55 protein-coding genes and 4 tRNA genes (1 of these 59 running past the window's edge) are annotated in these 57,671 nt (G+C 45.0%); 39 read left to right on the top strand and 20 right to left on the bottom strand.

All coding sequences use genetic code 11. The features are described from left to right. Positions 1–1,369, bottom strand: the 5' portion of a protein-coding gene (gene frdA / locus HLM86_RS16150; RefSeq protein ID WP_170883301.1) for a fumarate reductase (quinol) flavoprotein subunit. 434 nt of this gene lie to the left of the window's left edge; 1,369 of the gene's 1,803 nt are visible here — the first part of the coding sequence; its start codon is at positions 1,367–1,369; the stop codon falls past the left edge of the window. Positions 1,370–1,730: 361 nt separating this feature from the next. On the opposite strand from frdA, the gene epmA reads away from it, so the two are divergent. After that, positions 1,731–2,714, top strand: a complete 984-nt coding sequence (gene epmA / locus HLM86_RS16145; protein ID WP_170883303.1) for an elongation factor P--(R)-beta-lysine ligase — start codon at positions 1,731–1,733, stop codon at positions 2,712–2,714. 38 nt (positions 2,715–2,752) lie between these two features. Here epmA and HLM86_RS16140 read toward each other — a convergent pair whose 3' ends face one another. The 4 genes from HLM86_RS16140 to HLM86_RS16125 all read right to left on the bottom strand — a co-directional run bounded on the left by HLM86_RS16140 (position 2,753) and on the right by HLM86_RS16125 (position 6,686). Further along, positions 2,753–4,939, bottom strand: a complete 2,187-nt coding sequence (locus tag HLM86_RS16140; protein WP_170883305.1) for a YjbH domain-containing protein — start codon at positions 4,937–4,939, stop codon at positions 2,753–2,755. Continuing rightward, complete coding sequence (locus HLM86_RS16135; protein ID WP_170883307.1) at positions 4,936–5,682, bottom strand: capsule biosynthesis GfcC family protein; 747 nt, start codon at positions 5,680–5,682, stop codon at positions 4,936–4,938. The genes HLM86_RS16140 and HLM86_RS16135 overlap by 4 nt, the downstream gene beginning before the upstream one ends. Before the next feature lie 5 nt (positions 5,683–5,687). Beyond that, on the bottom strand, positions 5,688–6,350 hold the full coding sequence (locus HLM86_RS16130) for a YjbF family lipoprotein (protein WP_170883309.1): 663 nt from the start codon (positions 6,348–6,350) through the stop codon (positions 5,688–5,690). A 78-nt stretch (positions 6,351–6,428) separates the two neighbouring features. After that, on the bottom strand, positions 6,429–6,686 hold the full coding sequence (locus HLM86_RS16125; RefSeq protein ID WP_170883311.1) for a hypothetical protein: 258 nt from the start codon (positions 6,684–6,686) through the stop codon (positions 6,429–6,431). A 351-nt stretch (positions 6,687–7,037) separates the two neighbouring features. Between HLM86_RS16125 and HLM86_RS16120 the strand changes: the two genes are divergently transcribed. The 7 genes from HLM86_RS16120 (at position 7,038) to cysE (ending at position 15,251) form a co-directional block, all read left to right on the top strand. Further along, positions 7,038–8,180, top strand: a complete 1,143-nt coding sequence (locus HLM86_RS16120; RefSeq protein ID WP_170883313.1) for a capsule assembly Wzi family protein — start codon at positions 7,038–7,040, stop codon at positions 8,178–8,180. Between the two features lie 4 nt (positions 8,181–8,184). After that, entirely contained in the window at positions 8,185–10,995 is a 2,811-nt protein-coding gene (locus HLM86_RS16115) for a polysaccharide biosynthesis/export family protein (protein ID WP_254868834.1), read from the top strand. Positions 10,996–11,039: 44 nt separating this feature from the next. After that, complete coding sequence (locus tag HLM86_RS16110) at positions 11,040–12,008, top strand: Wzz/FepE/Etk N-terminal domain-containing protein (RefSeq protein WP_170883315.1); 969 nt, start codon at positions 11,040–11,042, stop codon at positions 12,006–12,008. Between the two features lie 118 nt (positions 12,009–12,126). Further along, positions 12,127–12,561, top strand: coding sequence for a rhodanese-like domain-containing protein (locus HLM86_RS16105; RefSeq protein WP_170883317.1), 435 nt, complete (start codon positions 12,127–12,129; stop codon positions 12,559–12,561). A gap of 143 nt (positions 12,562–12,704) precedes the next feature. After that, positions 12,705–13,172: a protein-export chaperone SecB gene (secB, locus tag HLM86_RS16100; RefSeq protein WP_076588952.1), complete on the top strand. Its 468-nt coding sequence runs from the start codon at positions 12,705–12,707 to the stop codon at positions 13,170–13,172. 184 nt (positions 13,173–13,356) lie between these two features. After that, positions 13,357–14,388, top strand: coding sequence for an NAD(P)H-dependent glycerol-3-phosphate dehydrogenase (gene gpsA / locus HLM86_RS16095; RefSeq protein ID WP_076588951.1), 1,032 nt, complete (start codon positions 13,357–13,359; stop codon positions 14,386–14,388). Between the two features lie 41 nt (positions 14,389–14,429). Next, positions 14,430–15,251 (top strand): serine O-acetyltransferase, encoded by an 822-nt coding sequence (gene cysE / locus HLM86_RS16090; protein ID WP_076588950.1) that lies wholly within the window; start codon positions 14,430–14,432, stop codon positions 15,249–15,251. A gap of 54 nt (positions 15,252–15,305) precedes the next feature. Here cysE and HLM86_RS16085 read toward each other — a convergent pair whose 3' ends face one another. The 3 genes from HLM86_RS16085 to argE all read right to left on the bottom strand — a co-directional run bounded on the left by HLM86_RS16085 (position 15,306) and on the right by argE (position 20,232). After that, entirely contained in the window at positions 15,306–15,845 is a 540-nt protein-coding gene (locus HLM86_RS16085; RefSeq protein ID WP_076588949.1) for a PadR family transcriptional regulator, read from the bottom strand. 381 nt (positions 15,846–16,226) lie between these two features. After that, positions 16,227–18,860, bottom strand: a complete 2,634-nt coding sequence (gene ppc / locus HLM86_RS16080; protein WP_076588948.1) for a phosphoenolpyruvate carboxylase — start codon at positions 18,858–18,860, stop codon at positions 16,227–16,229. 235 nt (positions 18,861–19,095) lie between these two features. Further along, positions 19,096–20,232, bottom strand: coding sequence for an acetylornithine deacetylase (argE, locus tag HLM86_RS16075; protein ID WP_170883319.1), 1,137 nt, complete (start codon positions 20,230–20,232; stop codon positions 19,096–19,098). A gap of 151 nt (positions 20,233–20,383) precedes the next feature. Here argE and argC point away from each other — a divergent pair, with 151 nt between their 5' ends. From argC to argH, 4 genes are all read left to right on the top strand, one after another. Then, on the top strand, positions 20,384–21,388 hold the full coding sequence (gene argC, locus HLM86_RS16070) for an N-acetyl-gamma-glutamyl-phosphate reductase (protein WP_170883321.1): 1,005 nt from the start codon (positions 20,384–20,386) through the stop codon (positions 21,386–21,388). A gap of 20 nt (positions 21,389–21,408) precedes the next feature. Beyond that, positions 21,409–22,221, top strand: a complete 813-nt coding sequence (argB, locus tag HLM86_RS16065) for an acetylglutamate kinase (protein ID WP_170883323.1) — start codon at positions 21,409–21,411, stop codon at positions 22,219–22,221. A 52-nt stretch (positions 22,222–22,273) separates the two neighbouring features. Continuing rightward, entirely contained in the window at positions 22,274–23,488 is a 1,215-nt protein-coding gene (locus tag HLM86_RS16060) for an argininosuccinate synthase (RefSeq protein ID WP_170883325.1), read from the top strand. 234 nt (positions 23,489–23,722) lie between these two features. After that, positions 23,723–25,597 carry an argininosuccinate lyase gene (gene argH, locus HLM86_RS16055; RefSeq protein ID WP_170883327.1) on the top strand — a complete coding sequence of 625 codons (1,875 nt, stop codon included), beginning with the start codon at positions 23,723–23,725 and terminating at the stop codon, positions 25,595–25,597. A 208-nt stretch (positions 25,598–25,805) separates the two neighbouring features. Here argH and HLM86_RS16050 read toward each other — a convergent pair whose 3' ends face one another. Next, positions 25,806–26,063 (bottom strand): DUF3624 domain-containing protein, encoded by a 258-nt coding sequence (locus tag HLM86_RS16050; protein WP_076588942.1) that lies wholly within the window; start codon positions 26,061–26,063, stop codon positions 25,806–25,808. Between the two features lie 64 nt (positions 26,064–26,127). On the opposite strand from HLM86_RS16050, the gene HLM86_RS16045 reads away from it, so the two are divergent. Continuing rightward, complete coding sequence (locus HLM86_RS16045) at positions 26,128–26,475, top strand: RidA family protein (RefSeq protein ID WP_076588941.1); 348 nt, start codon at positions 26,128–26,130, stop codon at positions 26,473–26,475. Positions 26,476–26,541: 66 nt separating this feature from the next. Here the strand turns inward: HLM86_RS16045 and HLM86_RS16040 are convergent, their stop codons facing one another. Then, positions 26,542–27,999, bottom strand: coding sequence for a dihydrolipoyl dehydrogenase (locus tag HLM86_RS16040; protein ID WP_170883329.1), 1,458 nt, complete (start codon positions 27,997–27,999; stop codon positions 26,542–26,544). Between the two features lie 110 nt (positions 28,000–28,109). Next, a complete protein-coding gene (locus tag HLM86_RS16035) occupies positions 28,110–28,838 on the bottom strand; it encodes a glutathione peroxidase (RefSeq protein ID WP_170883331.1) in 729 nt (242 codons plus the stop codon). A 172-nt stretch (positions 28,839–29,010) separates the two neighbouring features. Between HLM86_RS16035 and oxyR the strand changes: the two genes are divergently transcribed. Beyond that, positions 29,011–29,904 carry a DNA-binding transcriptional regulator OxyR gene (gene oxyR, locus HLM86_RS16030; protein WP_076588938.1) on the top strand — a complete coding sequence of 298 codons (894 nt, stop codon included), beginning with the start codon at positions 29,011–29,013 and terminating at the stop codon, positions 29,902–29,904. A 45-nt stretch (positions 29,905–29,949) separates the two neighbouring features. On the opposite strand, the gene HLM86_RS16025 is transcribed toward oxyR, so the two are convergent. Beyond that, positions 29,950–32,469 carry a penicillin-binding protein 1A gene (locus tag HLM86_RS16025; protein WP_076588937.1) on the bottom strand — a complete coding sequence of 840 codons (2,520 nt, stop codon included), beginning with the start codon at positions 32,467–32,469 and terminating at the stop codon, positions 29,950–29,952. Positions 32,470–32,608: 139 nt separating this feature from the next. On the opposite strand from HLM86_RS16025, the gene pilM reads away from it, so the two are divergent. The 12 genes from pilM to trpS all read left to right on the top strand — a co-directional run bounded on the left by pilM (position 32,609) and on the right by trpS (position 43,411). Continuing rightward, positions 32,609–33,526 carry a type IV pilus assembly protein PilM gene (gene pilM / locus HLM86_RS16020; protein ID WP_076588936.1) on the top strand — a complete coding sequence of 306 codons (918 nt, stop codon included), beginning with the start codon at positions 32,609–32,611 and terminating at the stop codon, positions 33,524–33,526. 1 nt (position 33,527) lies between these two features. Beyond that, a complete protein-coding gene (locus tag HLM86_RS16015) occupies positions 33,528–34,091 on the top strand; it encodes a PilN domain-containing protein (RefSeq protein ID WP_076588935.1) in 564 nt (187 codons plus the stop codon). Further along, positions 34,078–34,668, top strand: coding sequence for a type IV pilus inner membrane component PilO (locus tag HLM86_RS16010; protein ID WP_170883333.1), 591 nt, complete (start codon positions 34,078–34,080; stop codon positions 34,666–34,668). Before HLM86_RS16015 ends, HLM86_RS16010 begins: the two co-directional genes overlap by 14 nt. Positions 34,669–34,768: 100 nt before the next feature. After that, entirely contained in the window at positions 34,769–35,179 is a 411-nt protein-coding gene (locus HLM86_RS16005) for a pilus assembly protein PilP (protein ID WP_217702208.1), read from the top strand. A gap of 3 nt (positions 35,180–35,182) precedes the next feature. Continuing rightward, complete coding sequence (locus tag HLM86_RS16000) at positions 35,183–36,574, top strand: type IV pilus secretin PilQ (RefSeq protein WP_076588932.1); 1,392 nt, start codon at positions 35,183–35,185, stop codon at positions 36,572–36,574. A 176-nt stretch (positions 36,575–36,750) separates the two neighbouring features. After that, entirely contained in the window at positions 36,751–37,269 is a 519-nt protein-coding gene (gene aroK, locus HLM86_RS15995) for a shikimate kinase AroK (RefSeq protein WP_076588931.1), read from the top strand. A gap of 31 nt (positions 37,270–37,300) precedes the next feature. Then, positions 37,301–38,389: a 3-dehydroquinate synthase gene (gene aroB, locus HLM86_RS15990; RefSeq protein ID WP_076588930.1), complete on the top strand. Its 1,089-nt coding sequence runs from the start codon at positions 37,301–37,303 to the stop codon at positions 38,387–38,389. A gap of 42 nt (positions 38,390–38,431) precedes the next feature. Beyond that, complete coding sequence (locus tag HLM86_RS15985; protein WP_076588929.1) at positions 38,432–39,919, top strand: SPOR domain-containing protein; 1,488 nt, start codon at positions 38,432–38,434, stop codon at positions 39,917–39,919. 69 nt (positions 39,920–39,988) lie between these two features. After that, positions 39,989–40,816, top strand: coding sequence for a Dam family site-specific DNA-(adenine-N6)-methyltransferase (locus tag HLM86_RS15980; RefSeq protein ID WP_076588928.1), 828 nt, complete (start codon positions 39,989–39,991; stop codon positions 40,814–40,816). Between the two features lie 102 nt (positions 40,817–40,918). Beyond that, positions 40,919–41,590, top strand: coding sequence for a ribulose-phosphate 3-epimerase (gene rpe / locus HLM86_RS15975; RefSeq protein ID WP_170883335.1), 672 nt, complete (start codon positions 40,919–40,921; stop codon positions 41,588–41,590). A gap of 4 nt (positions 41,591–41,594) precedes the next feature. Next, complete coding sequence (locus tag HLM86_RS15970; RefSeq protein WP_170883337.1) at positions 41,595–42,275, top strand: phosphoglycolate phosphatase; 681 nt, start codon at positions 41,595–41,597, stop codon at positions 42,273–42,275. 119 nt (positions 42,276–42,394) lie between these two features. Beyond that, positions 42,395–43,411, top strand: coding sequence for a tryptophan--tRNA ligase (gene trpS / locus HLM86_RS15965; RefSeq protein ID WP_076588925.1), 1,017 nt, complete (start codon positions 42,395–42,397; stop codon positions 43,409–43,411). Positions 43,412–43,469: 58 nt separating this feature from the next. Here the strand turns inward: trpS and HLM86_RS15960 are convergent, their stop codons facing one another. The 4 genes from HLM86_RS15960 to HLM86_RS15945 all read right to left on the bottom strand — a co-directional run bounded on the left by HLM86_RS15960 (position 43,470) and on the right by HLM86_RS15945 (position 46,803). Continuing rightward, positions 43,470–43,946 (bottom strand): tRNA (cytidine(34)-2'-O)-methyltransferase, encoded by a 477-nt coding sequence (locus tag HLM86_RS15960; RefSeq protein ID WP_076588924.1) that lies wholly within the window; start codon positions 43,944–43,946, stop codon positions 43,470–43,472. Positions 43,947–44,037: 91 nt separating this feature from the next. Continuing rightward, entirely contained in the window at positions 44,038–44,655 is a 618-nt protein-coding gene (locus tag HLM86_RS15955) for a superoxide dismutase (protein WP_076588923.1), read from the bottom strand. Between the two features lie 73 nt (positions 44,656–44,728). After that, positions 44,729–46,117, bottom strand: a complete 1,389-nt coding sequence (gene cpxA / locus HLM86_RS15950; RefSeq protein WP_076588922.1) for an envelope stress sensor histidine kinase CpxA — start codon at positions 46,115–46,117, stop codon at positions 44,729–44,731. After that, complete coding sequence (locus HLM86_RS15945; RefSeq protein WP_076588921.1) at positions 46,117–46,803, bottom strand: response regulator; 687 nt, start codon at positions 46,801–46,803, stop codon at positions 46,117–46,119. Before HLM86_RS15945 ends, cpxA begins: the two co-directional genes overlap by 1 nt. A 186-nt stretch (positions 46,804–46,989) precedes the next feature. Here HLM86_RS15945 and HLM86_RS15940 point away from each other — a divergent pair, with 186 nt between their 5' ends. From HLM86_RS15940 to pfkA, 3 genes are all read left to right on the top strand, one after another. Further along, entirely contained in the window at positions 46,990–47,487 is a 498-nt protein-coding gene (locus HLM86_RS15940) for a CpxP family protein (RefSeq protein WP_076588920.1), read from the top strand. A gap of 108 nt (positions 47,488–47,595) precedes the next feature. Next, the gene (gene fieF, locus HLM86_RS15935; protein WP_170883339.1) at positions 47,596–48,504 is read left to right on the top strand and encodes a CDF family cation-efflux transporter FieF; all 909 of its coding nucleotides are present in this window, start codon (positions 47,596–47,598) and stop codon (positions 48,502–48,504) included. A gap of 272 nt (positions 48,505–48,776) precedes the next feature. Further along, positions 48,777–49,739, top strand: a complete 963-nt coding sequence (gene pfkA, locus HLM86_RS15930) for a 6-phosphofructokinase (protein WP_076588918.1) — start codon at positions 48,777–48,779, stop codon at positions 49,737–49,739. 66 nt (positions 49,740–49,805) lie between these two features. Here pfkA and epmB read toward each other — a convergent pair whose 3' ends face one another. Continuing rightward, on the bottom strand, positions 49,806–50,828 hold the full coding sequence (gene epmB / locus HLM86_RS15925; RefSeq protein ID WP_076588917.1) for an EF-P beta-lysylation protein EpmB: 1,023 nt from the start codon (positions 50,826–50,828) through the stop codon (positions 49,806–49,808). A 33-nt stretch (positions 50,829–50,861) separates the two neighbouring features. On the opposite strand from epmB, the gene efp reads away from it, so the two are divergent. The 3 genes from efp to rraA all read left to right on the top strand — a co-directional run bounded on the left by efp (position 50,862) and on the right by rraA (position 53,049). Then, positions 50,862–51,428 (top strand): elongation factor P, encoded by a 567-nt coding sequence (efp, locus tag HLM86_RS15920; protein ID WP_076588916.1) that lies wholly within the window; start codon positions 50,862–50,864, stop codon positions 51,426–51,428. A 111-nt stretch (positions 51,429–51,539) separates the two neighbouring features. Then, on the top strand, positions 51,540–52,457 hold the full coding sequence (locus HLM86_RS15915) for a 1,4-dihydroxy-2-naphthoate polyprenyltransferase (RefSeq protein WP_076588915.1): 918 nt from the start codon (positions 51,540–51,542) through the stop codon (positions 52,455–52,457). A gap of 76 nt (positions 52,458–52,533) precedes the next feature. After that, positions 52,534–53,049, top strand: a complete 516-nt coding sequence (gene rraA, locus HLM86_RS15910) for a ribonuclease E activity regulator RraA (protein WP_076588914.1) — start codon at positions 52,534–52,536, stop codon at positions 53,047–53,049. A 45-nt stretch (positions 53,050–53,094) separates the two neighbouring features. On the opposite strand, the gene HLM86_RS15905 is transcribed toward rraA, so the two are convergent. Together HLM86_RS15905 and tpiA are read right to left on the bottom strand one after the other, a co-directional pair. Further along, complete coding sequence (locus HLM86_RS15905) at positions 53,095–54,429, bottom strand: MATE family efflux transporter (RefSeq protein ID WP_076588913.1); 1,335 nt, start codon at positions 54,427–54,429, stop codon at positions 53,095–53,097. A gap of 111 nt (positions 54,430–54,540) precedes the next feature. Next, positions 54,541–55,311: a triose-phosphate isomerase gene (gene tpiA, locus HLM86_RS15900; RefSeq protein ID WP_170883341.1), complete on the bottom strand. Its 771-nt coding sequence runs from the start codon at positions 55,309–55,311 to the stop codon at positions 54,541–54,543. Positions 55,312–55,385: 74 nt separating this feature from the next. Here tpiA and HLM86_RS15895 point away from each other — a divergent pair, with 74 nt between their 5' ends. Together HLM86_RS15895 and HLM86_RS15890 are read left to right on the top strand one after the other, a co-directional pair. Next, on the top strand, positions 55,386–55,541 hold the full coding sequence (locus HLM86_RS15895) for a hypothetical protein (protein ID WP_170883343.1): 156 nt from the start codon (positions 55,386–55,388) through the stop codon (positions 55,539–55,541). 32 nt (positions 55,542–55,573) lie between these two features. Continuing rightward, entirely contained in the window at positions 55,574–55,921 is a 348-nt protein-coding gene (locus HLM86_RS15890) for a 5-carboxymethyl-2-hydroxymuconate Delta-isomerase (protein ID WP_076588911.1), read from the top strand. Between the two features lie 7 nt (positions 55,922–55,928). Here the strand turns inward: HLM86_RS15890 and coaA are convergent, their stop codons facing one another. Then, positions 55,929–56,852 (bottom strand): type I pantothenate kinase, encoded by a 924-nt coding sequence (gene coaA, locus HLM86_RS15885; RefSeq protein WP_076588910.1) that lies wholly within the window; start codon positions 56,850–56,852, stop codon positions 55,929–55,931. Positions 56,853–57,058: 206 nt separating this feature from the next. Here coaA and HLM86_RS15880 point away from each other — a divergent pair. From HLM86_RS15880 to HLM86_RS15860, 5 genes are all read left to right on the top strand, one after another. Further along, a tRNA-Thr gene (locus HLM86_RS15880) sits at positions 57,059–57,134 on the top strand. Between the two features lie 32 nt (positions 57,135–57,166). After that, a tRNA-Tyr gene (locus HLM86_RS15875) sits at positions 57,167–57,251 on the top strand. A 33-nt stretch (positions 57,252–57,284) separates the two neighbouring features. Then, positions 57,285–57,359, top strand: a tRNA-Gly gene (locus HLM86_RS15870). Positions 57,360–57,372: 13 nt separating this feature from the next. Beyond that, positions 57,373–57,448: transfer RNA gene (locus tag HLM86_RS15865), tRNA-Thr, on the top strand. A gap of 101 nt (positions 57,449–57,549) precedes the next feature. Next, positions 57,550–57,671 (top strand): GTP-binding protein (locus HLM86_RS15860; protein WP_254868837.1); only part of this gene is annotated, 122 nt, incomplete at its 3' end.

The following is a 57,671-nucleotide window of genomic DNA, read 5'->3' as shown; positions in this document are numbered from 1 at the left end:
CCATTTCAGTGCGGATTTCAGCCCAGCTTTCGTCTCCTTCTTGTTCCATTAACGCCTTGATACGCGCTTCAACGACGTGGGCTTGTTCTGCAACGGATGGTTCGTCCCAACCGTTAAATTCGATTGCACGCTTGACGGCTTGTTCACCAGCAAGGCGACCAAATACCATGAATTCAGCTAATGAGTTCGATCCTAAACGGTTGGCGCCGTGCAATCCAATTGATGCACATTCTCCTACGGCAAAAAGTCCTCGAATACGGGTTTCACATTTGCTGTTGGTTTCTATGCCACCCATGGTGTAATGAACCGTTGGACGGATTGGGATGGGTTCTTTAGCGGGGTCGACGTTGACGTAGGCTTTGGCGAGTTCACAAATGAAAGGAAGGCGCTCTAACAGATATTCTTCCCCCAGATGGCGAAGATCGAGATGGACTACATCACCTAAAGGGTGTTTGATGGTGTTACCTTTTTGCCTCTCATGCCAGAATGCCTGTGAAACTTTATCACGAGGGCCAAGTTCCATATGTTTGTTTTTAGGCTGTCCAACGGGGGTTTCGGGGCCTAAACCATAGTCTTGTAGGTAGCGATAGCCGTTCTTATTCACCATAGTGCCACCTTCACCACGGCAACCCTCTGTCATGAGGATGCCTGTGCCGGGTAGGCCTGTTGGATGGTACTGAACGAACTCCATATCTCGGAGGGGAACACCATGGCGATAAGCCAGCGCCATCCCATCACCTGTCACAATACCACCATTGGTATTACAGTGATAAACACGACCCGCCCCACCTGTTGCAAGCACAACCGATTTGGCTTTGATTGTGACGAGTTCACCTTCTGACATTTGAATGGCTATCAGGCCTTGGATCTGATTGTTTTCGACTAGAAGGTCTACAACAAAGCACTCATCGAAGCGCGTAATATTGGTGTACTTTAATGACGTTTGGAATAGGGTGTGAAGCATATGAAAGCCAGTCTTATCAGCAGCGAACCAAGTTCGTTCGACTTTCATACCACCAAAGCGTCGTACATTGATATCCCCATTGTCTTTGCGACTCCAAGGACAACCCCATTGCTCCATTTGGATCATTTCTTTAGTGGAATGTTCAACAAAGTATTCAACGACGTCTTGTTCACATAGCCAGTCACCTCCTGCAACAGTATCGTTGAAATGGTTGTCTAAACTGTCCTCTTCTTTGATCACTGCGGCAGACCCGCCTTCTGCTGCCACTGTGTGAGATCGCATTGGGTACACTTTGGATATGAGTAAAATATCTAGTTCAGGGTTGACTTCGGCTGCGGAAATGGCAGTGCGAAGACCAGCGCCACCAGCGCCGATGACTGCGATATCTGTGGTAATGGTTTTCACAGTTATTCTCCAGTGTGATTATGGTTTTACGTCATTACTAATGCCGAGATTATATCCCTGCAATTTCTAATGATTAGTGTATGGGAGGGGCTATGTTCAAACATTGATTTATTTGGGGTTTTGCGTCGTTATTTCTGCCAAGAGAGAACGAAAATCGGGTTATGTGATGTTTGTCATTGCACAGGTTAATTGTTGATAATGAACTAAATGAAGGTAAGTGACGGACTTGCCACGTGAGTCGCGAGTGATTGTTGGCCTGTGGGGCGACGCCAGCGCTTTTCCGTTTTAAATGATGAGGATTTTCAAAACACAAAAAAGGTGTTAGCGTTTCACCCCTCTTTTCATTTTAGGTAAACGTCTTATGCAGACGCAGACGCAGACGCAGTGGCAGCCATCAGCCTCGATTGAGCAACTAAAGCAGAGAGCGGATTTGATGCGGTCTATACGTCAGTTTTTTAGTGACAGGCGGGTGTTAGAAGTTGAGACACCGGTGATGAGTCAGGCGACAGTGACCGATATCCATCTACATACTTTTAAAACGGAGTTTTCTGGTCCGGATCATGCTAATGGAAAAACGCTGTATTTAATGACCAGTCCCGAGTTTCACATGAAGCGCTTGCTTGCTGCGGGAAGTGGTTGCATCTATCAAATCTGTAAGTCTTTTCGTAACGAAGAAAGTGGGCGATACCATAATCCAGAATTTACAATGCTCGAATGGTACAGAGTTGGTTTTGATCATCATAAATTGATGGATGAAATGGATGACTTATTACAGAAATTGCTGCTATGTGGGTCAGCGGAGCGTATGACGTATCAACAAGCGTTTCTTGATGTACTTGGAGTGTGTCCGTTGGAAGCCTCTATGGTCGAGCTCAAAGCAGTTGCAGCTACGCTGGGCTTAAGTGATATCGCTTCCTCAGAAACAGATAGAGATACGCTATTACAATTACTTTTCAGTATTGGTGTGGAAACTAACATTGGCCAGACGGTGCCTGCCTTTGTTTATCATTTTCCAGCCTCTCAAGCTGCGCTAGCAAAAATTAGTCTGCAGGATACGCGCGTCGCTGAACGTTTTGAAGTGTATTTTAAGGGGATCGAATTAGCGAATGGTTTTCATGAACTGGAGAGTGCGAAAGAGCAGTTAGAGCGATTCGAGCAAGACAATCTTAAGCGAAGCAAAATGGGACTAGATCCTCAGTCGATTGATCACCATCTTATTCAAGCTTTGGAAATGGGGTTGCCAAGTTGCGCAGGCGTTGCCTTGGGTATTGACCGTTTAATTATGCTGGTGCTCGAATGTGCCCATATCGAACAGGTGACCGCTTTTCCATTCCAGCGAGCGTGATAAAAAGGCTGGCACAATGGACAGCCTTTTTATTCATTTTAATCAACAGAACTGGGTCGTTGGTACCATTGTGAACGTGCGTCAGTTTGATCAAACAGGTTGTATTGTTTGTTCAACATTTGGCCGCCATCTCGAGTGATAGGTTCCCAAGAGATTTTTGCTCGGCTTACACTCGGTTTGATGGTCATGATGTCTAGCGGAATGGATACATAAAATCCTTTATTGTAGCTGCCTTCACCATATTCTTCAGCCGTAAGATCGGTGAAGGTGGCGTATGCGCCGACAATCACGCCTGACTTAAATTGCTTTGAAAAATCCAGTCGGGCGCCCAAGTCTCCGCCCAAGAACTTGCCTGCGCTCAGTTTAAATAGCGTGTCCTCAAGAAAGTGCCAGCTAGGCATATAGTAGCCTGTGACGTGCCCGGTTGTTCCGCGGCTTAAGACATAGGCTTGGCAGGAAGGTGTTGATGTATTACAAGTCGCTTCATCGTAAAAAAAGTAATCATCGCTGTAGACGCCAAACCATGAGTCTGGATCGCGTTGGCTGATAAGGTTAGCATCAAACCCGACCGCCCAGTTGGTGTTCATAGGACGATACAAGACTTCGCCCCCAACCCCGGCAAACATCATTTCCAAATAGCCCGCATACATCTGGGTGTAGATACTTTGAGCGGGTTGTTCGAACCAAGTCAATTGCAAATGATTCAGCCTGACGGGATTGTCATGCACATAGGCACGGAACAAGGTGCGTACTCTCGGTGTGGAATAATTGCTGATATGGGGGGAATTGTCGATGTAGTTAAATTTGTCATAGTTATCGACCAGATTGAAAATGATTGAACCACCAAATTCAAGGTTGTCGGTCAGCCAGTAATGAGAGTTTGCACCAATTCCCAGACTATAAAGGTAGAAAGCTTCGGGGCCCCCAAGACTTTGTTTCAAAACAGGCTCAAAGCCATAATCCCATCGTTTTTTGCTTTCCGCGACGGGGGAGGAGGCAAGGTATTTGGGTTCACTGTCTTTAAAGCTGTCACTGATTTTTGTTTCAGTCGATAAGTGGTTTGCGGCTTTTAGATACGCCTCTTTACGGATGGTTGTTTGTTTGAGAGCCATTCCATCTTGTTGTTCCACGACTTTAAATACACGAATGAGTTCACTTGAGTGGTTGGTCAAGATAGCCGCAGTGCGATCCAGAGCTTCTTCACGGTCACGATATTTTGTTTGTTGGCCTTTTACTATTATCGCATCACCATCAATAGAAATTTCGTTGTTTTGGTATCCTGCGTTGGTTCCGATTTGCTGGGCGACCTGTTTCCAGTCGGTGTTTTGAACATTTTTGCCCGAGCCTGTCGCCTGTTTGGCTTCATCACGCCAAACGGCTTTCATATCATTGAAGTTAGTGTAAAGGTTTATACCAAAAGTGATGGTATCGCCACGTTGATAACTGACCTTCGCATCTCCCCAATCGCCAAGTCGGTAATTGAGGCCCAGATTCCAAGGCGTGTGTTGAGGCATGGCTTTGCCTGCTCTGACAACGGGGTAATCTTGGCTGTAGTCATTTCCATCATATTCTAATTTTATGCGTAAAGGCCGATAAGGGGTCTGATATTCAAAACCACCAAATAAAGCGGCAGGGCCTTTAAACCAGCGTTCATAATCGACATTTCCTCCCGAATTAGAAAAATCGCCCTCTCGATTACAGTATCGGTCACTCACTTCACAGAAAGGGTTGGTTACATTACCACGTTGTCCTAAGTATCCCCAGCCCAAGCCTAAGGTCACATCGATACTGCCAAAACGCTTTGTGGCAGCAACAAACTCACCATCGAACAATCCCGTTCCGCCGAAATCTCGAACTCCCACAGATGTTTCCGGTAGCCAGTAGCCTTCTTGCCAAAGGCGTATTTTGAAGTCGATTCCTTTGTCGGTGTAAAGATTATCGCCACTATAAGAAGGATTATCGCTAAACAAAAGATCAGGAACACGAGTATATCGAACAGTAGACTCTAGCCAACTCATTAATTGAATCGAAGCACTATAGTGCTGATAGTCGTCATTAGCACTAACCCCTAAATTGAATTCCCCTTCACTGGCCATGCGACCAGAGGGCATTTGGATCAGTCCAGTTCCTCCAAAGTCCGTTTGGGAAACTTTAAATGGTTCGGCGTACGCGGAAAAAATCAAACCCATTGAAACGAAAAGTGAGGTGGTCGTGTTGGTTTTCATGAGTAGTTTCTTCTCCAGACGAGCAGGGAGATTATGTTCTGCTCAAGTTGTAACAGCGCTTCCGACGGATTGTTAAAGGCCAAAAATAGTATGGAGCCAGGTGGAATGGCCGTTTGGTCATCGTTCCAGTAGGCAAAGCCAATCTTCTTATAGGTACCATCGGGATAAATTAGCCAAACAAAGCTGTTGCTTGCATCGGACAGTGCTTTAGAGGAAGAAAGATAATCTCTCACCGTCTTATCGGGTTGGGATTCCGGTTTTGTTGTGCTGAAGAACAAGCCTTCCAAACTGATTGTGGTGGGTCTGTCGGGATATTCGAATTCGTAGTGCCCTGATAATATAGGATTGGCTGAGGGTTCTAAACGAACAAAATCCAAATCAAGTGAGACCTTTTCTCGGTAGCCGATAGACCACTGACTTATCTGTTCATGCAAAATGCCCAAACTTTCATTGAAATCAGGCTGCTCTGCTCTTAGTTTATTGATTTGATTAAGGACGGATTGTTTCCGATTGTTGGCTATTCTTTGTTTGTCCAAATTGAACAATGCATTGTTGATAGCATAACTGAACGGGGTTTGATTCTTACTATGTATGTTTGTGTCGTTGAGCGCCCTTTCCAAGCGGACAGGGGCATCGTATTCAATAATGAGCTGTTCGCTGGGCAATTCAACCGTGACAACGCCGGCTATTGACGAAGAAAGGGGCATAGTTAGCCACAGCAATGAGAGAAATGTACGTTTCATTGGCACTATCCTTTGAATGGCTTGAGTATTTCTTGTTCAATAAAGAGTTGGTCGGGAATGACCCATTGAGCAGATTTGACGACATTCCCATCTAAATCTGTCCAGTAAGTGCTATGCATTGTTTTATCTAAGCCGTCAAAAGAGAGGTATTCCTGCCACATGTGAGTTTGTTGGCTCCAGATGGCTGATTCTAGTTGCAGTGTGGCGACTTTCGTTGTGTCGATTCGCGCAAGGTGATTGAATTGATAGTTCGGCTGCCAATCGTAGGTTGCTTGCCACTGATACTGTTTTTTTTGAAAATGTGGGATTTCTTTAGAGGCCAATACTCCGGAAAGGTTGGAGCCGGGCAAGTTGTACGTTTTTACAACACGTCCATTTTCAGTGACGATCATCGCACTATCATTTGAAATCCACTTAAGTTGAAGGTTGCCTGAGATGGGTTGTTTTTCTACAAACGCCAAAACCATAAAAATCTGAGGTCCGTCATTTATTTTGAAATAACTGCTGGCGTAGGGAAGTTGGCTGATCGCTTGTTTATCTAGGCTAATATTGTCAAAGCCAAAAAGGGCTTCTTTTAAAGTGTCATTTGTATCAGAAAAGCGTTGCGTGCACCCAAAAAGCAGTACGAAAAATGTTGCGAGGAGTGAAAACCGCACTCTATTTGGCATCTTGAGATCCATATCTAAAAAATAAATGAAAAAACACCCTTAGTTTCACTAAGGGTGTTTGCTCATAACGTTCAATAACTAGTTAGTACCAGTCGTACCTGTAGTTCCGTCATTGTCAGAAGCTGCGACCGCAACCGCTGCTACAGCGATAGCTGCACCAACCGCAACCGCGGTGGTTGTCGCGGCACCAGCAGCCGCAGTCGTTGCTGCAGTAGTCGACCCTGCCGCTGTTCCACCAGCAGAGCCGCCAGCAGTACTTGCACTAGAGCTTTCTTCTGCGAAAGCGCCCGCTGAAGCACCAAATGCCAATAGCATTGCTAAAGCAAATTTTTTCATTGATTATTTCCTTGTAAATTTACAAATAAAACATCGATGGTGGAGCAAAATATAACCACTCCAATTACCATTCTATTTTACTTTTCACTATGTGTAAAAAGTAAAATAAATCCACTAGGATGATTTGTCACATCTTAATTTGCTTAATCTAGGATGCCCTTTATAATAATTCGGCTTTAATACTATTCGGGTAACTCGGTGCGCATCATAGAACGAAACAATAAATTGAGACCATTATTTTCTCCACGTGAGGTTGCTCTTAGTGTCATTGGTGCCGTAATCGTTTTTTGTCACACTCCGTCTTATGCATCCCCTTGGATTGAAGCAAATGACTCTTTTTTGAGGTCGTCTATGCTTGCCTTGAGTGATGGTGGTCTTCTAAGCGGACCAACGAGTACGTTCCCTCTGCGTTGGTCTTTGGTCACTGAGCAAGCAGGTAAGTCTGATGCGGGTAAGTTGAAAAATGAGCTGGCCTATTTTAATTATTCACTGCAAAGCGCCAAGCTTAACCGAGGCAATCGCCGCTTTGCTGTGAAAGGCGGGGGAGAGGAGTCTCAAAATAACTGGTTTTCTGATGTCTCGCGTGATGAATGGGCAGTGGAGGCAAGCTATGAGCACCTTTCAAACAGCTTTGCATTTAGGTGGAATGGTCGATACCAAGATAGAAATAACGATCAAGAATTTTCGTTTAAAGAGAGTTATCTTGCCTTTAACGCCGGAAAAGCATTAGTTGATATTAGTAGCTTGCCCAAGTGGTGGGGGCATGGTTGGAATCACAATCTTATTTTATCCACATCAGGTGAGGATTTGGATGTGGGATTGAGTTGGATGGGCGACACTCGTGTGATCGGGGTTTGGAATGTAAACATTAACATCACTCAACTCGATGATCTGGATTACGATTACAGGACGTCTTTTAGATATGTCAGCCAACTGTCTTCATGGCTTGAGTTTGGACTGTCGAATCATTATTGGTTTGAAGCGAATAAGAGCCGGGCTGAAAGTTCTCAAAGTCAAGCCGCAGTTGACGCTCGGGCCTCTCTGCCACAATATCTGGACATTCAGCACAGTGTATACACAGAGCTCGCTTCTGCACAAAAACAAGCGGGTTTGGGCGCTTATATGATCGGTTGGAGCGGCCATCGGCCGATAGGCGGAAGCTCCTTGCGTATTGCGATTGAGTATCAGTCTATTGATGCAGACGAGCGGTACAAGATACGTGAAAGTACTTTAGATAACTATTTACAATCGAGTTACCTTCTCAATAAAAGCTGGACGATCAGTGGTTATTTTCAGTTGAAAAATGATCATAAGATATCCATTGTGGTAGCAACTCAAGAGTCACTTGATGCTGAAAGAAAAAAACAAAATAAATATCAATTATCTTACCAGCTACCAATGTTAAAAGGACAAGTGAAGTTGATGGCTGATGTTACAGATGATAACAATGAAAGTGAAACCTATTTGTGGTCACAATATGAATTCAGGTTCTAGCGTAATGAGAATATTAACATTTAAGCTCAAAATCCCCTTAATCATGGGTGCCGTATTTTTAAGTGCCAGTGCATTTGGAGCAATGCCCTCTCAGGCTCAGATTAATCAATTTAAAGCACTACCCAAAGCTCAACAAGAGATGTTGGCTAAACAGCTGGGCGTTGATATTTCAGCATTGGACTCTTTTGATACTACAGTGCTTGGTTCGGACTCCAGTGACCTTAAGAGCAGCCCACCAGAGCGAGCGACTGGCACAAGTGATTACGCGATAGATAGCAAGCGTAAAAAGAATGCATACAAATTCAAGGGCTCAGAGTTGCCGTTTTTCGGTTATGACGTGTTCTCCGGTTCTTCACTGGATTTTACGCCAATTGAAAACTTACCGGTCCCTAATGACTATATTATTTCTCCAGGAGATGAAGTCCGAATACAGCTGTTTGGTAAGTCTTACACGGATGTGAAATTAAAGGTCGATAGTGAAGGTAAAATTAACCTACCAGATTATGGACCTGAGTATGTTGCTGGCCAGACCTTCAGTGAAATTAAAGGTTTCATAGCGTCTTTAATTCAGCGTAAATCCATAGGCGTCGATGCCGTAGTTTCGCTAAGTGCAATGCGTACCATGCAAGTTTTTGTTACAGGTGACGTTACTCAGCCAGGTGCTTATAATGTTAATGGTTTGACCACCTTATCTCAGGCATTGATTGCTGCTGGAGGTATAAACTTGACGGGGAGCCTACGCAATATAAAAGTGAAACGTCTTGGTAAGACGGTGGTTACTTTTGATGCCTACAATTTAATTGTGAAGGGAGATTCTCGCCAAGATATACGCTTACAGGCTGGTGATACGATTCTAGTGCCCGCCAAACAAGCCGATGTCGTGGTAAAGGGAGAGATTCTTCGTCCCGCTCACTACGAATTAACTGCAGCAAGCCAGTTGCAAGAACTGATCAATATTGCTGGTGGCGCGTTACCTACTGCATACTTATCTAAAGTTAGCCTCAAACGCCGTACTAATGACGGTATTAAGCAGTTAACGCTGGATTTATCTAATATCAAGGATAAGTCTATTAAACTTCAAGCGGGGGATGAGATATCTTTGCGCCCTACTGGTAATAAGATGAAGAATGCCATTGCCCTGCGTGGTGAGCTGTTTCGGCAGGGGGCCTATCAGTTTAAAGCTGGGTTGCGCATCAGTGATGTGATTAGCCAAGATGACCTCAAAGAAAATGCTGATCTATCTTATGCCTTATTAGTTCGGGAAAAAGTGGACACACGTCATATCAATGTATGGCAATTTAACTTGGGAGAGGTCTTAGATGACCCCGATTCCATTGATAACTTTGAGCTTGATCAAGGTGATCAGTTGTTTGTTTTCGATAGTGGACTGGATGTCGATTATTGGTATCGAGAGCAAAAATCTGACAATACAAAGCGTATGGAAAAACGAGCGCTTACTCTGGCTCTTAAGGATCAGGAAACTCAGGCACGTTACGATGCACATCACTCTACAAGTATAGAGGCGTATGCTAATTCGGCGTCACAAGAAAATGGACCTTACCTTGAGCCAAACCTCTCTTATGCCAACCAAGTTGCCGCTCCAAACCAAAGAGCTAATAGTGCTAAGAGAGTGGCTATCTTGGATTCAGAGACAGGGGCTTTGGTTGAAAAGGAACAAACCAAAGCTCTCAAGATTGCAGATAATGATAAATTTGCTGAGGCTGATGATTTTAGATTGTCGAGCAGAGAAGCACTACTTAAGCCAATTATTGAGCGCCTGAAAGCCCAAGCGAGCTTATCTGAGCAAGCAAAAATCATAGAAATCTCCGGCGCGGTGAAATACCCAGGAGTGTACCCGTTGCCTGAAAACTCCAGCTTTGATCGTTTGGTTTCGGCCTCCGGTGGTTTTGCTGAGCAAGCTTTCTTATATAGTGCGGAATTAAGTCGTTCGGAGAAAGTGGACAGAGATTTTGTGGTTAGGCATATCCCCTTTTCGCCTTATGAGCTTATAAATGGCCAAAAAACATTGGATATAAAGCCACAAGATCATTTGGTGATAAAAACGCAACCCAATTGGCAGCGCGGCAATACAATCGAGTTGCAAGGTGAAGTGGTCTTCCCTGGTGCTTATACTTTCCAACGAGGCGAAACAATTCAAGATGTGATTGAGCGTTCAGGAGGTTTAACCCAATTTGCTTACCCTCAGGGGGCGGTGTTTAGTCGAGAAAGCCTACGTCGTCAGGAAGAAGAACGTTTGAAGCTGTTGAATCTTCAGCTAAAACAAGAAATTGGCAATTTAGCACTGCGGCGCCAGAATTCTAGTGCTACCTATACAGCAAGTCCCACTGAAGCAATGACGATTGCTGATGAACTGGCTTCTACGGAAGCTATTGGCCGCTTGGTTATTGACTTGCCGCAAGCGTTGGAAGGGGACAAGCTTGCTGATATTATGATTGAGAAAGGGGACAAACTCTACATTCCAGCGAGACAACCTGTTATTAGTATTATGGGGGAAGTGCAGTTTGCATCGAACCATACCTTCAAGCCTGATATGAGTATAGAAGATTATATTTCCTCAGCAGGTGGAACAAAAAAACAAGCCGATACCGATAGGGTCTATGTGGTGCGCGCTGATGGTTCGGTTATGCTACCAAACAACTCTTTTTGGTTTAGTCGTCAAACGAGTTCTTTGGAGCCTGGGGATACTATCATTGTGCCTTTAGATACCGATTATCTCGATGGTTTGAGTACATTGTCTTCCGCGACACAAATTCTATATCAGATAGGTGTTGCTTGGAGTGCCGTTAAAAATTAATTTATCAGCCCTCTTTTGGAGGGCTGCAGCTAAAAGAAATAATTATGAACAAACCTCTTACTCACGAAAGAGAATTCACGCGCTTGCAGCCGTTATCTGTTTCCAATGATGACATAGATATTAAAGAACTTATCTCTAGTCTCTGGAAGGAAAAGTGGACTCTCATCGCTATAACTGCACTGTTTGCTTTGGGGGGTGTTATTTTTTCAACCTCACGTCCCAATATTTATAAGGCTTCTGCTGTTGTGGTTGCTGCCAATGACGAAAAAAGTAGTGGGCTTGCGGCAATGGCAAGCCAATTTGGAGGTTTGGCCTCGCTGGCTGGAATCAACGTTGCTGGTGGAAAGACAGATGATAAAGCTCTATCTCTAGCAACCCTGCAATCACGGAAGTTTATCAATGCGTTTGTGGAGAAATATGCTTTACTGCCGACTCTAATGGCTACTAAATCTTGGAATGAAGAGAGTAATGAAATCTTACTAGATTCAAAAGTTTATGATGGCAACCGTTGGTTACAGGATGCTAGTCATAAAGGTAAGACATTTGAACCTTCAGCATGGGAAGCTTACAAGAAATTTAAGAGTTTACTTAACATACGTGAGTCCAAAGAAACTGGAATCGTAACTATTAGTATTACTCACCAGTCTCCCTATGTTGCTCAGCAATGGCTGCAATGGTTGGTTTTGGAACTCAATTCATGGATGAAAGAAGAATCCTTAACAGAGACTAACCGTAATATAGAGTACCTTGAACAGCAGCTGGACAGAACAAAAGTGGTTGAGATGCAGAATGTCTTTTATCAGATTATTGAGGAGCAAACGAAAACACTTATGCTCGCAGAAGTGAAGGAAGAATATGCGTTTAAGACCATTGATCCACCTGTTGTACCAGAAGAAAAATCAGGGCCAAAGCGTACTCTAATATGCATTCTAGCGACATTGCTCGGCGGGCTCTTTGGCGTGACCTTTATTTTGGTTCGCTATGCATTTCGTCGTGAAGGCTGTACAAACTGATTCTGTGAGTAAAGCTATCTCGCCTTAAGCGTATAACCTCGTTATACTGCCATTCTGATTTTTAGTCCGGATCTGCCCAGCCTCGTTGAAGCAGTTCCATTATTTAAGAGCACAGGACATGCAAGAATACATCGAATTTTTCCAGCAGAATATGATTCTTTCTCTGGTGTGGGTTGGCATACTAATCGCCCTTGTTATGAACATCGTTAAGTCATCGACAGCGGTCTATAAAGAGATCTCAGCGGCGCAGACGACTCATTTAATGAACCGAGAAAGCGGTGTTATTGTGGATATCCGTACCAAGGATGAATTTCGCAAAGGTCACATTACTGATGCAGTTCACATTTTACCGTCTGATATCAAATCTGGTCAATTAACCAGTCTTGAAAAACACAAATCTGACCCAATCATTGTGGTATGCAAAACGGGGCAAACAGCTCAAGAAAGCGCAAACCTTCTCTCTAAAGCAGGTTTTGAGAATGTTAGTTTGCTCAAAAATGGCTTGAGTGCTTGGAATGAAGCGAACTTACCTTTGGTTAAAGGTAAGAAATAACGCATCAGATCGTGTTTAAGTGCGGTTTAATTCGAGTATTCAAACCAAAGGCTTACGTGTTTTACACGATATATTGACCTAGTTTTAGGTGATCTCTCAGTCGCTGCTGTTAAGGCGACTGAACTATGAAAGGATTTTAAAAAATGGCTGAAGCTGCACCACAACAAGACGCGCAAAACTTTTCGATTCAACGTATTTTTCTAAAAGACGTCTCTTTTGAAGCGCCAAACTCTCCTAGTATGTTTCAGAAAGAGTGGAACCCAGATGTTAAACTGGATCTTGACACACAAAGTCGTGAACTGGGTGAAGGTGTTTATGAAGTTGTCTTGCGTTTGACGGTGACTGTCAAGAACGAAGAAGAAACGGCGTTTCTGTGCGAAGTTCAACAAGGTGGTATTTTTACGGCAGATAAAATGGAAGCAGGTCAACTGGCCCATTGCCTTGGTGCATTTTGCCCAAATATCTTATTCCCTTATGCACGAGAAACGATTTCGAGCTTGGTCGTGAAAGGGACATTCCCTCAATTAAACCTAGCGCCTGTTAACTTTGATGCTTTGTTTATGAATTACCTGCAACAGCAGGCTGAGCAAGAAGGTCAGGCAGAAGCCTAAACAATAACAACCTATTCTTTATTATAGGTTGACCGTAAAATGCACAGAGCATCGATACCAAGATGTCATGTGCATTTTTTGTTTCTAAGAATCCATGGCTAGAGTCTTTTATTCCTATTTGGGCGATACTTAGCTAGAAATCTCCAAAATGACTCGGCCACCCTAATGATCATCAGGTGGAACCATGAAAGACAAGAACAGTAATGTCTACAAAAAAGAAATAGCCCTATCAGTACTGGGCGCTGGATCTTACGGAACTTCACTTGCTATTTCGTTAGCGCGTAATGGTGCCAATGTAGTGATTTGGGGGCATAACTCAGAGCACATGTCCCGTTTAGAGAAGGATCGTGCGAATCATCAATTCCTACCTGATATAAACTTCCCAGACTCGCTGATTATTGAGTCGGATCTTGGTAAAGCCGTACAAGCGAGTAGGGATTTATTAATTGTGGTGCCCAGCCATGTCTTTGGGAGTGTGCTTGACAATATCAAACCGTATTTACGTGAAGATTCACGAGTTTGCTGGGCAACGAAAGGCCTTGAGCCAGAAACGGGGCGTTTGTTGAAAGAAGTGGTACGTGAAACCTTGGGTGATGATTACCCATTGGCTGTACTTTCTGGGCCGACCTTTGCTAAGGAACTTGCTAAGGGGATGCCAACCGCGATTTCTGTGGCTTCACCCGATACCAATTTTGTCACTGACCTTCAAGAAAAAATTCATTGCAGTAAGACATTCAGAGTGTACGCCAATAGTGACTTTATTGGGATGCAGTTAGGCGGTGCGGTTAAAAATGTGATTGCGATCGGGGCTGGAATGTCTGATGGTATTGGGTTTGGCGCTAATGCAAGAACGGCACTAATTACTCGTGGTTTAGCTGAAATGACTCGTTTGGGTGTGGCTCTGGGTGCACAGCCAGAAACTTTCATGGGTATGGCGGGGCTTGGTGATCTAGTTCTGACTTGCACTGATAATCAGTCGCGTAATCGACGTTTTGGTTTAGCTTTAGGACAAGGTCAGGGTGTAGAAAAGGCTCAACAGGAAATCGGTCAGGTTGTCGAAGGATACCGGAATACGAAAGAGGTATGGTTGCTCTCCAAGAGAATGGGGGTTGAAATGCCTATTGTTGACCAAATCTATCAAGTACTGTATCAAGGGAAAGACGCACAAAATGCGGCCAAAGACTTGCTCGCTCGGGACAAAAAATCGGAAACCTGAAGAAGTGCTCAAGTAATAGGCGTGAGTGAAAGGAAATGGAAATGAAACATTGTGAAAAGCAGAGAGTCTGGAAAGCCATTGTTCGTGAAGCTCGCGATTTGTCTGAGCAGGAACCCATGCTAGCCAGTTTCTATCATGCCACCATCATAAAGCATGAAAGTTTGACCGCTGCACTGAGTTATATTCTAGCCAATAAACTCAATACAGAATCTATGCCTGCAATAGCTGTACGTGAAGTGGTAGAAGAAGCGTTTAATGCTGATCCCTCGATTACTGAGGCGGCAGCTTGCGATATCTGTGCGACGGTCAACCGTGATCCCGCGGTCTCCATGTACTCTATGCCGCTACTTTATTTGAAAGGCTATCACGCATTACAAGGTTATCGAGTGGCCAATTGGTTGTGGGGACAGGGGCGTGTAGCCTTGGCGACTTATTTACAGAACCAGATTTCTGTGGCCTGTCAGGTTGATATTCATCCCGCGGCTAAAATTGGTTTTGGGATTATGCTGGATCATGCGACCGGGATCGTTATAGGTGAAACAGCGGTGGTCGGAAATGATGTCTCTATCTTGCAGGATGTCACTTTAGGTGGTACCGGAAAAGCATGCGGAGATCGCCACCCTAAAATACGTGAAGGCGTGATGATTGGCGCGGGTGCTAAGATTTTGGGTAACATCGAGGTGGGAGAAGGGGCCAAAATTGGTTCATGTTCCGTCGTGTTGCAGCCTGTCCCTGCCCATACGACGGTAGCCGGTGTACCGGCAAAGATAGTTGGACGCCCTACTACTGATAAACCCTCTTTAGATATGGATCAGCAGTTTAATGGTCGCGCACATCATTTTGTTGGTGGTGATGGCATCTAAGTCGATGACCAGTTCAACTATTAAGGCTTGAAGACGCATCTTCAAGCCTTAATATTAACTCAGGTTATTCAACTCTGTGAGTACTTCTTCAGCCCATTCAACCCATGCTTGACGAATAAGTAGGTTACGACGCAGCGTTAAACGCTCCAAACGTTGTGACTTATCGAGCATGGAAGGTGAAGAATAATAAGCTTGTTCGATTTCCTGATAATGTGAAACCAGTTTTCGAGATTCGATGACAAGCTCTGCTAGTTGCTCTCGGTAGGGAGCGCATGGCTGCACTGCACAAGCCATCAATTTGGCGGAAAACTCGTCACGAACCGTTGGGTGGGCCGTTGGTTGGTCAAACCATTCACCTAAAGCAACCCGACCTGCTTCAGTTATCGAATAGACTTTGCGGTCTGGTTTACCTTCTTGAGGTTCAAGAACGCAAGTAACTAAGTTATTTTGAGCCATTTTATTGAGCTCTCGATAGACTTGCTGGTGACTTGCTTTCCAAAAATAGCCAATAGTGGCGGAAAATTCTTTTGTGATATCATATCCGGTTGAGTCGCGTGTACTCAAAACTGTCAGGATAACGTGTGGTAATGACATGTCTTCAATCCAAATGGTCAATAACTCTAACTACTGCTTAATGACTGTGGTACTTCTATGGTACTTATCATCAGTGAGTTTCTTTAAGCAGTGCCAACAAAGTTGGCCATGTCACCTTAAAAGCCGTTTATCACCTAGAGTGATCTGTAAGTTTAATTTTTGCGGAGGAACCTACAGTATATCTAAATAATAAGCATAAAGTAGAATAAAAGATTGAAATTACCCTAAAAAATGATAATTTAATCAATAAAAGTATTATTTAGTCATTAATTCTTATTTTTTTAATTAATTCTTGTTATTTGGTTTAATCTTCTAGTAAAGCCACTCTTGGTAGAGTCGGATTTTACGGGGCAATCTCGCAATTGCCCGCTTTTAAATCATCTATCCTGTGTTCCTCATGCCCGCAGCAATCCCAGCAATAGTTACCATCAATGCTTCTTCAAGTTCAGGAGACGCTATTTCCGTCTGGCGAGTACGATAAAGAAGCTCTGCTTGCAGCATATTCAAAGGCTCTACGTAAATATTGCGTAGGCGTATAGATTCTTGCCCCCAAGGATCGCTTTGCATCAGGTTTTCATTGTTTTCAACATTGAGAACGGCTTGGATGTCGTTTGCAAGTTGAACACGTAGCCGCTCTCCTAAAGCGAAAAGTTTAGGTTCAACTAAGCGTTCATCATAGTAACGGGATATTTCAAGATTGCATTTTGAATAAACCATTTCCAGCATGCCAAGACGTGTAGAGAAAAACGGCCATTCTCGACACATTTCCTCTAGTAAAGTTTGCTGGCCTTTATCTACGGCATACTGGATTGCTGCACCTGCTCCAAGCCAGGCTGGTAGAACCAAGCGATTTTGGCTCCAGGAAAAAATCCATGGAATCGCACGCAAACTTTCAACCCCTCCCTTGGGGTTGCGCTTGGCAGGCCGTGAACCAAGCGGTAACTTACTGAGCTCTAATTCAGGCGTGGCTTGGCGAAAGTAAGGCACAAAATTAGGCTCTCCGCGAACAATGTCTCGATATGCCTGACAACTCACCTCTGAGAGGGTATTCATAAGGTCACGCCATTCTTGTTTGGGTTCTGGTGGCGGCATTAAGTTTGCTTCTAAAATGGCACTGGCGTAGAGACTAAAGCTGTTAACGGCGACTTCAGGTAACCCTAGTTTAAAACGAATCATTTCACCTTGCTCAGTGACGCGCAGTCCCCCTTTTAAACTCTTTGGTGGTTGAGAGAGTAATGCGGCGTGTGCAGGTGCACCTCCACGACCAATTGTGCCGCCTCGACCATGGAATAGTGTCAGCTCAATTCCCTCACTTTCAGCAACATTGACCAAAGACTCCATTGCATGATATTGAGCCCAACCGGCAGACATGACACCAGCATCTTTGGCAGAGTCGGAGTAACCAATCATGACCATTTGATGGTTCTGGATAAAACCACGATAAAGGTCAATGCTCGTGAGCTGCTTAATCACTGATTCGGCATTGTTCAGGTCGTCCAGTGTTTCGAACAAAGGACAAACATCCATCCGATAAGGGCAGCCAGACTCTTGAAGTAACAGGTGTACAGCAAGGACATCGGACGCGGTATGAGCCATTGAAATGACATAAGCACCAAAGGCTTCACGCGGTTGTGTTGCGACAATCTTACACGTGTCCAATACTTCTTGAACCGCTTCAGATGGTTTCCAGTTACGTGGCAGTAAAGGGCGTTTCGACGCTAACTCTTTGGTGAGAAAGGCTGTCTTGTCTTGCTCACTCCATTGGTTGTAATCTCCAAGCCCAAGATAAAGTGTGAGTTCTGAGAGGACATCGGCATGTCGAGTACTTTCCTGTCGTATATCAAGACGGACTAAATGGACGCCGAACGCTTTGATTCGGCGTAAGGTATCGAGTAATGAGCCATCCGCAATAATCCCCATACCGCATGCTTGTAAAGATTGGTAGCAAGCGTAAAGCGGCTCCCACAGCTGCTCTGCGCGCTGCAGTGGTGCTTTGACTGCCAGATTTTGACCGTTGATTTTAGCATCGAGAACGTCTTTAGTTTCCGTCAGCAGAGCACGTAACTGTTTGAGGATGCAGCGGTAAGGTTCGTGCCCGTCAGCGCCAGCTAACGCACGTACAGTATCATCACAACGAGTCATCGACAGTTCACTGATCAGCTCATTGATGTCATTTAAGTAAAGATCCGCGGCTTTCCAGCGAGAGAGTAGGAGAACTTCACGAGTGATATTGTGCGTAACAAATGGGTTACCGTCTCGGTCACCCCCCATCCAAGATGAGAAGTGTACTGGTCGAGCATCAATGGGTAACCCCGACTCTAAATAGTTGTGTGCATGTTGATCAAGATCGCGTAAGAAATCAGGAACGGCTTCCCAGAGAGAGTTTTCAACAACGGCAAAGCCCCATTTTGCCTCATCTAGCGGCGTAGGGCGTTGCTGGCGAATGGTATCTGAATGCCAGCCTTGCGCGATAAGCTGCTCAAGACGACGCTCCGTTTTCTGACGCTCTTTTAATGAGAGATCTTCTAGCTCAAGCTTTGACAGACATTGATTAATTTTGACTAATTTATTGATCATCGTACGACGAGTGATTTCGGTCGGGTGTGCTGTCAGCACCAGTTCGATATTGAGCTTCTGGACCGCCTGAGCGGTATCATCTTTGTTGATACCCGTTTGGTTGAGCTTGGCAAACAAGGTTTTGATTGCATCTGGTTCGCAGATATGTGAATCGCAATGGCGAGAAATAGTATGATATTGCTCCGCCATATTGGTCAGATTGAGAAACTGATTAAATGCGTGAGCAACAGGGGTAAGCTGCTCATTGGGTAAGTTCTTGATTTCTTCTATCAAGTTAACTCTGTCTTCTTGATTGCCTGCGAGTGCTGACTTGGACAGTTTACGAAGCGTTTCAACTTTGTCTAAAAGTGCGTCACCGTGCGCTCCCTTTATCGTGTTGCCGAGTAAGTGGCCAAGCATGCTTACATTACTTCTGAGCGCCGAGTATTTCTCATTCATTGACATCCTGCCTTGTAAAAAAATTACATCCAGTGTGATTTCATCAATGGATAATCTATCGAAAAGTATCGCTGGGAGTCAAATTTTGTCGAAAATTTAACGATATTCTTGTTGTAAAGAGAATGTTGACCGCGTAAATATCACTTTCATCGAACTAGTTGAAAATTTATTACAAAATAAAAGTGCCAACAATGAGAGCAAGAAATAGGCGAGTTGCTTGCCCTCAACATTGAAATCAGAAGCAATATTTATTCATTGCTTTTGACAAAATTGTAATCGTTGGTTCAATGAACTCGAAGGCCAGGAACTCATCCGGTTGGTGAGCTTGATCGATAGATCCTGGCCCCAACACGAGTGTCGGACACAATTGTTGTAGGAAGGGAGCTTCGGTGCAATAGTTAACCGTTTCGGCGCTTACGTTGCAAATGTCTTCTATGCCTCCTACAAAAGGATGATCGTGCTGGCATTCATAGCCAGGTATTGGTTCGTGCAGCGGTGTTATAGTGAGTCTTCCTGGCCATTTTTCCTCTACCTCTTTCAATGCGCCACGTAATAGATCGTCTAGCCCATCTAAGCTTATGCCCGGCAGTGGCCTAACGTCATAATGTAATTCACAACATCCACAAATTCGGTTAGGGCTGTCGCCACCATGAATATGGCCGAGATTGAGCGTTGGGTTGGGAATGGCAAAACCTGGATGATGGTACTCTTTGACTAACCGGTTACGCAGTTGCATCAAGGCGAATAGGACTTCATGCATTATTTCTATGGCATTAACCCCTAGGGCCGGGTTCGATGAGTGTCCGGATTGCCCTGTGATCCGAACAGCATTGGCAACATGACCTTTATGTCCTCGCACAGGAATAAGGCTGGTTGGTTCGCCAATAATACAGTAGTCAGGTTTAAATGGAGCATCGTGTGTAAAGTGACGGGCGCCAAGCATCGTTGTTTCTTCATCACAAGTGGCTAAGACATAGAGGGGCTTGGTTTGCTTGCGCCAGTCGACCTTTTTCACGGCTTCAACAATAAAGGCAAAAAAACCCTTCATGTCTGCTGTACCTAAACCGTAAAAACGATTGTTCGCCTCAGTTAGGCTGTGGGGGTCGAAGTTCCAACGACCTTGGTCAAAAGGCACGGTATCGCTATGCCCTGCCAACAGCAAGCCTCCTGTGCCATTGCCTTTTTTTGCAATGAGATTAAATTTTCCTGTTTCTACTTCACTAAGGTTTACCTCAAAGCCAATATCTTTCAGCCAATTGGCCAACTTTTCAATGACTTCTGCATTGCCTTCGTCCCAACTAGGATCGGTTGAGCTGATAGATGAGGTAGAGATGAGGCCGCGGTAGACCTCAAGAAAACTTGGTAATTGCATAATTGTTTGCATTCCCTGTTGACAGATTTAACCCAAGAAGGTAAAAGACATATTAAATCATTTAATTTGAATAAAAAACCATAAATGAGTTGTTTGTTTAAATTTATAGTCACTTCGAGAGCGGTGAAATTAAATCCAATGGATGTCTGAGATGCTTAAAACCTCAATTATAGGCGCAAGTGGTTACACGGGCGCAGAACTGGCTCTAATGGTTCAAAAACATCCTGATCTTAAGCTATCAGGTTTGTATGTTTCCGCCAATAGTCTTGATGCGGGGAAGAGCATTGGCGATCTGCATGGCAAGCTTACTGGTGTGGTGGATGAAACATTACAACCCCTCATTGATGTTAATGCTATCGCGGCAACCAGTGATGTTGTGTTTTTGGCGACGGCTCATGAAGTGAGTCATGATTTAGCACCAACCTTCCTTGAAAATGGATGTCAAGTATTTGATTTATCTGGGGCGTTTCGTGTTAATCAGCAAGGTTTTTACCATGAGTTTTACGGGTTTGAACATCGGCAGCAGGTTTGGCTAGAAAAGGCGGCTTATGGTCTTGCTGAGTGGAATGACGAGGCAATCAGAGGTCGCCAGCTTATCGCGGTTCCGGGGTGTTACCCAACGGCATCTCAGCTCGCGATAAAACCGCTTCTTGAGGCTGCTCTGATTGATACCACGCAATGGCCCATCATCAATGCCATTAGCGGCGTTACGGGGGCGGGCAGAAAGGCGACGATACTGAATAGTTTTTGTGAGGTTAGCTTGCAGCCTTATGGTGTTTTTCATCATCGGCATCAGCCTGAAATCACCACTCATTTAGACACAGAGGTTATTTTTACTCCCCATTTAGGCAATTTTAAAAGAGGCATTCTGGCGACCATCACCATGAAGCTTGCCGCAGGGACAACACAAGATCATATCGATGCATCGTTTCGTTCGGTTTACCAAAACAAGCCTGCTGTCCGCCTCTTAGGGCCAACAATGCCATCAATAAAGAATGTAGAAAATACGCCTTTTTGTGATATCGGTTGGCAGGTGAAGGGCGAACACATCATTGTGGTATCTGCGATCGATAACTTGCTAAAAGGCGCGTCAAGTCAAGCGATGCAGTGTTTAAATATCCATTACGGGTTTCCAGAGCTTTCTGCTCTTATCTAACTAGCAACCAAGGAAAAATAATGACAGAAAGCCACATCACACCATTAGTGATCAAACTTGGCGGAGCTGCACTTTCGTGTGTTGATACATTAAGTCAGGTGTTTGGGGCCATTGCCAGTTATCGCAGTCAATCTCAGCGACCGATTGTGGTTGTCCATGGCGGTGGTTATTTGGTGGATGATCTTTTGGAAAAACTGAATATTGAGACCGTCAAAAAAAATGGCCTCAGAGTGACACCCTATGATCACATTCCTTTGATTGTCGGCGCGTTAGCGGGTACAGCAAACAAACTGTTACAAGGTCAGGCAATTACAAATGGCTTGGATGCTCTAGGTTTGAGCCTTGCTGATGGGGGACTATGCCGTATCGAAGAGCTGGATCCTGATTTAGGCGCGGTTGGCAAAGCAATGCCCGGTAAGTCTGAATTGTTGCAAACGATGTTAGATGTTGGGGCGTTACCCATTATTAGTTCGATTGGTTTGAACGAGCAGGGACAAATGATGAATGTTAACGCAGATCAAGCGGCGGTTGCCGTGGCGGGAACATTAAATGCTGAGTTGGTTTTTCTGTCGGATGTCAGTGGCGTACTGGACGGAAAAGGCCATCTTATTAAGTGTTTAGATGAAAAAGAAGCACAAAGTTTAATCGCTGGTCATGTAATTACTGACGGCATGATTGTAAAGGTGAATGCCGCGTTGGATGCGGCGAATAACTTAGGTCGAGCGATTGAAGTCGCGACGTGGCGTTATCCAGACAGATTGATAGAGCTTTTCGCGGGCAAGAGTATCGGGACTCAGTTCCTACCCAAGCCTTCACCTTTAATGATCAAATAAAAATTCAGTTGATATTGACGCCCGTCAAGTGCAGGTTTTTGGAGAAAATAAAATGAGCAAAGTTCAAGTTAATAAAGTTGTTGTCGCGTATTCTGGTGGTCTGGATACTTCAGTAATCATTCCATGGTTGAAAGAAAACTATGACTGTGAAGTCGTGGCGTTTGTTGCTGATGTCGGACAAGGAGCAGAAGAACTCGAGGGTATTGAGTCGAAGGCAAAAGCATCAGGTGCGTCAGAGTGTTACATCGCGGACTTGAAAGAAGAAATGGTGGCCGAATATATTTACCCTACTTTAAAAACAGGGGCTTACTATGAAGGAAAGTACTTACTCGGGACGTCTATGGCGCGTCCCATTATAGCGAAGGCTCAAGTAGAGGTTGCACGTAAAGTGGGAGCCGATGCTCTATGCCATGGTTGCACAGGGAAAGGCAACGACCAAGTGCGTTTTGAAGGTGCTTTTGCGGCATTGGCCCCTGATCTTCATGTTATTGCCCCTTGGCGTGAATGGGATCTCGTGAGTCGAGAAGAGTGCCTAGACTATCTTGCAGAACGTAATATACCGTGTACGGCATCACTGACAAAAATCTATTCTCGTGATGCTAATGCTTGGCACATTTCAACGGAAGGTGGTGTTCTCGAAGATACTTGGAATGCTCCAAATCAAGATTGCTGGGCTTGGACCGTTGATCCCAAACAAGCGCCAAATGAATGTGAAACGGTCACATTAACAATTGAAAAAGGTGAAGTTGTTGGTGTTGATGGCGAGTTAATGACCCCATATAACGCACTCGTTTACCTAAATAACAAAGGTGCTAGACATGGTATTGGCCGTATCGATATTGTAGAAAACCGTCTAGTGGGGATGAAATCGCGCGGATGTTATGAGACTCCGGGAGGAACGATCATGATGGAAGCACTGCGCGCGGTCGAGCAGCTTGTTCTGGACAAAGCGGCATTCGAATTTCGTGAAGAACTTGGTGTGAAAGCGTCTCATCTCGTTTATGACGGCCGCTGGTTTACACCATTGTGTAAGTCTATCCTCGCGGCTTCAGAAGAATTAGCTCAGGATGTCAATGGAGAGGTCGTGATTGATCTGTATAAAGGACAAGCTACGGTGACTCAAAAGCGCTCAGCCAATAGCCTCTATAGTGAAGAGTTTGCAACTTTTGGTGCAGATGAAGTATACGATCAAAGCCATGCAGAAGGGTTTATCCGTTTGTACTCTTTATCAAGCCGTATTCGTGCATTAAATAGCCACAAAAAGTAAGACTCCAATCCTTCTATAAAAAACTCATTGGGTTCGCCGAATGAGTTTTTTGTTTTTGGCGAATAAGTTGCACTAAGGTGAATAAATATGTCAAATTAGTGAATTAATACTTTATTTTTGTCATGTTTTCCCGTAAGTTTGAACCTACATAAAAGACTGAACTTAGTTCAAAGTCATTCCAAGCAAGACAGCAGCTAGTAAGAATAGTGAGCACAGGTAATCAGGAGAAACGCGATGGCATTATGGGGTGGAAGGTTTACCCAAGCAGCAGATACGAGATTCAAAGATTTTAATGACTCATTGCGCTTCGATTACCGACTAGCAGAACAAGATATTATGGGGTCGATTGCTTGGTCTAAAGCATTGTTATCTGTCGATGTATTGACAGAAATTGAACAGCAGAAGCTTGAACTCGCGTTGAACGAACTCAAACTTGAGGTGATGGAGGACCCGCATCAGATCCTTCGCTCTGATGCTGAAGATATTCACTCTTGGGTGGAGCAACAACTGATCAATAAAGTGGGAGACTTGGGCAAAAAGCTTCACACAGGGCGTTCACGTAACGATCAGGTTGCTACCGACTTAAAACTTTGGTGTCGTCAGCAAGGCCAGCAGCTCTTGATCGGGCTTGATCGTTTGCAAACACAATTAGTGTCGGTGGCCAAACAACATCAAGCGACGGTGCTTCCCGGTTATACCCACCTTCAGCGTGCTCAGCCAGTCACATTTGCTCATTGGTGTTTAGCGTATGTCGAAATGTTTGAGCGTGATTACTCTCGTCTGAATGATGCGATTAATCGCTTGGATACTTGCCCGTTGGGGTCCGGTGCGCTCGCGGGTACTGCCTATTCCATTGATCGTGAAAAGTTAGCGCATAACTTGGGTTTTCGTCGTGCAACCCGCAACTCACTCGATTCGGTGTCGGACCGAGATCATGTGATGGAGCTGATGTCAGTGGCTTCTATTTCTATGCTGCACTTATCGCGTCTTGCTGAGGATATGATTTTTTACAATTCAGGCGAGTCCAATTTTATCGAACTGGCCGATACCGTGACGTCTGGGTCATCACTGATGCCGCAGAAGAAAAACCCAGATGCATTGGAATTGATTCGTGGAAAAACTGGCCGGGTATATGGAGCGATGGCCGGCATGATGATGACCGTCAAAGCACTTCCTTTGGCCTATAACAAAGACATGCAGGAAGACAAAGAAGGATTGTTTGACGCTTTGGACACTTGGAATGACTGTATGGAGATGGCGGCGCTTTGTTTTGATGGGCTCAAGGTTAACGAAAAGCGGACCTTAGAGGCAGCGAAGCAAGGCTATGCTAATGCGACGGAACTTGCAGATTACCTTGTGGCCAAAGGAATCCCTTTTCGTGAAGCGCATCATATCGTTGGGGTTGCGGTGGTCGGCGCCATAGCCAAAGGCTGTGCGCTAGAAGAGCTCTCTATCGCGGAGTTAAAAGCATTCTCACCAGCGGTTGAAGAAGATGTCTACGACATTCTTACCATCAGTTCCTGTTTGGATAAACGAAGTGCTCTTGGAGGTGTGTCACCCAAGCAAGTTGCGTATGCCGTTGATCAGGCCGAATCACGTTTAGTTCGTCGTGACACGTCTGTGGTGAATGTGCGCCCAGCACGTTTAACCGATATAGAGTCACTTGAGGGAATGGTTGCCTATTGGGCAAACTTGGGAGAAAATTTACCTCGCTCCCGCAGTGAATTGATACGTGATATTGGCTCATTTGCTGTGTCAGAACATCAAAGAGAAGTGACAGGTTGTGCCTCGCTTTACGTTTACGACTCTGGGTTGGCAGAAATTCGCTCATTGGGCGTAGAGGCCGGATGGCAAGGTCAGGGGCAGGGAAGTGCAATCGTACAATATTTGGTTGAGAAAGCACGTCAGATGGCCATCAAGAAGGTCTTTGTCCTTACGCGAACGCCTGAGTTCTTTATGAAGCAGAACTTTATGCCGACATCCAAATCATTACTTCCTGAAAAAGTGCTCAAAGATTGTGAACAATGCCCTCGTCAACATGCATGTGATGAAGTGGCGCTAGAGGTGAACTTGATCGAGAAATCCATTGCTCGAGTCAATGTAGCCTAACCCCCTGATAGCAAGGATTTTAGCAAGAAAGATCAAAAAAGATCGTAGTTGAAGGGAACCTTAGATCAAAAGCAGGGTCTATTTAGATACCACTGCTTTTTCTTAGAAGATTCTAAGAAAGCCCCAAACCAATCATTGGTTTTGGGGCTTTTTTCTTTTCTGAGTTCTGGGTAAGGTTTTCCCTTTCTGTTTCTGGTGTTTTTACTGCTTACTTCTCTCGGTGTTTACTTTGTTTCCATGGTTGCACCACAAAGCGCATCCAGAGGTGGAGCAACAATAATCCATTAAGGACAACCCCCGTCATAATGAGAGTGATAGATTCTATACTTCTGAGGTCGTTTCTAAACAAAAGCCACCACAGAATCCAGCTACTCATCGATAAGACTATCAACTGCGTTATGCACCGCTGACAACGGCCAATTTTTTTCCAGAACCCATAGTGATTTTTACAGTCATTACATGTCATGCTGGTGGCTTATTCGATACCATAGACAGTGATAGTATCGCAACCTAACTTGAAAGTGAGAAAAATGATCGAACGTCAACAAGTAAAACAACGAATGAGTCGTGTGGTTAAGCACAATGGTGTTATCTATCTATGTGGTCAAGTGTGTGCAGATGCTACCCAAGCGATCACGGAACAAACACAAACGATGTTAGATAAAGTTGAAGCGCTATTGCTAGAGGCTGGCAGTGACAAAGAGCACATGCTATCAGCGACAATTTATTTGAAGAATATGAATGATTTCCAAGCGATGAATGCAGTATGGGATGATTGGGTGCCTGAAGGTCACGCGCCTGCGAGAGCCTGCGTAACCGCGGATATGGCTCGTGATGCGTTGTTGGTTGAGATTTCAGTTATTGCTGCTGAAAAGTAATGGCCAATTCAATCTTGCCAATAAAAAGACGAGCACAATGGCTCGTCTTTTTCTTCGTATCTCGTGTCAACAGCCTGGACCACAATCCAAGCAGTGCTTAATCATTTCTGGGCCTAAATGAAGTTTTGCGTTGAGATCACGCAGTGCTGTCCTGACGCCTTCTTCTATTACTGGATGGTAGAAAGGCATATCTAACATCTCAGAAATGGTCATGTTATTCTGATGCGCCCAAGCGAGAAGGTGAGCAAGATGCTCAGAATTTGGCCCTATCATCTCGGCGCCTAGAAAACGTCCCGTTCCTTGTTCACCATAGACATGCAATAGGCCTTTGTTGCGAAGCATTACTCGCGAGCGTCCCTGATTTTCAAAGGAGACTTCTCCTATGGTGAAGCACCCGCAATTACCTAGTCTTTCAGTCAACTGTTTAAACGTTTCCCCGACCATGGCAATCTGCGGATCAGAAAAGACAGCAGAGATTGAGGTTCGACGCAAACCTGCCCTAATATCAGGGTAGCGGCCCGCGTTATCACCAGCGATACGTGCTTGATCCGCGGCTTCGTGCAAAAGTGGGATTTGGTTACTTGCATCGCCCGCAATAAAGATATGATCGACTGACGTCTGCAAGGTATAGTGCTCTGCGCTTGGCACACCACGCTCATCCAGATTGACTGTTGTATTTTCCAAACCGAGGCTGTCGACGTTCGGGCGACGGCCTGTCGCCGCCAAGACATAATCGACATTAACGTTTTCTAAGTCGCCATCGTGATTGATAAATTGAATTTCAACTTGGTCTTCACCTTTGACACGTTTCATGCTTTTAACGTTCACATCCGCATCAAGGTAGAATTCTTCTTTAAAGGTTTTGTCCGCGTACGCCATTATTTCGGGGTCAGTTAGGGGGCCGACTTGGCCACCAAGACCGAACAGTTTCACTTTTACCCCTAAACGGTGCAAGGCTTGACCTAACTCTAGGCCGATCACACCAGGGCCAAACACTGCAACTGATTCTGGCAGGTCATCCCACTCAAAGACATCGTCATTGATGACAAGACGATCGCCCAGCTCATTCCATACAGCAGGGTATGCAGGCCGTGAGCCTGTGGCGATGACAATACGTTTTGCGCAAATTTGGGTATGGTTTCCGACCAAAAGCGTATTATTGTCGACGAATTTTGCATAACCCACAATTTTGTCTTTCTCTGGGATCTCATCGACACCCTCAAGTACAAAGCCAACAAAGCGGTCACGTTCGCGTTTGACCCTGTCCATTACTTCTCGACCGTTAATAACGACCTCGCCTTGCGGGTAGATGCCAAAGCCAGTTGCCTTCTCAATCTGATGGACACTTTCAGCAGCAGCAATCAATAACTTTGATGGCATACAGCCCACTCTCGCACATGTCGTACCATAGGGGCCTCCTTCAATCATCACAACGCTATCTGTATGGGCTTTTGCTGCGCGATAAGCGCCTAAGCCTGCTGTACCACCACCAATGACGGCTACATCAACGTCTAACTTTTTCATAAGGTTCTCGCTTTCTGATCTCTGTTGACGACTCCAAGACGCGAATTTTTCGCTCTCGAACAAGCATTATCCGGCTTGAATAAGAGCCGGATAATTTAGTAATGAGAGGGTTAACCTAGGAATGACTCTAATTCTTCGCTACCGCCGATATGTTTACCACCGATAAACACTTGGGGAACGGTGGTACGACTTGAGATGGCTCGCAAGCTTACTGTTGTCGCGTCTTTACCGAGAATGACCTCTTCATATTGAAGGCCGTGGTCAATAAGGTTCTGTTTCGCTTTGGCACAGAAAGGGCATCCGGGTTTGGTAAATACGGTGATGGACTCCTGTGTTTTGTAATCAGGGGCGATATAGTTGAGCATGGTATCTGCATCAGACACTTTGAATGGGTCATCTGGCTCGTTAGGCTCGATGAACATTTTTTCAACAACCCCATTTTTGACCAACATGCTGTAACGCCAAGAACGTTTTCCGAAGCCAATATCATTTTTATCAACCAGCATGCCCATGCCATCAGTGAACTCGCCATTTCCATCCGGAATAAAAGTGATATTCTCCGCTTCCTGATCATTTTTCCACGCATTCATAACAAACGTGTCATTCACAGAGACACAAATAATCTCATCGACGCCGTGTTCCTTGAAGACGGGGAACAACTCGTTGTAACGGGGTAGGTGGCTGGATGAACACGTCGGTGTGAAGGCTCCAGGTAGGCTGAAGAGAATCACAGTTTTGTTTTGAAACAGGTCGTCACTCGTGACATTGACCCAAGCATCACCACGACGGGTAGGGAATGTGACTTTCGGTACATTTTGGCCTTCTTTAGATGCAAACATAATGATGTCCTATTGCGAATAATAAAATAATTTGTCTTACAGCTTAGCTTGGTTTGGTTGGGCTGCTCGTTTTCAATAGACTTATTATTCAACATTTCCTTTGATAGTCACAATCGTTTAATGCTATGGTTTTGATAGGCATTTTCTATTTATTGATGGGTAAGTCATAGCAATGAACATTCGAGACTTTGAGTATCTGGTCGCATTAGCGGAACACAAACATTTTCGTAAAGCGGCAGAAGCATGTTTTGTTAGTCAGCCGACACTCAGCGGCCAGATTCGTAAGTTAGAGGATGAGCTTGGAGCGGCCCTGTTAGAGAGAAGCAGCCGACGTGTTTTATTTACTGACGCGGGTTTGCAGTTGGTGGATCAGGCCAAGCGAATCCTAACCGAAGTGAAAACCTTTAAGGATATGGCCAGTGGGCAAAGTGGATCGATGACCGGACCGATGCATATTGGCTTTATTCCAACCGTCGGCCCATATTTACTGCCTAAGATCGTGCCAACGTTGAAAGTGAAATTTCCAGATTTGTCCCTCTTTCTCCATGAAGCGCAGACGCAACAACTGGTTCGCCAGCTTGAAGATGGTAAGCTTGATTGTTTGGTACTGGCTTCGGTAGCAGAAACCGGTGCATTTAAAGAAATTCCGGTTTATGAAGAACCACTCAGTGTTGCAGTGCCGAGTGATCATGAATGGGCGCATCTGGAAGAGATAGACATGCTAAAGCTCAATGGAAAAACGGTTCTCTCATTGGGTGATGGTCATTGTTTACGTGATCAAGCGTTGGGTTTTTGTTTTGCGGCAGGCGCTAAAGACGATGAACGCTTCAAAGCAACCAGCTTGGAAACCCTTCGTAATATGGTGGCAGCGGGCGCGGGTATTACTTTATTGCCTAAGTTGTCTTTACCCAAAGATAGAATCAAAGATGGCGTGTGTTATGTTAAGGCCACCAACCCAGTGCCTTCTCGAAGCCTAGTATTGGCTTATCGGCCCGGTTCTCCGCTGAGAGCCCGATTTGAGCAATTAGCGCAATCTATAAAAATATTGCTTGAAGCTGATGTTTGAAGTGAAAGGGTAAGTCCTATCGAACTTACCCTTTCACTTGTTCAGCTAGAACAGCTCTTCGTTCCCTGAACTCGTGTATATACTGTCCGTGATTTCATCTGAAACATATTCTGTGGGTTCGGTTCCTTTTAAGAAGTACTCGAACATTGAACTTGAATCAAACTTGCTGGTCAGCAAGCCGGAATCCCTGTCTATCCGCACGCGAACCACTTTCGGCGGAATGTTCTTGGGTTGGCTCGGCGTGTTTTCTAACGCCATTTTCATAAAATCGACCCAGGCAGGTTGAGCTGTTTTTGCCCCTGCTTCTGCCCCAGATATTTGTTCTTTACCTAGATTCTTATTAGAGGTTGTTCTGCCGAGTTCGCGGGTATGGTCATCAAAGCCGACCCAAGCGACAGCGACCATGCCAGGCCCATAACCATTGTACCAAGCGTCTTTGGAATCGTTGGTTGTTCCCGTCTTACCGCCAATATCTCGGCGTTTCAACGCTTGAGCACGCCAGCCTGTTCCATTCCAGCCTGTCCCCTCTCGCCAGTTACCACCGCCCCAAATATTGCTGTACATCATTTCTCTCACTAAAAAAGCGGTCTGTTCTGAGATAACTTGTGGTGCGTAATGTGGTTGCTCTGGTACTACGTCAACATCCTGTTCTTGAAACTCATTATCTTCTGGCGAGAGTGTATGTGATCCACATTCACTGCGGCAGATAGTTTTAGGCTCGGCTGCAAACTCTAACTCACCAAACGGCCCTTCAATTTTACTGATATAAAAAGGTTCAACGTAGTAACCGCCATTGGCAAACACTGAGTAGCCCTGCGCCATTTTCATTGGTGTTAGGCTACCGGCACCAAGTGCAATTGTCTCAGAACGAGGCAATTGTTTGATATCGAAACCAAAGCGAGTGAGATACTGGCGGGTTTGGTCGAGACCGACTTCGCGAAGCACTCGCACTGCCATCACGTTTTTCGATTGAGCTAAGCCGACCCTTAAGCGCGTTGGTCCTGTATAGGTAGGTGGCGAGTTTTTGGGGCGCCAAGCCGTACCTTGGCTTTTATCCCATTGATTGATAGGGGCATCATTGACCAGAGAGGCGAGAGTCATACCTTGATCGATGGCCGCTGAATAGATAAACGGCTTGATTCCAGAGCCGACCTGACGAATTGATTGGGTGGCGCGATTGAATTTATTGTGGACGAAGTTGAAGCCGCCAACGACTGAAAGCACTGCGCCGTTTTCTGGGTTCATGGCAACAAAAGCCGTATTTGCGTTTGGAACCTGACTGAGTTGCCACACGCGTTGAGCGGGTTTATTTTCACCCTTACTCTCCACTTGGCGAACCCAAATCTGCTCACCTTCTGCTAAAACGTCCTCGGCCGAGTTTGGAGCGGCTCCTTGACGAGAATCGGTCAGAAATTTACGGGCCCATTTGATCCCTTCCCAACTGAGGTGTTGCTCGCCTTGATTTTTTACCCAGACCGTGGCGCTTTTGGCAGTGAGGTGGGTAACAACGGCAGGGGTTAAGTCACCATAGGAGGGAACATTATCCAGTATATCGTCTATCTTTTTGTTATCGAACGCGGCTTGTCCCTTTTGCCAAAGAACCTTTTCGGCTCCACGATAACCGTGACGTTCATCGTAGGAAAATAGATTGTTGATTGCAGACTTGTTCGCTGCGGCCTGCAGTCGTGAATCGACCGTTGTGTAAATATTCATGCCTGAGGTATATACCTCTTCGCCATAACGCGCCACCATCCAAGCACGAGCTAGCTCTGCTACATAAGGGGCATTAAGCTCGATCTCTGCACCATGGTAATGAGCTTCAATTGTCTCAGAACGTGCTTGTTCATATTCTTCTTGAGTGATGTATTGCTCATCAAACATACGTTTCAATACGACGTTACGCCGATTGGTCGCTCGTTCAAGTGAGTAAATAGGGTTCATTGTCGAAGGCGCTTTGGGCATGCCTGCTAGCGTCGCGAGTTCACTGAGAGTCAGTTCCTGAAGGCTTTTACCAAAATAGACTCGTGCGGCGGCGCCAAAGCCGTATGAACGGTAACCAAGAAAGATTTTGTTGACATAAAGAGCCATGATTTCTTGTTTGCTCAGCAATTGCTCTATATGAATAGCGATAAAAATCTCTTTGATTTTACGCATAATCTTTTTTTCATTGGAGAGAAAAAAGTTACGCGCCAGTTGTTGCGTAATGGTACTCGCCCCTTGCTTGGCTGAACCTGATAGCATGACGACTAAAGCAGCTCGAGTTATCCCTATTGGGTCAATCCCAGGGTGCTCATAGAATCGACTGTCCTCAGTGGCAATGAGCGCTTCGATTAGATGCGGTGGAATCTCGTCATAGGTCACGGGTATACGGCGTTTTTCTCCAAATTGAGAAATTAACTTTCCGTCTTGGCTATAGATCTGCATGGGTGTTTGTAATTTGACATCTCTCAACGTCGCCACATCAGGTAATTCTGGTTTTACATACAGATAGAAACCAATAATGGTACCGACCCCAAGAATTGTGCAAACCAATACGAAAATAAACAATCGCTTTATGAACTTCACCGGAGAATCCCTGATTAATTAAGCTTACGTTGTGCAAAGCTTGTTAGTTTAAGCTAAAAATTGGCTTAAATCTGTTTATGTGCTTGCTAAATAAAAGAGTTAAGCATAGCGCTGAGTAAAGATAACGGAGCTGAGCTGTATGGGTAAATCACTCATTACAGGTTTAGATATCAACCCGCAAACCATTAATGCGGTGGTACTCAAACCTGACCATGACACACTTTCTTTGGTGGGTTATCACCAAATAAAGACTGACACGGACATTTTCACTGAAAACCACAGGCTAAATTATCAGAAAATTGTAAAGAAACTTAAAGAACTAAGAAAGGTTTTACCGCTATTTAGTCGTAAGGTTTGTTTGTATCTTCCTGATGAATTTGTAATAAGCAAGAAATTACAAATAGATAGGGAGTTTCAAGGCGAGGAGTGTGAGTTTGCCCTCATTCAAGCCTTTTCTCTGCGTTCTCCTGTTCCGGTGGATGAGCTTTATTTTGATTTCGTCGCATTACCGGATAAACCCGGTGAATTTCAGGTTTATGCGGCCAGAAAAAGCTGTATTGAGAACCGCATGAGCTCATGCCAAAAAGCCGGGTTTGACCCTGTGGTCATTAATGCGTTCTCCGATAATCTTATCCGAGTCTGGCGTTGGGCCACTGCACAACAGTCTTTAACGGATTGGGCTCTTGTTGATATCACCGAAGCTGGCCTGACGATTTGCTTTGTGTTTCCGCAGCAAGAGGTCTTCTTCAGAGAGATACACCATGACGATCTTGAGCATCAAGAAGGTCTTCATGTCGCCGTTGAGACATTACAGCACCATATACATCTACTCAATTCGATGCATTGCTCTCCCTTGAGCGGACTCTGGCTCTCTGGCGAAAAGCGGCGAAGAGACCGATTTATTGATGAGTGGCACAAACGGAGTTTATTGCCTGTGCGCATGCTGAGTTTGCTGGAGCTGTTTCCTCATGGCTTGAAAAGCCCAGCGTGGGATGGTGCGGAATTTATACGGGCGACAGGGTTAGCATTAAGCGGCGTTGCTTGGTTGGAGAGATGACATGCAATTCAATATCAATTTGTGTCCATGGAGAGAATCGCAGAGGAAAACGAAAACACGCCGATTAGCGGTGATGCATGTTGCTGCGGTTGGCATTTTTGCGTTGTGTGTATGGATTGTCGACGGCCATCTTGAGAATCAACTCAATCTTCAACAATTCAGGCTTTCCCAACTCAGCAATTTGAAAGAACATCTCGAAAAACGTCAGCGAGCGTTACAAGAATTGCATTCTACGCTGACTGAAGTGCGATTGGACCTTGAGGATATACACGGCCTTAACCGGCAGAGATACAACGCGTTCAGGTTACTCAACCTATTGCCTAAAGAAATCCCTGATGGTGTGTATCTGGATAAGGTGACACTCACCAACAACCGAGTGAGTGTTGCTGGTTTTTCTTCAGATACGGGGTCCATCTCTAAGCTGTTAGAGAGCTTGAATAAGACATCAGATGTTGATTCAGTGACCATACAATCAATACGACATCGCCAACTGCGCTTTCAAAGTCTTTACCAGACATTTGCGCTTTCTTTTTCATTGGTGGATTTAAAGCATGCTTCTCTTTAGTCCAACAAGCTTAGGGTTGTTGACGCAGCGAGATAAATCAGTGCAATGCGGATTGGTGGTTCTACTCGCTTTAGTGATTTCGGGTATCGGATACACCTTGTTCTTGAAACCCAAATGGCAACGTATCGAGAACCTTGCCTTAAAGGAAAAAGAAACCCGTGTTTTGGTTAGAGGCTTGGAGAAGGAAGTCCTAAAACAGCCGGAGGTTGAAACCGAGTACAAAAGATTATTGGAACGCTTGTCGCACTTATCTTTGGTTTATTTTAAGCCTGCTGGACTCGCTGAAGTGTTGGCGTCAGTGAGTCAAGCTGGGCAGGCGCAGTCTTTGACCTTTTTGCGTATGGATTGGGGGGAGTCAGAGAATGTGAGAAAGTATCGACGTTTACCTCTTCATGTTGAGTTTACAGGACGTTACATTGAGGTCGTGGCATTTATTCGGGATCTCACTGAACTGCCTTATATTGTACATTTTGAGGCAATCGAGTGGCGTCGTGTCAAGCTTGATGGAGCAAGGCTGCACATAAAAGGGAAAGCCTATATTTATCAAGGAAATAAGGGGGGCAGAGATGCGCCTTGAGTGTGTTTTTTTGTTGTTTTCTCTGTTCCAAATCAAACAAGTACACTCAATATTGCCGACTTTTTTCACGATGTACTTGAGCCGCCAAGAGCCAGTAGACATGTCGATTCTCAGAGGCAGAGTCGTGCTTGGCGATCGAATGATCGAGTCATCTTCCAAGTGGCGAGATCCCTTTTCTGTTCCGAAATCAGTGCCAGATGTGGAAATGATCCAAAGTCAAAAGGGCAGAGTGGGGTGTATCAAGCGGGAAAGCGCCCCCGAAGTAGGGGAATTGACACGCCATCACTCTAACAAAATGCGTTTAACGGGAATAATGGATATTGGAACGGCGAAGTTGGCACTTATCGAGCTACCAACTGGATATATCGCTAGGGCGGAGGTGGGGCAAGCGATAGGCCTTAGGCATGGGAAGATTACTCAGATTACCGCCAATGAGGTTCAAATTATTGAAGATCAAGAAAACAAAGAAGAGTGCTCGACTCGGATTGAGATTTGGCTATCACTGGAGTGATTAATGAAAGAGAGTGTTTTACGAGCGCGGTACATTTTATCTATCGACAGAGTGTATCACTTGGTTTTCATGCTTTTCCTTGTGACATTTCCCCCATGGGCAAACAGTGAAGGAAGCGCAATTCCTTTGTCAAAGGCAGAGGAGACGATGCCGTTAATGACGGTTAACTTCCAAGATCTGCCTATTCGTGAAGCGTTTCAGCAAGTCGCTGATTACCATAAAATCAATGTTGTTATTTCTGATTCAGTTTCAGGGCGCGTAACCTTAAAACTCAGTCAGATGCGCTGGCAGAGTCTCTTTGAGATTCTTTTACGTGTAAAAGGGCTTGAACAGCGGACTCGTGATAACGTGGTGTTCATTGCACCAGCGGAAGAGTTCGCCGCACAAGACAGTCAAAGAAAGGCTCAAATACAGGCCGCTTATGAGGCTGGTGCGCTTGAATCTGAGAACTATTCAGTAAAGTTCGCGAATGCTTCAGAACTGGCCACTATTTTGGGAGGCGAAGACAGTCGCTTACTGACTAAACGAGGTGCTTTAAGGGCGGATGAGCGCACGAATACCCTATTGATTCGAGACGTAGCGGATAATATTTCGACGATTAAGGCGGCCATTAAGGCATTAGACGTCCCCGCCAAACAGGTGCAAATAGAGGCAAGAATTGTCACGTTAAATCAAATCGATTTACAAGAGTTAGGTATTCACTGGCGGTTGTCGAGCTTGAATGTTAACCCACAAATTGGCCATGGGGGCATGCAGAATGCCCACACGCTGAGTCTATATGGCCAGCCAGAGAGTTCCTTGGGTGACTTTCTGAACATTAATTTCTCCGCTCCTTCTGGTTCGGCTGCAACGGTCGCATTTCAATTAGCTAAACTGGGTCGCGATACCTTATTGGACCTTGAGTTATCTGCGTTACAAAGAGAGTCAAAAGTTGAAGTGATATCCAGTCCTCGATTGATCACAACCAATAAAAATCCTGCGTATATTGAGCAGGGCGCTGAAATTCCCTTTTTGGAGTCTTCGAAAAATGGTGCTACTAGCGTCAAGTTCAAAAAAGCCGCGCTGAGTTTAAAAGTGACACCGCATATTACGTCGAATCAACATCTGACTCTTGAGTTAAATTTGACGCAAGATCGGCCAGGACAAGTGGTAAAAACGGGAAACGGTGAGGCGGTTGCCATTGAAACACAGCGCATTTCCACTCAGGTTTTGGTCGAAAATGGAGAAACTATTGTCTTAGGTGGTATTTATCAACAGAGTACCAGAAACACTATCGACAAAGTGCCATTATTAGGCGATATTCCCTTTTTGGGTGGCCTTTTTCGTCGAAAATATCAGAAAATGGGCAAAAGTGAACTCATGATTTTTGTGACACCTAGGGTGATTAATCCATAAATAATAATCAGACAGGTAAAAATAAATTTGCATTAGTGTCACCTTATCTAGATAATTTCGGGTCTTATCACGAATTATCTGTGAGGAACCGGTGCCACAAGCACATCTCAGGCCAAAGAAATTTTGGTTTTCTTGTGGCGATGTCATTGAATTAACGTTGTAAATTACTGCTAAACATGGCTGAAAAACGCAATATTTTCCTTGTCGGCCCTATGGGCGCTGGCAAAAGTACAATTGGTAGACACTTGGCTCAACAGCTTCATATGGAGTTTGTTGATTCTGACACTGTGATTGAAGAGCGCTCTGGTGCTGATATCGCTTGGGTATTTGACGTCGAAGGCGAAGAAGGTTTTCGTGTCCGCGAGGAAAGAGTACTCAACGACCTGACGGAGGAACAAGGTATCGTTCTGGCGACAGGTGGTGGTTCTATTAAGAGTAAAGAAAACCGTAACCGACTGTCTGCTCGTGGCATTGTTGTTTATCTTGAAACGACAATCGAGAAGCAGCTTGCACGAACTAATCGCGATAAAAAACGTCCTTTGTTACAGACGGATAACCCTCGTGATGTGTTGGAGTCATTGGCTGGTGAACGCAACCCTCTTTACGAAGAAATTGCAGACTATACCGTGCGAACTGACGATCAAAGTGCAAAAGTGGTCGCTAACCAAATCGTAAAAATGCTAGAAGAACGTTAAACGTTAGTTTTTAGCCACTGGAGAAACTCCCATGGAACGGATTACGGTCAGTTTAGGTGAACGTAGTTATCCAATCTCAATTGGCGCCGGATTATTTGATAATCCGGCCCATCTTTCTTTCCTATCAGCGAAACAAAAAGTGGTTGTGATTACCAACGTCACGGTTGCTCCGCTATACGCAGAGAAGATTCTCGTCTTGCTTAGGCAAATCGGCTGCGACGCTTCTGTGCTTGAACTTCCTGATGGTGAACAATATAAATCTCTCGACACCTTTAACACGGTGATGAGCTATTTGCTTGAAGGAAATTTCGCGCGTGATGTGGTGGTTATCGCACTCGGCGGGGGCGTCATTGGTGACTTAGTTGGCTTTTCTGCAGCTTGTTATCAAAGGGGCGTTGATTTTATCCAGATCCCGACCACCTTATTATCTCAGGTAGACTCATCTGTTGGGGGAAAAACGGCGGTTAATCATGCTCTAGGCAAAAACATGATCGGTGCCTTTTATCAGCCCAAATCGGTGATTATTGATACTCAATGCCTCAATACCTTGCCCGAGAAAGAGTTTGCGGCGGGTATGGCCGAAGTCATCAAATATGGCATTATTTATGACGAAGACTTTTTCGTCTGGCTAGAAGATAATCTTGATAAACTTTATGCCCTTGACCAAGCGGCACTGGAATTTGCGATTTCACGTTGTTGTCAAATTAAGGCTGAAGTTGTTGCCCAAGATGAAAAAGAGTCGGGTATTCGTGCATTACTGAACCTAGGTCATACATTTGGCCATGCGATCGAAGCCGAGTTAGGTTATGGTGAATGGTTACATGGTGAAGCGGTGTCTTCTGGTACGGTTATGGCTGCAAAAACGGCTCAACTTCAAGGTCTTATCTCTGAAAAGCAAGTAGAGAGAATTCTCTCTATACTGAAGAAAGCACGATTGCCTGTGCATACGCCGGATACCATGACGTTTGATGACTTCATGAAGCATATGATGCGAGATAAAAAAGTGTTGTCTGGTGAACTTCGTCTGATATTACCTACAAGTATTGGTAGTGCAGACGTTGTCAAAGGTGTGCCTGAATCGATTATTAAACAAGCCATCGATTTTTGTCGCGAAATCTGATTTATTTCTCTTTAGACAGTGGGCTGTCACTAGGATGGTTTAATGAGTTTAACGCATGAATCCCGTGTGTTGGAGTTAGGCTCCCAAGTTGAGTTGCTTGAACGAATGCAGTTGCTGACTAACTTTGGTTCAAATTTGGTCACTGTTGGCGGAGCTGTAGGCGCGGGGAAATCTTGGTTAGCCCAGCGTTATCTTGAAGTTTGGGCCGAAGAGAAAAACCAGTCACTTTTGATGTGTCACCCGAGTCAGGATAATCAAATGCGTCGCACTATGATCCTGACGCAACTTTTTTCTGATCCACTTTTCAATCCCATCGACCCATTAGCGGAAAGCTTTGCTCAACAGATGCAAGGAGAAAGCTGTGACGTCGTGATTGTGGTTGATGATGCCCAGTTACTCGACGAAGCTTTTCTTTCTGAGCTGTGGATGTTGATTCTTGAAGCTCAGGACAATGCCGCCTGGACTATCAATGTCGTTTTATTTGCTCAGTCCAATAGCCTAGATGTCTTGTTGACTCGTCTGAGCTATGGACAAGAACTAAAACCGATTGATCTCGAAATTGATGCCCTAAGTCAGGACGAAGCTGACCGATTTTTTGAGCAGCTTGTCGTTCGTTTTGTCGAAGATGACAAGGAAAAACGTGTCCGTCATGCTTACCGAACGATTGCAATGCATCCGGGTGCGATTATGGCTTTAGGGGAACACAAAGTGGAAAAAAGGATTATCATTCGCTCGATAATAGGTTCTCCGATTAACATTGCCTTACTCGTGTTCGCCATGCTTTTGATGATCGGAGGAGGGTACTGGTGGATGATGAACCAGCCTTTGCCTGATGATAAAGTCCAAAGTGAGGGTGAAGACGTTGAAAAGAACGCAGCCCCGATTTTAGCCATAGAGAAAAAGCCTGAGCTGGGTCAGGAAGATCCAACGATGAGCGATAGGGTGGAGGAAGATCCTTCCTTGGCAGGCGCTGAAGATGATTCGCAAGCTTTGCCACCTTCAGTCACCGAACAGGTCTCGAGTGTCGGAAGTGCTGCAACGGAATCTCAACGAGTGGTGATTAACTCTGAGGTTGTTGATGCATTGATGGATGGAAAAGCACCAACCGTCAATACGGAACCCATTGAGGCGGTCGTGGCGCAATCCCAACAAACAGAACAAACGAAACCAATGATATCCATCAAGGTTGTTGAGGAAGCCAGCCAGCCTGAGAAAGCTGAAATTCGGTTTTCCTTCACAAAAGATGAGCTTAGAAGTTTCTCTTCTCGCAGCTATACACTGCAATTAGCAGCAATGAAGTCGTTAGAGGAAGTGCAACTGTTTCTCGACACTCATCAATTAAAAGACAACGTCTTTATTTATCCAACGGTTCGCAACGAGTTAGATTGGTATATTATTACCTACCAGAACTATCCCACCATTCAGGTTGCACGTGATGCGGCTGAGGCTCTTCCTGATGAACTGAAACAACTTGATCCTTGGGCCAAGTCTCTAAGCCAGGTTCAGCGCGAGCTAAATAGAGTGAAATAACACTGAGTGCATTGGTAAAATATGTTACATTCCGCAGCCTTAATTTATGGTCGATAGATAGAGCAGTAGATGAAGAAACAGCGTGCCTTTCTGAAATGGGCGGGTGGAAAATACGGACTTGTTGAAGATATCCAACGATACTTGCCTGAAGGTCGCAAATTGGTCGAGCCATTTGTAGGGGCTGGATCCGTGTTTCTCAATACGGACTTTGAGCAATATCGTCTGGCTGATATTAACCCTGACCTGATAAATCTTTATAATCTGCTTAAAGAAAAGCCTGAAGAATATATATCCGAGTCACGACGCTGGTTTGTTCATGAGAACAACCGTAAAGATGTGTATTTGGCAGTGCGAGCTGAATTCAATCAGAGTGATGATGTGATGTACCGTTCACTGGCTTTCCTCTATATGAATCGTTTTGGTTTTAACGGTTTGTGTCGCTATAACAAGAAAGGGGGATTTAATGTCCCATTTGGCTCGTACAAGAAGCCTTATTTCCCAGAAGCGGAGCTGGAGTTTTTTGCTCAAAAAGCGAAGAAAGCGACTTTTGTATGTGAAGGCTATAAAGAGACGTTCAAACGCACACGCAAAGGGAATGTGGTGTATTGCGATCCTCCTTATGCGCCCCTTTCAACCACTGCTAATTTCACCTCTTATTCTGGCAACGGCTTTAGCTTAGACGATCAGGCAGCGCTAGCAGATATTGCGGAGCGAACGGCCAAACAGCGTGGTATCCCTGTTTTGATTTCTAACCACGATACGACCTTGACACGTCGTCTCTATTACGGCGCTGAATTGAATGCGATTAAGGTAAAACGGACGATAAGCCGTAATGGCTCTGGTCGCAATAAAGTTGACGAGTTGTTGGCGCTATTTGACGCATCCAGTGGTCAATAATTACATTTCATTCTACCTCTCTATCTTCTGATGTTTAGCTTAGGTAGAATTGCGCGATGTTGCTTTAGTGTGCAATGACGCCAATAAATATTAGAGGTTAGTATGACAGACTTTCTTATTGCTCCATCGATTTTATCAGCGGATATGGCTCGCCTTGGCGAAGATGTCGAAAAAGTGCTTGCCGCAGGCGCCGATGTTGTGCATTTCGATGTGATGGACAACCATTATGTCCCTAACCTGACGTTTGGTGCACCGATTTGCCAAGCGCTGCGCGACTACGGCATTACTGCGCCCATTGATGTCCACCTGATGGTTAAGCCTGTTGACCGCATTATCCCAGACTTTGCTAAAGCAGGGGCTTCGATGATCACATTCCATATTGAAGCATCAGAGCATGTGGACCGCACCTTGCAGTTAATCAAAGAGCAGGGCTGTAAAGCTGGTGTGGTTCTTAATCCGGCGACCCCGTTGTCTCATCTTGAGTTCATTATGGATAAACTGGATATGATTTTGCTGATGTCTGTGAACCCCGGTTTTGGTGGGCAGTCATTCATCCCGAAAACCTTAGACAAGCTGCGTGCAGTCCGTCAGTTGATTGATGAGTCAGGTTATGACATCCGGCTTGAAATTGACGGTGGTGTCAACGCAGACAATATCAAAGAAATTGCGCAGGCAGGGGCGGATATGTTTGTCGCAGGCTCTGCTATCTTCAACCAACCGAATTATAAGCAAGTGATCGATAACATGAGATCTGAGCTAGCGCAGGTGAAATAAAGCAATGAACACAGTTAAATTGATAGCATTTGATCTTGATGGAACCTTGCTCGATAGTGTTCCAGATCTCACGTTAGCGGCTGATCAAACCGCACAAGCTTTGGGTTATCCTCAAGTCTCTGAAGAGCAAGTGCGTGACTATGTTGGTAATGGTGCGGATATATTGATTGGCCGAGTTTTAAGCCAAAGTTTGACAGTTGATCCTGAATTGGATGCAGACTTACATGCAAAAGCACGTGTTTTGTTTGATGAGTACTATGAAAAAAGTGGCCACAAACTAAGCCACTTATACCCTTCGGTAAAAGAGACGCTTGCTGAGCTTGATAAAGCCGGTGTTACCATGGCGCTCGTGACCAACAAACCATCAAAGTTTGTGCCAGAGGTATTGGCAAAACACGGTATTGATCAATACTTTGTTGATGTCATTGGTGGAGATAGCTTTTCCGAGAAGAAACCCAACCCAATTGCATTGAACTGGTTACTAGAAAAGTATGGTTTTGAGGCCAGTGAAATGATGATGGTCGGGGACTCAAAAAATGATGTCTTAGCCGCTAAAAACGCCGGTTGTCAATCGTTTGGGTTGACTTATGGCTACAATCACGGTGAGCCAATTTCAGCGTCAAAACCAGATTATGTTGCGGATAGCCTCGCAGATTTAGTCGATGCAGTGATTGTTTCGGCTTAAGCGCGACAAAATAGCTTACAAGGTACTCGTTAATGAGTACACTGAGTAAACCGTGTTGATCACCTAAGCTGCACGGTTTTTTCATTTATTTAGATTAAGAAGTCAAAGGAACTATTCTCATGAGCAAACCCATCGTATTGAGTGGCGTTCAACCATCTGGTGAACTAAGTATCGGTAACTATTTGGGTGCTCTTCGTCAATGGCAGCAAATGCAAGACGATTACGATTGCCAATATTGTGTTGTAGATCTTCACGCCATCACGGTTCGTCAAGATCCAAAAGCACTCCATGAAGCGACGTTAGACGCATTGGCGATTTGTCTTGCTGTTGGTGTTGATCCTCAAAAGAGCACGCTATTTGTTCAGTCACATGTACCAGAGCATGCTCAGTTAGGATGGCTTCTTAACTGTTATACCCAAATGGGTGAGCTAAGTCGTATGACGCAGTTTAAAGATAAATCGGCACGTTACGCCAATGATATCAATGCAGGCTTGTTCGCTTATCCAGTATTGATGGCGGCGGACATTCTAATTTATGGTGCTCATCAAGTCCCTGTGGGTAATGATCAAAAGCAACACCTTGAGTTGGCGCGTGATATTGCTACCCGATTTAACAATGTTTATTCCCCAGAGAATCCAATATTTACCATTCCTGAGCCGTATATACCAACGGTGAATGCACGCGTGATGAGCTTGCAGGATGCAACGAAGAAAATGTCCAAGTCAGATGACAATCGCAAGAATGTCATCACTTTGCTGGAAGACTCAAAATCCATCATTAAGAAAGTGAATAAAGCTCAGACAGATACAGATACGCCGCCTCGTATCGCTAATGACTGGGACAATAAAGCGGGCATTTCAAATCTAATGGGCCTGTATTCTGCAGCAACCGGCATGACCATGGCAGACATCGAATCTAAGTATGATGGTGTGGACATGTATGGGCCGTTTAAAAAAGATGTTGGTGAAGCTCTGGTTGCCATGTTAGAGCCGATTCAGTCGGAATACTACCGTATTCGCGCCGATCGCACTTACATGAACAGTGTCATGGCGCAAGGTGCTGAAAAAGCATCCGCGCGTGCAGCGGAGAAACTAAAAGAAGTTTATAAAGCGGTCGGCTTTGTGGCTCGCCCATAAGGTTCGCATGTTAAAATCCCGGCTTTGATAGCCGGGATTTTTGTATCCACTTGGTGTGTTATTGAGCGCCGTCAAAACCCATTTGTCGCCAGGCTTCAAAAGCAATAATCGCGACGGCATTTGATAAGTTTAAGCTACGTGCATCGGCCATCATCGGTATACGAATACGTTGTTTGGTTGGCATTGATTCAATAACCTCCGCAGGAAGCCCACGAGTTTCGGGACCGAATAAGAGCACATCACCTTCACGAAAGTTGGCGTCTACATGATGGCCAGAGGTTTTAGTGGTGCACGCAAAAATGCGATAGGTGCTGCGTTGCGACGCTAAATAGTCCATAAACGCCTGATAATTCTTGTGGCGAGTTACGCGAGCGAGATCGTGATAGTCCAACCCCGCTCTACGCACTTTTTTTTCCTCTAAATCAAACCCTAATGGTTCAATCAAATGCAGGTTGGCCCCACAGTTAGCACACAGACGAATAATGTTACCCGTATTTGGGGCGATTTCAGGTTCATAAAGGGCTATATCGAACATAGTTTCAATTTCTGCTTGTCATTGACAGGAGCTTGGCAGTATAAGGCGGCTTTAAAATACCGCCAAGTTTTGATCAAGCAGAGTGCGTAAACTACGCGCTTTTCGCAATGGCTGCGGCGTAGTTTTCGCTCACCGCTTCCCAGTTGACCACATGCCACCAAGCGTCAACGTATTCAGGGCGTCGGTTCTGATAACGAATATAGTAAGCGTGTTCCCAAACATCTAAGGCTAAAATCGGGACTCCTTGTATCGCGGAGACATCCATTAACGGATTGTCTTGGTTGGTCGTTGAAGTAATCACTAGCCCTTTATCTTTGACAATCAGCCAGACAAAGCCAGATCCGAAGGTATTGATTGCCGCATCGTTAAATTGAGATTTAAACGCTGAAAAGTGACCAAAAGTCTGCTTGATGGCGTCTGCAAGCTTGCCTTGGGGTGTACCACCACCATTCGGTGTCATGCAGTTCCAGTAAAGAATATGATTGTAATATCCGCCTCCATGGTTTCGCACCGCTGGTGCGTATTGAGATACACGAGAAAAAATATCGCTCAGTGGTTGCTGTTCCAATTCACTGCCTTTTATAGCGGAAGCAAACTTGTCAAAATAGGTGCGGTGGTGCTTGCTGTAATGAACTTCCATTGTTCTGGCGTCAATATATGGTTCGAGAGCGTCATAAGCATAGGGAAGTTCAGGGAAAGTATGCAACATAGTAAATCCTCCATCATTGAAGGACTTACTTTAAATGATAATGAGATCCATTATCAACTGTGTAGTTGTGGGGTTATTGAACCAAATGCAATGGCAACCTCATTTCAACTCTGAGCCCACCAAGCCGACTGCGTTTTGCTGTCACGGTTCCGCTGTGCTGAAGAATGGCATTTTGTGTGATGGCTAAACCAAGACCCGTTCCCCCACTGTGTCTATCACGAGCGGTTGAAACTCGATAAAAAGGGCGGAAAATAGCCTCAAGTTCTTGTTCGGGGACACCATCGCCATTGTCATCGACGGAGATCAGGATTTTCAAATCATCTGACTCAATAATATGGACGTCGATATGATCTTTGCTGTAGTAGATAGCGTTACGTACTATGTTGTCGAGTGCACTCATCAATAGTTTGGGGCTACCTGAAATCAGACGATCTGGAATCGAACTGAAATGCAGCTGTTTTCCCATTTGTTGCGCTTCGAACTGCGCGTCTAACAAGATGGCTTCCCATAGGCTTCCCATTGGTTGTTGCTCGTAGCTGAGATGGCTATCTGCTTGCATTCGAGATAATTCTAATAACTCACTGATCATTTGTTCTAAACGCTGTGCTTCGTTATCAATACGGGAAAGCTCGGGGCTACTCCCTTGTTTTCGAGTGGCTAATGCATTTGCCATCCTCAAACGAGTGAGAGGGGAGCGCAGCTCATGGGAAATATCTGAGAGTAATCGTTGTTGTCCTGAAATCATCTGATTCACAGCTTCGACCATCTGATTAAAACTTGCGCCTGCCTGACGAAACTCACTGGTGCCTTTTTCTAGATCAGGATCGACGAAGAATTCGCCTTTTGAGACGCGTTTGGCCGCGAGCTCTAACTTTCTGGCCGGTTGGCTCAAAGCCCACGCGAGCCACAACAATAAAGGGGTGCTGACTAACATCACTGCAAACAATAATTGAAAGGGTTTATCAAATAGCCGGATTAAGAAAGGAGGCGGCTGATTCCATTTCATACCAACAAATAACAACAGTTTTTGATTCGCGAGCTCAATAGGCAGTGGCCCAGCGACCATATAATGGCCGTAGAGCCTTTGTTTTGGGTGTTTTGGGTCTTCAATGCTGGTGATGAAATTTTGCACAGCTTTCAATTTGAAGTCTTTGCGGTCTCGAGAGGTGAGGATGTTACCATCGAGATCAGTGAGCACGAAGCGAGGCCTCGGATCGCGAGGGGAGCGTTTGGGCCATTCGAGTTGGAAAATGATTCGTCTTAGGTCATTTTCTTTGACAAATCGTTGTTCGATTTTCTGTTGGACATCAATCAGACGTTTGTAATGGTCGGTCGGAATATCTCGGGCTTTACGGGGGTCTAAGTGAGGAAGCGATAAGACGGCGATAAGAACGAGGAACATGGTAAACCAGAAAATAGCAAAAATACGCCCGTATAAACTGGTAATTTTCGGAAGGCGCATCAATTTTCTTCTACCAGCAGATAACCACGACCGCGTAATGTTTTAATTCGTGGTTTTCCGTCTTCTCTATCAGGGAGTTTTTTACGCAGGTTGGAGACGTGCATATCGATAGCGCGATCGAAGGCGGCGAGTCGCTTACCGAGCACATCGAGACTGAGCGTTTCTTTAGTCAGCGTTTTACCAGGATACAAGACAAAGTGGCTGAGTAGAGCAAATTCTGTGGTCGTCAATTCAATGTACTGATCTTGGCAGTAAGCCTCTTGTTTACCCGGATAGACTTTAATATCTTGATAATGAATACAATCGCTTATTTTACCTGCATGTTTGGATTGAGTACGGCGAAGTATTGCCCGTATTCGTGCAAGTAACTCGCGATCACTGAAAGGTTTGGGCAAGTAGTCATCGGCACCAAGTTCCAAGCCGATGACGCGATCGATCTCTTCCCCTTTCGCTGTGAGCATTAAGACCGGAGTATCCCACCGCTCTCGTAAGCGCTTTAACGTTTCCATACCATTCAGTTTAGGCATCATCACATCGAGCAGTATCAAATTGATGCGGTCATTGATGGCTTCGAGACCGGCTTCGCCATCGTGAGCTTCGGAAACAATATAACCTTCAAATGTCAGTACTTCTTTTAAAAGGTTGGTCAGTTCAGTGTCGTCATCTATCAATAAAATATTGGCCATCGTATGCCCCTTGCAGTCGTCTCTGTTTTAATAGTACTGATTAATGGCTAAGAGATTGAGTTAAATTTTTACTCTTTACGATTTTTTACGCACCCTAAACATCACTTTACGTTGCAACTCATATTCTAGATTTAAGCGCTGCCTAGGCAGCTTGATTCAGTCTCTCTTGATGCGAAAGGTACAATTATGAAAACAGCAAAAAAACTGGTATTGGCTGTGGCCGTCCTCCCTTTGACGTTGGGCACTGCAAGTGTGTTTGCGTTTGGTGGCAAAGATCACAAGCGAGGCCCCGATCATGGCTTCGGACTCGATCGCAGTATGATACGTCAACTTGATTTGACGGAAGAGCAAAAAGAACAGCTTAAGCAGTGGCGAAAAACAACCAGCAGTGAAAGAAAGATAGCGAGCAAGGAAAATTTTGAGGCGCACCATGCTGAGAGGGAGGCAAACAAAAACAAGCTTCAAAGCCTGATGCTGGCGGAGACATTTGACCGAGAAGCGGTTAGCAAACTTGCAAAGCAGATGGTCGAGCAGCAAACAGAACGAAAAGTGAATATGCTTGAAAATCAGCATCAGATGCTAAGTATTTTGACGCCGGAACAAAAAATCAAGTTTGTCGAACTGCAAAAAGCTCAAGCAGAAAAACGCGCCATCAAAATGCGAGAGCGTATCAGCGACAGTTAATGGTTATACATAATGATGAGAGCGGCCAAATGGCCGTTTTTTTAAGTCATGTTTATTCAATAATTGGCGGGTTATACTTGGAGTATGTTTTTTTGGAGTCGCCCGTTTATGAAACATGAATATGCCCGTTTAGTCACCATTGCAGCGTGGACTGCTACCATAGTCGCAACTTTGCTGATGGTCACTAAACTGGCAGTCTGGTGGGTCACGGGGTCGGTCAGTCTATTAGCGTCATTGATTGACTCTATTCTCGATATTGCGGCTTCTTTGGTGAATTTATTTGTGGTCAGGTATGCTTTGCAACCCGCGGACCGAGAACACACCTTTGGTCACGGAAAAGCAGAGTCTCTCGCGGCTTTAGCTCAAGCCATGTTTATTTCAGGTTCAGCGGTATTTTTGATCCTTAATGGCGTGGAGCGTTTTTTTCGCCCTCATGAACTTCATTCACCTCAATACGGCGTTTATGTCAGTTTGTTTGCCATCGTCTTGACGTTCGCTTTAGTCCAATTTCAAAAGCATGTGGTTGCTAAAACAGGTAGCCAAGCGATTGCAGCAGACTCGCTCCACTATCAATCTGACTTGTACATGAATGGTGCGATTATGCTGGCACTTGGTCTGAGTTGGTTTGGTATCAGCCAAGCGGATGCCGTGTTTGCGATTGGTATTGGCCTTTATATTTTGTTGAGCGCCTTCAAAATGGTTAAAGAAGCAACACAAACGCTCTTGGATCGCAAGCTCCCCGATGAAGAAATCGAGCAAATCAAGCAGTGTTGTATGTCGGTGGACGGGGTTTTAGGGGTTCATCAACTGCGCACTCGCATGTCAGGCCCGACGAGATTTATTCAGCTCCATCTCGAACTGGAGGACAAAATCTTACTGATCGAAGCGCATCGTATTTCTGATGTGGTTGAAGGTCAATTGCTTGTTCTTTTTCCCCATGCGGATGTACTGATTCACCAAGATCCTTATTCTGTTGTTTTTGGTCCAGAGAGAGAGCAAAAAGCTCAAGACTGGTGAATATACCACTGGGCGACAAATGTGCACTTATTGACTATCTTTTCATCGAGACTATTTTTCGCTGTAATCCTGATATGTATCAAATCAACCAAAGCGTGAATTTGTAATACTCTTACATAAGTAGAAAAGTTACATATATTAGTTCAAATAAAAGTAGTATTCCTTGTCCTTCAAGGTAACATATCGTTGAGTTAAAAGAGTCTTGTCAGGAATGGGGCTGTAAATTGCTGACGTAAAAATTGAAATAAGATTCCCAAAAGTTGAGGGTGAGCATGATTAAAAAGATCGGTGTTTTGACGAGCGGTGGGGATGCACCAGGCATGAACGCAGCAGTACGCGGTGTGGTTCGAACGGCGTTATCGGAAGGGCTCGAAGTCTACGGTGTTTGCGACGGTTACCTCGGCCTATATGAAGACCGTATCCATAAGCTAGAGCGTTCGAGTGTTTCTGATGTGATCAACAAAGGCGGTACGTTTTTAGGCTCCGCCCGTTTTCCGGAATTCAAACAAGTTGAAGTGCGTGAGAAGGCGATCGAGAACCTACAAAAACACGGCATTGAGGCTCTAGTGGTTGTCGGTGGTGACGGCTCGTATATGGGAGCTAAAAAGTTGACTGAGATGGGGTACCCATGCATCGGTCTACCTGGCACGATAGATAATGATATTGCAGGAACGGATTATACGATCGGTTATTTGACGGCGCTTAATACTGTGATTGATGCGATTGACCGACTGCGTGATACGTCTTCGTCTCACCAGCGTATTTCGATTGTTGAAATTATGGGGCGTCACTGTGGGGATCTGACTCTGATGTCTGCCATCGCTGGAGGTTGTGAGTATATTATCACCCCTGAAACTGGGTTGGACAAAGAAAAGCTCATCAGCAATATTCAGGACGGAATTGCCAAAGGAAAAAAACACGCGATCATTGCTTTGACTGAACTTATGATGGATGCAAACGAGTTAGCCAAAGAGATCGAGGCCAGTACTGGTCGAGAAACGCGAGCCACAGTACTTGGCCACATTCAACGTGGTGGACGACCGACCGCTTTTGATCGTGTATTAGCCTCACGAATGGGGAATTTCGCGGTACATTTGTTGATGGAAGGTCAGGGTGGTCGATGTGTCGGCATTCAGAAAGAGCAATTGGTCCATCATGATATTATCGATGCGATAGAGAATATGAAGCGCCCGGTCCGAGAAGACTTGTACAAGGTCGCAGAAGAACTCTTCTAAACGTTTTGAATAACAAAAACCACCGGCCATGGTGGTTTTTTATGCCGCTAAGTCGATCCAGTTTGGTTACTCCAAATACAAATCGAGTGGCGTTTTACTGTTTCTACCGCCAATTTCGCGAGTCAATTTGGGGACAAGGTAGCCAGAAACACGCTCTATCACACCCGCCATTATCGCCTTTGCTTGCTGATCAGGAACGAGAAAGTGAGCAGCGCCTTGCACCTTGTCTAAGACATGCATGTAGTATGGAAGGACACCGGCATCAAACAAAGTTTCACTGAGCGTTACTTGGGCATCAATATTGTCATTGACTCCCTTTAGCATAACACCCTGATTGAGCAGGGTCACACCAGCCTGTTTGAGAACACGCAATTGATCCCTTAATTCCTGATGAATTTCATTGGCATGGTTAATGTGCGTGACAAAAATAACCTGTAGTCTTGTCGACGCCAGTAACTGAGTGAGCTCGGGCGTGATACGTGCTGGGATCACGACAGGAAGACGAGAATGGATCCTTAAGCGTTTAATGTGACCAATAGCAGAAATGCCCTCGATCAACCATGAGAGTTCCCCGTCTTTGGCCATCAGCGGGTCACCGCCTGACAGTATCACTTCATTGAGCTCCGAATGCTGCTCTATATAATCCAAGCTTTGCTGCCAAACTGACTTGGTGCCTTTATTGTCGTTGTAAGGAAAATGTCGGCGAAAACAGTAGCGACAGTTTATTGCGCAACCTCCTTTCACGATCAATAGGGCTCGGTTACGATATTTATGCAGCAGTCCAGGTACTTTATTGTCTTGTTCGTTAAGGGGGTCGGGTGAATAGTCGGGATGAGATTCAAACTCTTCCAACAGTGGCAGAACTTGACGTAAAAGAGGATCAGAGGGGTTGCCTCGCTCCATTCTGTCGACAAAACTTTGTGGAACGCGTTGTGCGAACAGCTTCCTAGCTGAAAATCCTTTTTGCAATGGCAAAGGATCAATCTCTAGTTGTTCTAATAATTTAGCAGGATCAGAGATCCCATTCGCTAGCTGTTGAAGCCAGTTTTGCTCAACAGATAGGTTTTTTCGGGTTATGATATGTGTCATTAAATTTAACTCGAAGAATGGTAAGAGGAAAAAATGGCTACTGTTAGCACGAATGAATTCAAAGGCGGTCTCAAAATTATGCTTGATAATGAGCCGTGTGTCATTCTCGAAAATGAGTATGTAAAACCAGGCAAAGGTCAGGCCTTTAATCGCGTTAAAATCCGTAAACTGCTTTCAGGTAAAGTGCTAGAAAAGACATTTAAGTCAGGCGATACGGTTGAAGTTGCAGACGTATTGGACATTGATCTGGACTACCTCTACAACGATGGTGAATTCTACCACTTTATGAACAACGAAACATTCGAACAAATTGCTGCGGACGCAAAAGCGGTTGGCGAAAATTCAAAATGGTTGGTTGAAAATGATAATTGTATGCTAACGCTTTGGAACGGCAATCCAATTGTGGTGACACCACCAAACTTTGTTGAGTTGGAAGTGACAGAAACAGATCCTGGCCTGAAAGGCGATACTCAGGGAACAGGTGGAAAGCCAGCAACATTGACGACAGGTGCCGTTGTTCGAGTGCCTCTTTTCATTTCTATCGGTGAAGTGATCAAAGTCGATACTCGTTCTGGTGAGTACGTCGGCCGAGTAAAGTAAGTCTGCCCACGAGCAATGAACTAAAGGCCACTTAGGTGGTCTTTTTGATTTTTATATTAACTTTGATGTATCACAAAGCTTCAGTAAAAACATCTCGCTACAATGATACACATGAAACATTTCTTACGTATCTGGTTTGATGCCGCTCGCCCCAACACCTTGCCTCTGGCTTTGGTCTCGATACTGACTGGCAGTGTCTTGGCTTATTCGTCTGGGCAATTTTCTATCCTTATTTCAGTCTTGGCTCTAACGACCGCCACGTTGTTGCAGATTGTGTCCAATTTAGCCAACGATTACGGCGATGCCATCAAGGGTACGGATAACCATGCACGTCTTGGCCCTGTTCGAGCTATTCAGTCCGGCTTGGTGAGCCAGAGCCATGTCAGGTGGGCAATCCTACTCAGCATCATGCTGACCTTAGCGTCCGGTCTCACTTTGGTATTGTATGCGCTGGACAGCTTACATAATATTCTCGTGTTTATCGGCTTGGGTATTCTGTCTATTATTGCTGCGGTTGCGTATACCGTTGGTCAAAAGCCCTATGGTTATCTTGGGCTGGGCGATGTCTCCGTGTTTGTGTTTTTTGGCTTACTTGGAGTGGCGGGCACTTATTTCCTGCATACCGGTGTCGTTGCTCTGCTTTTAGTACTGCCCTCCATCGGCTGTGGTTTAATGGCCGTAGCGGTATTGAATATTAATAATATGCGCGATATTGAGAATGATGAGCAGTGCGGGAAAAGAACGGTTGCTGTTAGGTTGGGTCAGAAGATGGCGAAACAATATCATGCTATTTTGCTGGCAGTGGCTCTTGTGGCCTTTATTCTCTATTTGTTACTTCAACCGGTTTCGTTTTGGGTAAGTTTGCCATTTTTTGTCAGTATTATAATGGTATATCGGCATGGAAAGGCGGTATGGCAGACAGAACGACCAGCTCAGATTGCCCCTATGATGTCAGTCATCGTGAAATGCTCATTGATCACTAATTTGTTGTTTGCAGGTGTGGTTATAGCTCAAATTCTGGTCAGTTAATTGCGCCTTGTCATTGCATTGACTTGATCTCTCTATATACTCGTTGAAGATGACCAACCTTAAGGGAAGGAACACTATGGAATACAATACGTCGGCTTTGTGTGACATATACTCTGAGCAAGTAGATGTGGTCGAACCTATGTTGAGCAACTTTGGCGGTAGTGCTTCATTTGCTGGGCAGATAACCACGGTGAAGTGTTTCGAAGACAACGGCCTTATTCGAGAAATTCTTGAGCAAGATGGAGTAGGGCGTGTCCTACTGATTGATGGTGGCGGCTCGTTGCGTCGTGCTTTGATTGATGCGGAGCTGGCATCGCTTGCTGAAGAAAATGAGTGGGAAGGTATGGTCATCTACGGATGTGTCAGGGAAGTCGACGATCTCGAAGACATGAGTATTGGTATTCAAGCTCTCGCCGCAATTCCTGTGGGCGCTACTTATCAAGCTATAGGTGAAGTTGATATCCCTGTTAACTTTGGCGGTGTCACTTTTCTTCCAGAAGATTATCTGTACGCTGACAATACGGGGGTTATCCTTTCCCCTGAACCTCTGGATGTTGATCTTGAAATGGATGAAGTTCACAGCGAAGAATAGCCATGATAAAAAATGAGTAAAGAGAAGAACTGGATGAGCGTCATGTTAAGCTAAGTGCTGGCGCTTTAGCTTCAAAGCATACAAATAACCTAAAGTCCCCCCTATTATATTACCCATCGCAATCCCTATGAAAAGTCCCTTTATCCCATAGAATTGGCTGCCTATCCAAGCACAAGGTAGGATGAATATAAATAAGCGCATAACACTCCACTGAAACGCCTTTATTGGTTGATGGAGCGCGTTTAGCCCAGAGACGAGCATCATAATTATCCCCTGAAAACCGTAGCTAAAAGGAACGACCAAAAGGTAATGCCAAAGTAAGTCCTTTACCGCTTGTTCTTGAGAAAACAGCGTTGCTAACGGTATGCTGAGTGGTACCATCATGGCGAAAATCACCAATTGAAAGAGAATAGAAAAACGCATACTGATGAACAAGCCAGCAAAGCTGCGTTGTGGATTATTTGCACCGATATTCTGAGCGATAAAAGGGGTCAGTGCTGAGGTCAGTGACATCAACACTAAAATCAAAATGGACTCGACTCGCAGCGCAGCGCCATAAGCAGCCACTGCAGCGGTGCCGTGACTGGAGAGCAGCATCATTAGAATTGCGCCGGATAGCGGGTTCATCGCGTTGGATAGTGCCGCTGGAGTGCCGATTTTTAGGATTTGTCGCCAGTCTGCCCACAGAGTTTTGAAGCGTGGCAACGCCAGAAGCTTCTCTCTTTTAATCAGCATATATAGTGAACCTATTAAGGCTCCTGACCAGCTCAGAGCACTCGCAATGGCAGCGCCTTGGATCCCTAATTCGGGAAAGGGTCCGTACCCAAAAATCAGGAGTGGATCGAGTACGCCATTGATTAATCCCGCCAGCATCATGATTTTTGCTGGCGTTTTGGTATCTCCCGTGGCTCTGATCGCACTGTTGCCCGCCATTGGGACAACAAGCAATGGAATAGTCAGGTACCAGATGTGCATGTATTGATTAATCAGAGGCAGCAGTTCTTGGTCGGCGCCGAGTGCAAGAAACAGTGGGTCAATGGTGAAATAACCTAAACCAGATGCAAGAGCGACTAACGTCACGGCCAGTACCAATCCGTGACTCGAGAAACGTGCGGCATCTTCTGACTGTCCCTGCCCAAGCAGACGGCCGATATTGGCGGATAGCCCTACGCCAATCCCCATTGTGATGCAGTTGACAGCAAAGGTCACTGGGAACGTATAACTGATGGCCGCAAGAGCTTCTGTTCCGAGCAGAGAAATGAAGAAGGTATCGACTAAATTGAACATCAGGATAGCCACCATACCGAATGTCATCGGGATGGTCATCTGACGGAGCACTGTAGGGATGTGGCCAGTTAAAAGACCGTGCTTATCCTGCATTCGTTACAACGACTCTGTGAGCGGAAAAGCGTAGGATACTTGATTGGTGTGTGAGACACAAAAAAGGCCAGTAGACTACTGGCCTTATAAGAGGGTTCTAGCGGAGAAACATTAAGCTTTTGCTTTTGCGGCAGCTTTAGCGATCGCAGCGAAACCTTGAGCGTTTAACGCCGCACCACCAACGAGTGCTCCGTCGATATCAGGTTGTGCAAAATAAGACTCTGCATTTTCGGGTTTTACGGAGCCACCGTATTGGATGATGACTTGCGCAGCGATATCCGCGTCTTTTTCAGCAATCATGGCTCGAATTGAAGCGTGAATACGTTGGGCATCTTCGGCCGTTGCTGCTTTACCCGTACCTATTGCCCAAATCGGTTCGTAAGCAATAATAGCACCATTGAGAGCGTTAACACCGTAGGCATCGATCACGGCATTGATTTGACGTGCACAGACGGCTTCGGTTTCTCCGGCTTCATTTTGAGCTTCAGACTCACCAATACAAAAGACAGGCTTCAGACCATTTTCGAGTAGGAATTGAAATTTCTTAGCAACGAACTCGTCGCTCTCGTTGTGATATTCACGACGTTCAGAGTGACCGATAATGATATGAGTGGCGCCGAAGTCTTTCAGCATTTCTGGAGAAAGGTCACCAGTGAATGCACCACTGTTGTTTAGGTCTGTATTTTGCGCGCCTAAGATAATTTTATTTCCACCTTCTGCAATTAGGCGTTCAGCGAGATCAAGATAAAGTGCCGGTGGAGCGACCGCTACATCTACACCTTCAACGTCTTTAAGTTCAGCATTTAGGCCAGTGAGCAGGTCAGCGACCATCTTTTTGCTACCGTTCAGTTTCCAGTTCCCCATCACTACAGGACGACGCATAGGAATATCTCCGTATTTAATCAATTAATGTAAAAATTCTTCGTAAGAATATAACAGATTAAATCAAGCAGATCATGACAAGTATCAAGTCTGGCGGCGATCTAAACCCGCGTCTAATGGTGGAAGTACGCAAAATTGACAAACACATTAATGCCTTACGTGATCTATCATTGACTCTGCCATCTTTGGACTCGGCAGCTGGCGTAGAAACAGGTAAAAACATGATCTGATTTTTGAAACTCTCCTACATCCGAAGGTAATTATGCCGAATCTAGTAATGGAATACTCTAACTCTGTTGACGAACGGGTAAATGTCTCGAGTCTCCTAGAAGACTTACACCAAGTGACTCTTCAGTGTGGGTTATTTGAGGCCAAATCTGTTAAATCTAGAGCTTTACGTTGCCACAATTGGTTAATTGGAGAAGAGGGTGATAGTGGGGATTTTATCCACATCAGTGTCGAACTGTTAGAGGGCCGGACATCAGAGCAGAAAAGGGAACTGTCACGTCAGTTAATGGATGTACTGCAACGCCAAGCTGTCTATGTTTACAGCTTGACCGTCAATATTCGGGATATGGACAGAGAGTGCTTTCAAAAAGTGATCCAATAAAGATCATTTACTTTCTGAGGAGGATTTCTTCGACTTTATGATCCTTGCCCTTTTTGAGGATGAGGTGTGCTCGCCCTTTTGTTGGCAAGATATTGTTAGTCAGGTTGATGCCATTAATAGATTGCCAAATCGAGTGCGCTTTTTCAGTCGCTGCTCTTTCCGTTAGCTCGGTGTAGTGATTAAAGTAAGAACCTGGTCTGGTAAAAGCGCCGAGTCTAAATTTGAGGAAGCGATCAACATACCATTGTTCAATAACATCGTAATCGGCATCAACATAGAGTGAAAAATCGAGAAAATCAGAGACAAAGACTCGATGCGGCGCGTGGGGATAACTCAATCCACTTTGCAAGACGTTGAGCCCTTCAACGATAAGAACATCTGGGCGGTCAACGATTTTTACCTCTTCCGTGATGTCGTAGGTCAAATGTGAGTACAATGGCACCGCCAGATTGGGTTTTCCAGCTTTGACGTCGGAAATGAACTCAACTAATCGTTTAATATCATAAGATTCAGGAAACCCTTTCTTTTGCATTAAGCCCCGCTCATTCAGGACTTTTTTGGAAAACAGAAAACCGTCCGTCGTCACCAATTCCACTTTGGGGTGGTTTTCCCACCGAGACAGAAGCGCTCTCAATAAACGTGCTGTGGTGCTTTTGCCAACAGCAACACTACCTGCGATTCCAATTATAAAAGGCGGAGCACTTTCTTGATTTGCCAAAAACCGGTTGAGGACTGAGTTTCGGCTTTGCCGTGCGGCAACATACAAATTCAGTAGCCGAGATAAAGGCAGGTAAATTTCGACCGCTTCTTCTACTGTTAGGCTCTCATTGACGCCCTGAAGCTCTTTGAGATCTTCTTCGGATAACGTCATAGGAACAGAATTTCGCAATTCGGCCCATTGCTGACGATTAAAAGAGAGATATGGCGTCATAGTCTTCCTAACTAGCATTCACAATAGACCAGCGAAAATACAACAACCAAGCGAGAATGCAAACGACATCGTCGAAAGAAGTAAAGTTTTACTGATGAATTGTATGAAATTTCAACAAACAAGAGTGTAAATAGAAAAAAGAGAAAATTTTTCCAAATTTACTCTTGCAAGGCAGAAAATCATTCAATAGAATGCGCACCACTTATGCCGACTTAGCTCAGTAGGTAGAGCAACTGACTTGTAATCAGTAGGTCACCAGTTCGATTCCGGTAGTCGGCACCATTCTATTGTAAACATTAGAATGATTAAAATTTGGAGGGGTTCCCGAGTGGCCAAAGGGATCAGACTGTAAATCTGCTGGCACTGCCTTCGATGGTTCGAATCCGTCCCCCTCCACCATATTGTAAGAAATAGCTCACAGAGTTACGTGTTGCGGGCATCGTATAATGGCTATTACCTCAGCCTTCCAAGCTGATGATGCGGGTTCGACTCCCGCTGCCCGCTCCACTCTTTTTTGAGTGCTGATATAGCTCAGGTGGTAGAGCGCATCCTTGGTAAGGATGAGGTCGGCAGTTCGAGTCTGCCTATCAGCACCAGCTCTAAGCAAAGTCTTCCGTTTGATATATACTTTATCACCAATACTTTTTGGTTGCGTGGTCATTCACACCACCTAAATCCGTACCTAGAGGGACAACTCATGTCTAAAGAAAAATTTGAACGTACGAAACCGCACGTAAACGTTGGTACTATCGGCCACGTTGACCACGGTAAAACAACTCTAACTGCTGCAATCTGTACAACGCTATCAAAAGTGTACGG

Source organism: Vibrio ostreicida (assembly GCF_013074385.2).
In the GTDB taxonomy this organism is placed as follows: Bacteria; Pseudomonadota; Gammaproteobacteria; order Enterobacterales; family Vibrionaceae; genus Vibrio; species Vibrio ostreicida.
The sequence above is the reverse complement of the archived record's forward strand: the minus strand, read 5'-3'. Positions and strand labels throughout refer to the sequence as shown.

Coding starts and splice junctions, on each gene's coding strand:
- epmA (WP_170883303.1), top strand. CDS start 1,731: ATGCAGACGCAGACGCAGACGCAGTGGCAGCCATCAGCCTCGATTGAG.
- HLM86_RS16140 (WP_170883305.1), bottom strand. CDS start 4,939: ATGAAAACCAACACGACCACCTCACTTTTCGTTTCAATGGGTTTGATT.
- HLM86_RS16135 (WP_170883307.1), bottom strand. CDS start 5,682: ATGAAACGTACATTTCTCTCATTGCTGTGGCTAACTATGCCCCTTTCT.
- HLM86_RS16130 (WP_170883309.1), bottom strand. CDS start 6,350: ATGCCAAATAGAGTGCGGTTTTCACTCCTCGCAACATTTTTCGTACTG.
- HLM86_RS16125 (WP_170883311.1), bottom strand. CDS start 6,686: ATGAAAAAATTTGCTTTAGCAATGCTATTGGCATTTGGTGCTTCAGCG.
- HLM86_RS16120 (WP_170883313.1), top strand. CDS start 7,038: ATGCTTGCCTTGAGTGATGGTGGTCTTCTAAGCGGACCAACGAGTACG.
- HLM86_RS16115 (WP_254868834.1), top strand. CDS start 8,185: ATGAGAATATTAACATTTAAGCTCAAAATCCCCTTAATCATGGGTGCC.
- HLM86_RS16110 (WP_170883315.1), top strand. CDS start 11,040: ATGAACAAACCTCTTACTCACGAAAGAGAATTCACGCGCTTGCAGCCG.
- HLM86_RS16105 (WP_170883317.1), top strand. CDS start 12,127: ATGCAAGAATACATCGAATTTTTCCAGCAGAATATGATTCTTTCTCTG.
- secB (WP_076588952.1), top strand. CDS start 12,705: ATGGCTGAAGCTGCACCACAACAAGACGCGCAAAACTTTTCGATTCAA.
- gpsA (WP_076588951.1), top strand. CDS start 13,357: ATGAAAGACAAGAACAGTAATGTCTACAAAAAAGAAATAGCCCTATCA.
- cysE (WP_076588950.1), top strand. CDS start 14,430: ATGAAACATTGTGAAAAGCAGAGAGTCTGGAAAGCCATTGTTCGTGAA.
- HLM86_RS16085 (WP_076588949.1), bottom strand. CDS start 15,845: ATGTCATTACCACACGTTATCCTGACAGTTTTGAGTACACGCGACTCA.
- ppc (WP_076588948.1), bottom strand. CDS start 18,860: ATGAATGAGAAATACTCGGCGCTCAGAAGTAATGTAAGCATGCTTGGC.
- argE (WP_170883319.1), bottom strand. CDS start 20,232: ATGCAATTACCAAGTTTTCTTGAGGTCTACCGCGGCCTCATCTCTACC.
- argC (WP_170883321.1), top strand. CDS start 20,384: ATGCTTAAAACCTCAATTATAGGCGCAAGTGGTTACACGGGCGCAGAA.
- argB (WP_170883323.1), top strand. CDS start 21,409: ATGACAGAAAGCCACATCACACCATTAGTGATCAAACTTGGCGGAGCT.
- HLM86_RS16060 (WP_170883325.1), top strand. CDS start 22,274: ATGAGCAAAGTTCAAGTTAATAAAGTTGTTGTCGCGTATTCTGGTGGT.
- argH (WP_170883327.1), top strand. CDS start 23,723: ATGGCATTATGGGGTGGAAGGTTTACCCAAGCAGCAGATACGAGATTC.
- HLM86_RS16050 (WP_076588942.1), bottom strand. CDS start 26,063: ATGACATGTAATGACTGTAAAAATCACTATGGGTTCTGGAAAAAAATT.
- HLM86_RS16045 (WP_076588941.1), top strand. CDS start 26,128: ATGATCGAACGTCAACAAGTAAAACAACGAATGAGTCGTGTGGTTAAG.
- HLM86_RS16040 (WP_170883329.1), bottom strand. CDS start 27,999: ATGAAAAAGTTAGACGTTGATGTAGCCGTCATTGGTGGTGGTACAGCA.
- HLM86_RS16035 (WP_170883331.1), bottom strand. CDS start 28,838: ATGTTTGCATCTAAAGAAGGCCAAAATGTACCGAAAGTCACATTCCCT.
- oxyR (WP_076588938.1), top strand. CDS start 29,011: ATGAACATTCGAGACTTTGAGTATCTGGTCGCATTAGCGGAACACAAA.
- pilM (WP_076588936.1), top strand. CDS start 32,609: ATGGGTAAATCACTCATTACAGGTTTAGATATCAACCCGCAAACCATT.
- HLM86_RS16015 (WP_076588935.1), top strand. CDS start 33,528: ATGCAATTCAATATCAATTTGTGTCCATGGAGAGAATCGCAGAGGAAA.
- HLM86_RS16010 (WP_170883333.1), top strand. CDS start 34,078: ATGCTTCTCTTTAGTCCAACAAGCTTAGGGTTGTTGACGCAGCGAGAT.
- HLM86_RS16005 (WP_217702208.1), top strand. CDS start 34,769: ATGTCGATTCTCAGAGGCAGAGTCGTGCTTGGCGATCGAATGATCGAG.
- HLM86_RS16000 (WP_076588932.1), top strand. CDS start 35,183: ATGAAAGAGAGTGTTTTACGAGCGCGGTACATTTTATCTATCGACAGA.
- aroK (WP_076588931.1), top strand. CDS start 36,751: ATGGCTGAAAAACGCAATATTTTCCTTGTCGGCCCTATGGGCGCTGGC.
- aroB (WP_076588930.1), top strand. CDS start 37,301: ATGGAACGGATTACGGTCAGTTTAGGTGAACGTAGTTATCCAATCTCA.
- HLM86_RS15985 (WP_076588929.1), top strand. CDS start 38,432: ATGAGTTTAACGCATGAATCCCGTGTGTTGGAGTTAGGCTCCCAAGTT.
- HLM86_RS15980 (WP_076588928.1), top strand. CDS start 39,989: ATGAAGAAACAGCGTGCCTTTCTGAAATGGGCGGGTGGAAAATACGGA.
- rpe (WP_170883335.1), top strand. CDS start 40,919: ATGACAGACTTTCTTATTGCTCCATCGATTTTATCAGCGGATATGGCT.
- HLM86_RS15970 (WP_170883337.1), top strand. CDS start 41,595: ATGAACACAGTTAAATTGATAGCATTTGATCTTGATGGAACCTTGCTC.
- trpS (WP_076588925.1), top strand. CDS start 42,395: ATGAGCAAACCCATCGTATTGAGTGGCGTTCAACCATCTGGTGAACTA.
- HLM86_RS15960 (WP_076588924.1), bottom strand. CDS start 43,946: ATGTTCGATATAGCCCTTTATGAACCTGAAATCGCCCCAAATACGGGT.
- HLM86_RS15955 (WP_076588923.1), bottom strand. CDS start 44,655: ATGTTGCATACTTTCCCTGAACTTCCCTATGCTTATGACGCTCTCGAA.
- cpxA (WP_076588922.1), bottom strand. CDS start 46,117: ATGCGCCTTCCGAAAATTACCAGTTTATACGGGCGTATTTTTGCTATT.
- HLM86_RS15945 (WP_076588921.1), bottom strand. CDS start 46,803: ATGGCCAATATTTTATTGATAGATGACGACACTGAACTGACCAACCTT.
- HLM86_RS15940 (WP_076588920.1), top strand. CDS start 46,990: ATGAAAACAGCAAAAAAACTGGTATTGGCTGTGGCCGTCCTCCCTTTG.
- fieF (WP_170883339.1), top strand. CDS start 47,596: ATGAAACATGAATATGCCCGTTTAGTCACCATTGCAGCGTGGACTGCT.
- pfkA (WP_076588918.1), top strand. CDS start 48,777: ATGATTAAAAAGATCGGTGTTTTGACGAGCGGTGGGGATGCACCAGGC.
- epmB (WP_076588917.1), bottom strand. CDS start 50,828: ATGACACATATCATAACCCGAAAAAACCTATCTGTTGAGCAAAACTGG.
- efp (WP_076588916.1), top strand. CDS start 50,862: ATGGCTACTGTTAGCACGAATGAATTCAAAGGCGGTCTCAAAATTATG.
- HLM86_RS15915 (WP_076588915.1), top strand. CDS start 51,540: ATGAAACATTTCTTACGTATCTGGTTTGATGCCGCTCGCCCCAACACC.
- rraA (WP_076588914.1), top strand. CDS start 52,534: ATGGAATACAATACGTCGGCTTTGTGTGACATATACTCTGAGCAAGTA.
- HLM86_RS15905 (WP_076588913.1), bottom strand. CDS start 54,429: ATGCAGGATAAGCACGGTCTTTTAACTGGCCACATCCCTACAGTGCTC.
- tpiA (WP_170883341.1), bottom strand. CDS start 55,311: ATGCGTCGTCCTGTAGTGATGGGGAACTGGAAACTGAACGGTAGCAAA.
- HLM86_RS15895 (WP_170883343.1), top strand. CDS start 55,386: ATGACAAGTATCAAGTCTGGCGGCGATCTAAACCCGCGTCTAATGGTG.
- HLM86_RS15890 (WP_076588911.1), top strand. CDS start 55,574: ATGCCGAATCTAGTAATGGAATACTCTAACTCTGTTGACGAACGGGTA.
- coaA (WP_076588910.1), bottom strand. CDS start 56,852: ATGACGCCATATCTCTCTTTTAATCGTCAGCAATGGGCCGAATTGCGA.